This is a genomic window from Nocardia sp. NPDC060255 (assembly GCF_042727395.1).
GTDB lineage: Bacteria > Actinomycetota > Actinomycetes > Mycobacteriales > Mycobacteriaceae > Nocardia.
Map to the genome: position 1 here is coordinate 1 of NZ_JBHXAU010000023.1, position 45,298 is coordinate 45,298.

Below are 45,298 nucleotides of genomic sequence, written 5' to 3' on the forward strand. Positions count from 1 at the left end.
CCCGAAACGGATCACACCGACCTACCCTCAACTACAACCCATAACTGTCCGGGATGTCCTGTCACCAACTGTCAGCGATGTCCTGTCACATCACAGGCCCTATAGCCAGTGCAGATCCCGAGTCTGAGTGCAGATCCGCGCTGCCAACGGCGAGCGAGCCCTGCCCGCGCGTGAGTTGCTTAGCCGCGCGTGAGATTGCCAGCGATACCGTGCGCAGCTGCACAATTCATGCGCGGCGACCACCCCGGGTTACGCGAAGGCCGGACCGCCGCCTACTCGCGCTTGTCCAAAGCGCTTGGGACGCAACCACAACCCGATCGCCACGGGAGAACCCATCCGTACACCCACTGTGTCAGCCGAACACCGCTTGTACTGGGTGTGGGGCTGACACAGCGGGCGCGGCGGTAGCTTCACCACCCCGAAACCCGAGATAGTGTGCAGATCCCAGGCCCAGGAGTCAGCGTCCCAAGTCGCCCGCGCCTAGCCGCCCGAACTCCTGATTCGACAGGCGCGCTCACCCCTTCCACCAACCGTCGAACACGGGCCAGCAACAGTCGCACCCTCACTCGGGATCGGCACTCGCTCTAGGGCCCTATAGCCAGTGCAAATCCCGAGTCTGAGTGCAGATCCGCGCTGCCAACGGCGAGCGAGCCCTGCCCGCGCGTGAGTTGCGTAGCCGCGCGTGAGATTGCCAGCGATACCGTGCGCAGCTGCACAATTCATGCGCGGCGACCGCCCCCGGATTACGCGAAGGCCAGACCGCCGCCTACTCGTGCTTGTCCAAAGCGCTTGGGACGCAACCACAACCCGATCGCCACGGGAGAACCCATCCGTACACCCACTGTGTCAGCCGAACACCGCTTGTACTGGGTGTGGGGCTGACACAGCGGGGCGCGGCGGTAGCTTCACCACCCTGGACCCGAGATCGGGTGCAGATCCCCGGCCCAAGAGTCGGTATCCCAAGTCGGCCGCGCCTAGCCGCCCGAACTCCCTGATTCGACAGGCGCGCTCACCCCTTTCACCAACCGTCGAACACGGGCCAGAAGCAGCTGCACCTTTACTCGGGATCTGCACTCGCTCTAGGGCCCTATAGCCAGTGCAAATCCCGAGTCTCAGTGCAGATCCACGCCGCCGACGGCGAGCGAGCCCTGCCTGCGTACGAGCTGTGTAGCCGCACCCGGAATTGCCAGCAATACCGCGTGCGGGTGCCCGGCGGCAGTTTCACCACCATGGACCCGAGATCGGGTGCAGATCCCCGGCCCAGGAGTCGGCGTCCCAGGTCGGCCGCGCCTAGCCGCCTGAACTCCTTGATTCGACAGGCGCGCTCACCCCTTTCGCCAACCGTCGAACACGGGCCAGAAGCAGCTGCACCTTTACTCGGGATCTGCACTCGCTCTAGGGCCCTATAGTCAGTGCGGATCCCGAGTCTGAGTGCAGATCCGGGCTGCCAATGGCGAGCGAGTCCTGCCCGCGCGTGAGTTGCTTAGCTGCGGGCGGGATTGCTAGCGATACCGTGCGCGGCTGCACAATTTGTGCGCGGCAATCATTGCCGGGGCCCTGGACGGCCCGGCCGCCGCCACTGCGGTCCGCCCGCGCTCGCTGTTGATCTTACAGAGCCTCCATATCCTGCACAGCAGCTATAACCCCTGTGAGGGGTATTGATTCTCTGTGAAACCACCTCCACACCAATAGGTTTCACCACGCTGGAGGTTTCGTGACGCAATCACAAGCCGATGACTACCTTGGGAACGCGATGTTGTGCACCTGACGTAACGGTGGGCGGCTGGTGGTGGGTATCCGGCGTTGCTTCCTTTCCTGCGCCCTTGTCGGGAAGGGAGGGTGTCCCTGCGTACGAGTTGTGTGGCTGCGCACAGAATTGTTAGCGGTATCGTGCGCGGTCGGACAAATCGTGCGCGCGACCGTCGCTGGATTGGTTGGCGGGGTTACTTCGCTGGTGTGAGATGCGCGACGCGCTGACCGTGCCAGCGCGCGGGGGGTAACAATGGCCTGGCATTATCCGGATATGGTCATTCCCAGCGTGCTGCCGGAACGTCCGACCGCCGGAATCCCGTTCGAGACGGGGTGGCCGGTTCGTCTTGCCGATACCGACGGTGATCAACGTCTTCGGCTTGATGCTATTGCCCGTTATCTGCAGGATATCGGGTTCGAGCATCTCGATGCTGTCGAGGACGGTGACACTCATCGGGGTTGGGTGGTGCGCCGGACGGTGATGGATGTGCTCAAGCCGGTTCAGTTCGGTGAGCGGGTTATTCTGCGTCGGTGGTGTTCCGGGCTGTCCTCGCGCTGGTGCAACATGCGGGTGCAGATCAGCGGTAGTGCCGGTGGGCTGGTCGAGACCGAGGCCTTCCTGATTCATTTCGGTACTGAAACCGGTGTGCCCGCTCGGATGAGTGACCGCTTCATGGAGCCGATGCTGGCCGCCACCACCGAGCACCGGCTGCGGTGGAAGGCCGCGCTCACCGATCCGGCGCCGTCGGCCGACGCAGCTGATGTGCAGGTGCGTCCCTTCCCGCTGCGCATCACCGATATCGACATGCTCGATCACGTCAACAACTCGGTCTACCTCAGTGGTGTCGAAGAGGTCCTGGCCGATCACGACGACCTGAAGTCGGGCCCGCACCGCGCGATCATCGAGTACGTGAAGCCGTTGAAGTCCGGCGATCAGGTCGACCTGGCCGCCCAGCGCGCAGGCTCCGCGCTCGACATCTGGTTCACCGTCGCCGGTGAAACGCACGCGGTCACCCGAGTCCTGCCTATCTGACCGGACCGGCCCTCCCGCGGTGCGAGCTGGGGGAGGGCCGGTCCAGGTATCCGCGTTCCTGTCGTCACCGGTAACAATGTCGGAACGCTCGACTGCGAGTAGGGCTTAAACCGCCAACTCCGCAACGGTGGCACGAGCGCCCTTGGTATACAACGAATCCAACGCCGCGACATACGCGCTGACGAACCTCGGCTCGTCGATCAGATCACCGAAAACCGAACGCTCGCTGAGGAATGCGGTCCGATTGTCGCGCTGCCGACGGGCCAGCGGGACCAGCCGGTCGCGCAGCCGGTCCACGATCTCGATCGGCTCGCCCTGCTCGTCGACGCCCTCCGCGTACCGCGCCCAGCTCGCGACAATCGCTGCCGCGCAGGTGATCTCGCCGTTCTCCGCGAGCCGCTGCCGAATCACCGGCAGCACCCATTTCGGTATCCGATCGGAGGATTCCGCGCACAATCGCGCCACCGTGTCGCCGATCGCCGGATTGGAGAACCGTTCGAGCAACGTGTGCTTGTACCGCTCGAGGTCGACTCCGGGCACCGGCCGCAACGTGAGCGTCGCCTCGATGTCCATGTACCGCAACAGGAACCGGCGGAATGCCGGATCCTGCGCCGCGTCGTGCACCAGCCGATAGCCGCTGAGATACCCGAAATACGCCAGCGCCTGATGACTGGCGTTGAGCAGCCGCAGCTTCATCAGCTCATAGGGTGCGACGTCCTCGACCAGTTGCACGCCGACCGCGCCGTAATCCGGTCGTCCGAGCGTGAACGAATCCTCCAGCACCCATTGCGCGAACGGCTCGGTCACCACCGGCCACTGGTCTGTGACCCCGTACCGCCGCTCGACCTGGGCGGTAGCCTCGGGCGGCGTCACCGGCGTGATCCGATCCACCATCGAGTTCGGGAACCGCACCTCCCGCGCCACCCAGTCGCCGAGTTCGGGATCGCGCAGCCCGGCGAACGCGCTGAACGTCGCGCGCGCGACATGCCCGTTCCCTTCGATGTTGTCGCACGACATCACCGTGAACGGCGCGATACCGCTTGCCCTTCGACGCGCCAGCCCCTCGGTGATCAGCCCGAAGATGGTGCTGGGCACCGCATTCGGTGCGAGGTCGGCGCGAATCTCTGGATCGTCGGCATCGAACGCACCGGTGGTTGCGGAGAAGTGATACCCGCCCTCGGTGACGGTGAGCGAGACGATGCGGGTGGCCGGGTCGGCCAGTTTCGCCAGCACCGCCTCGGGATCGTCCGGCGCATAAAGATATTCGACGATCGAGCCGATCACGCGTGTGTTCCAGCTGCCGTCCGGTGCCAACACCGACAGCGTGTACAACCCGTCCTGTGCCGCGAGCACGTCGCGCATCCGCCGGTCGGCGGGCAGCACGCCCACCCCGCAGATGCCCCACTCGCGCGCGCCGCCGTCGGCCAACAGCCGGTCGATATACATCGCCTGATGTGCGCGATGAAACCCGCCGACACCGAAATGCACTATGCCGGTGGTGATTCCCGTCCGGTCATAGGTCGGTACGGCAATGCCGGAGTCGAGGTCCCGCAGAGTCGCGGAACGCAACGGCACGCTGGTGTCCCTAGTCATAGTTACCCCGCCAGTGTTGTGTACGTCACACTTCGGATGGTACCCTCTGTGAGCAGTAGTTCACACGCTGAGCATATGCTCAGGCTCATTGAGGAGGCCGTGTGGCCACCGTCCCTTCCCGCCCGGGCACGCCCGATGACGTCCGGCTCGCACTCCGAGCCGCGCAGCTGTATCACCTCGAGGGCGCCACCCAAGCCGAAATCGCCGCCAAGCTCGGTGTTTCGCGGCCGACAGCGGGCAGGCTCATCGCCAGGGCTCGCGCTCAGGGCCTGGTGCGCATCGAGATCAGCGTCCCCGACGAACTGCGCGATTCGGTGCACACCGACATCGAGAGCGATCTCGAGCGCGCCTTCGGGCTCACCGAGGCCGTCGTGCTCCGTGACGTTCCCGACGGCTCACCCTCCGGCCTGCTGCCGCTGGCCCGCGCCGCGGTCGGCGTGCTGGCCCGCCGGCTGCAACCGCAGGCCACCCTCGGATTCACTTGGGGCCCAGAGACAATCGCCGTCGCGCGGGAACTGCGCACCAAGTCGGCCCGGTGTGCCACCGTGGTTCAGCTGGACGGCTCGATGACCTCGGTCGACTACCAAACCGGCGTCGACTACACCCTCGGCCGCTGCGCCACCGTCTTACAGGCCACCCCGGTCCGCCTGAACGCCCCGCTCTACGCCGACGCCGCGACCGTGACCGCGCTGGAACAGGATTCGCTGCTCGGCCACCCGATGGCACTCGGCCGCAATGCCGACGTGATGATGTTCGGCGTCGGCACCGTCTCCACCGCGACCACCCTGTTCGAGGGCAGCTACCTCGACACCGCCATCCTCGGCGAGCTGCGCAGTCTCGGCGCGGTCGGTGAGATCGGCGGCCGGTTCTTCCGCGCCGACGGCCGCGACGTCGCGGGATCGCTTGCCGCACGCACGGTTTCGGTCGCTCTCGACGCGGTGCGCGCGTGCAAGACGTCGCTGCTGATCGCCGGCGGGCAGGTCAAGCACGAGGCCACCCTCGGCGTGCTGCGCGGCGGGCTGGCCAAGATCCTCGTCACCGACATCGAATCCGCGCGGTGGCTGCTGGAACAGAAGGAGGGCCTGGCCGATGAGAAGGCATAGCCCATTCAGAAGACGCGCACTGGCGCTTGCCGTTTCGGCCGTCCTGGCCACGGCGGGCTGCGCTGGCGCCGGATCGTTCACCTCGGGCGGCGGCGACACCGTCACCATCGCCATGGTGTCGAACTCGCAGATGCAGGACGCGATCGCGCTGTCCGGCGAGTTCGAACGCGAAAACCCCGGCACCAAACTGAAATTCGTGTCGCTGTCGGAGAACGAGGCGCGCGCCAAGATCACCGCGTCGGTCGCCACCCACGGCGGCGAATTCGACGTCGTGATGATCAGCAACTACGAGACCCCGCAGTGGGCCGCCAACGGCTGGCTGACCGACCTGTCCACCTACGCCCGCAACACCCCCGGCTACGACGAGCAGGATTTCATTCCGTCCCTGCAGAAGTCGCTGTCGTATCAGGGCGACATGTACTCGGTGCCGTTCTACGGCGAGTCCTCGTTCCTGATGTACCGCAAGGACTTACTCGAGCAGGCCGGAATCACCATGCCCGCCGAGCCGACCTGGGACCAGGTCGCCGACGCCGCCGCGAAACTCGACGACCCGGCCAACGGCCGCTCCGGCATCTGCCTGCGCGGCAAGCCGGGCTGGGGTGAGACCCTCGCCCCACTCAACACCGTGATCAACACCTTCGGCGGCCGCTGGTTCGACGAGAACTGGCACGCACAGTTGAACAGCCCCGAAGTTGTTCGCGCCGTGGAGTTTTACATCGACCTGGTGCGCAAGCACGGCGAGCCCGGCGCGGCCACCAGTGGCTTCGGTGAGTGCGCCACCCAACTCTCGCAGGGCAACACCGCGATGTGGTACGACGCCACCTCCGCCGTCGGCGTGCTGGAGGATCCGGCATCGAGCAAGGTGGTCGGCAAGATCGGCTACGCGCTGGCGCCGATCCAGCAGAAGCCCAACTCCGGCTGGCTCTACACCTGGTCCCTCGGCATCCCGAAGACCAGCGAAAAGCCGGACGCCGCCTGGAAATTCGTCTCCTGGATGACGAGCAAGCCCTACATCAAGATGGTCGGCGAGAAGCTCGGCTGGTCGCACGTCCCACCGGGTAGCCGCCTGTCGACCTATCAGATTCCGGAGTACAAGGAAGCGTCGAAGGCCTACGGCCCGCTCACCCTGTCGGCCATGGAGGGCGTCGATCCGGAACATCCGGGCGTCAAGCCGGTGCCCTACACCGGTATTCAATTCATCACCATCCCGGAGTTCCAGGATCTGGGCACCCGGGTGAGTCAGCAGATCAGCGCCGCGATCGCCGGCCGGATCAGCGTCCGTGACGCCCTCGACCAGGCTCAGCAGTACGCCGAGGTGGTCGGTCGGTCGTATCGAGAGAGTCAGTAACCATGTCCGAAACCACCACCGCCCCAGTGGCGGCCGGCTCGGCCCCGGCCGCCCCGCCGCCCCCGCTCGTCTCCCGGCGCGACCGCATCTCCCGCGCCGAGGGCTGGCGTCGCCGCGGCCCGCTGCTGCCCGCGCTGATCTTCATGCTCGTCGTCACCCAGGTGCCGTTCGTCTTCACGCTGTACTACTCGACCCAGTCGTGGAACCTCGTGCGCCCGGGCTCCCGGCACTTCAACGGCTTGCAGAACTACGCGGATGTGTTCCGGGACAGTCAGTTCCGTGAGGTCGCGCTCAACACCGTGATCATGATCGTCGGCACCGTCATCATCTCGGTGATCCTCGGCCTGCTGTTCGCGCTGCTGCTCGACCGGGCGTTCTTCGGCCGCGGCGTGGTGCGCACCCTGCTGATCACCCCGTTCCTGGTGACTCCCGTTGCGGCGGCGCTTATTTGGAAGACCACGATGCTCGACCCGGTCTTCGGCCTGATCAACTTCGTGCTCAAGCCTTTCGGCGTCGGCCAGGTCGACTGGGTGAGCAAATACCCGCTGCCCGCCGTGATGGCGGACCTGGTGTGGCAGTGGACGCCGTTCATGATGCTGCTGATCCTGGCCGGACTGCAGTCCATGCCGCGCGACATCGTCGAGGCCGCCCGCGTCGACGGCGCGAACTCCTTCGCCGTCTTCCGTGAACTCACGCTGCCGCACCTGCGCCGGTTCATCGAACTCGGCGCGGTCCTCGGCGCCATCTACCTGGTCAACACCTTCGACGCGGTCTACATGATGACCTCGGGCGGACCCGGCATCGCCAGCTCCAACCTGCCGTTCTACATCTACCAGCGCGCGTTCCTCGGCTTCGACATCGGCCAGGCGGCCGCGATGGGCGTCGTCACCGTCATCGCCACCACCGTGGTCGCCACCCTGGCGTTGCGCCTGCTGTTCAAGTCCTTCACCGGAAAAGAGGAAGCGGCATGAGCACGCGTGCCCTCGAGACAAAGCCCGCCGTCGACGCCGGGAAACCCGCCGTCAAGGTGCGCAGGCGCCGCAGCCGCGCCGGGATGTTCTGGAGCGCGCTGGCCTGGGTGGTCGGCATCGGCTTCTTCTTCCCGGTGCTGTGGATGGTGCTGACCGCCTTCAAACAGGAGGGCGACGCCTACACCGATCCGCCGAAACTGTTCTTCACCCCGACCCTGGACCAGTTCTCGGCGGTGCTGGACAGTGGCATCGGCACCACCCTGCTGAATTCCACCTTCGCCACCGCGATGTCGACCATCCTGGTGCTGATCCTCGGCCTACCGGCCGCGTTCGCGCTGTCGCTGCGGCCGGTGCGCCGCACCCAGGACGCGCTGTTCTTCTTCATCGGCACCAAGATGCTGCCGGTCGTCGCGGCGATCGTGCCGCTGTATGTGATCGTCGGCGATATCGGCCTGCTGGACAACATCTGGGCGCTGGTCATCCTCTACACCTCGATGAACCTGCCGATCGCGGTCTGGATGATGCGCTCGTTCTTCCTCGAGGTGCCCAGCGAACTCCTGGAAGCCGCGAGCATGGACGGCGCGAGCACCTGGACCGGCGTGCGCGAGGTGATCCTGCCGCTGGTCTCGCCCGGCATCGCCGCCACCGCGCTCATCTGCATCATCTTCTCCTGGAACGAATTCTTCTTCGCGGTGAACCTGACCGCCGTTCAGGCCCAGACGATTCCGGTGTTCCTGGTCGGCTTCATCACGGGGGAGGGCCTGTATTGGGCCCGCCTGTCCGCCGCAGCGGTGCTCACCGCGCTGCCCGTTGTCCTGGCCGGTTGGATCGCGCAGAACAAGCTGGTGCGCGGTCTCTCGTTCGGCGCCATCAAGTAAGGAAAACCCATGGCCACCATCCGTTATGACTCGGCTTCCTGCGTCTATCCCGGCGCGGAAACCCTCGCGGTCGACTCGCTCGACCTGGACATCGCCGACGGCGAATTCATCGTCCTGGTCGGCCCGTCCGGCTCCGGCAAGTCCACCGCCCTGCGCATGCTGGCGGGCCTGGAGGAGATCGACGCCGGCGCGATCCGCATCGACGGCACCGATATGACCGGCGTCCCGTCCAAGGACCGCGACATCGCCATGGTCTTCCAGAACTACGCGCTCTACCCGAACAAGACCGTCGGGGAGAACATGGGTTTCGCGCTCAAGATGCTCAAAGTGCCGCTGGAAGAACGTAAACGCCGCGTCGCCGAGGCCGCCGCACTGCTCGGCCTCACCCCGTACCTGGACCGCAAACCGGCGAAACTGTCCGGCGGCCAACGGCAACGGGTCGCGATGGGCCGCGCCATCGTGCGCGAGCCGCGGGTGTTCTGCATGGACGAACCGCTGAGCAACCTCGACGCCAAACTGCGCGTGCAGACGCGCACCCAAATCGCCGCGCTGCAGCGACGGCTGGGCACCACCACCGTCTATGTCACGCACGATCAGGTCGAGGCGATGACCATGGGCGACCGCGTCGCGGTGCTGCGCGACGGCAGGCTGCAACAGTTCAGCACCCCCGCCGAGCTCTACGACCGGCCTGCCACCGCGTTCGTCGCGGGCTTCATCGGCTCGCCGTCGATGAACCTATGCACCGTCCCGCTCGTTTCCGGTGGCGTCGAAATCGCGGGCAGCACACTGGAATTGCCGCGCGATCGGCTGACCGGACTGGCCGCGGCCAACTTGGACACGGTCACCGTCGGCATCAGGCCCGAACAGCTCGAACTGCGCAGGGACGGAACCGGCTTCGCCGTCACCGTCGAACTCATCGAGGAGCTCGGCAGCGAATCCTATGTGTACGCCCGCCCTTCCACGCCGGTCACCGGCCTCGACGGGGAGTCGTTCATGTTCGTGTCCCGCTCGGCGACCAGGTCTCCGGCGAAGCTGGCCGAATCCGTCAGCCTGACGGTGACCGACGCCGCCGCTGTGCATCTGTTCCATCCGGTGACCGGCGAACGGATCGCCGAATAGGCGTGCTAACACCGATGAGCGAGACCTGAAGGTGCTCTAACGAGAACAATGCGTTATCACTTCGTGTGCGGACAAAAGCACGGTCGGCTACTAACGTTCCCTAGCGGAGCGGTCGCACTCCCCGCCGCTGCATGGACTACCCGCACCGGAGGCTTGCGTGACCGTCGACTCCCCAGCGATCGGTAAAACCGCCCTGCACAATGTTCGCGTCTTCGATGGCCACGGCCTGACCGCGCCGACAACAGTGGTGATCGATGGGCCGGTGATCGGCACCGACGCCGACGGCGCCGAGAGAGTGGACGGCCACGGCGCGATCCTGCTGCCCGGCCTGATCGACGCCCACGTCCATCTGGCCGGGACCGAGTCGCTGGACCAGCTCGCCGCGCACGGCGTGACCACCGCACTGGACATGACCACCTTCCCGCCCGAGCGGCTCGCGGCGCTGCGTAATCTGCTGGGTACCACCGACATTCGCAGCGCGGGGACGCCGATCATCGGCGCCGGCGGTGGGCACGCCCGGCTTCCCGGCCTGGCCGAGCACGCGGTCATCCACGGTCCGGAGCAGGCCGAGGCGATGGTCGCCGAGCGCGCGGCGGCCGGGTCGGACTACATCAAGCTGGTGCTGGAAGCGCCCGGGCAGGGCGGTCCCGACGAGGCTGCCGCCAAAGCCGTTGTCGCGGCGGCGCATGCCAAGGATCTTCGCGTCGTCGCGCACGCGGCATCGTTGGGCGCCTACACCCTCGCGCTGGACGCGGGAGTCGACATCATCACCCACATTCCGTCGGACGGCCAGCTACCCGCCGAGGACGTGCGCCGGATGGCGGCGGAACGCCGGGTCGCCGCGCCGACCCTCGTCATGATGCAGGGCATCGCAACAGCTTTGGGCCGGCTCGGCTTCGCCGACAGCCTCGCCAGCGTCGCGACGCTGCACACCGCCGGTGTGCCCATCCTCGCGGGCAGCGACGCCAATGCCGAGCAGGGCGTGCCCTTTCAGCCGCCGCACGGCGACTCGCTGCACCGCGAACTGGAGCTACTCGTCACCGCCGGCCTGACTCCGGCGGAAGCCCTGCTCGCCGCGACCGCCTTGCCCGCCCAGTACTTCGGCCTACCCGACCGGGGCACGATCGCCCCCGGCATGCGCGCCGATCTCGTCCTCATCGGCGGCGACCCGCTGGCCGATATCCACGCGACCCGCGCGATCGAACGCGTTTGGTGCGGCGGCATCGCCCACACCTGATCGAAGGCGAACCGTCGGAGTGTCGCCCACTCCCCAAGGCGACACCCCGACGTCGTTCAGAGCGACATCACACCCTGTGACCTGAGCAGCCTGGTGAGATTGGCACTCACCAACCCGGCCGACCGCAACACCGCCTCCGCTATCGCGGGCAGCCTGCTGAGCTCACTGACCGTCCCCGCCAACGCGGCAACGACCTCACCGGCGGGCCCGCGCACCGGCGCCGCGACACACGCCAGCCCGAAACGGCTCATGTCGGTGTCGTAGGCCAGTCCCCGTTCCCGTGCCAGCGTGATCTGCCGACTCCACTCGCGGGGCGAGAACTCCTCGGGCGGTATGTGATTCGGATGCCCGATAGCCAGCGCCTGCTCGGCGGCGGTACCCGACGGCAGCAGCACCCCCGCGCGCAGCGGAAAGACCTCATCGATCTCGCGCCCGATGCCCCCGATCAGCATCGTGTGCCCCCGATCGGTCACCGACAGGCTGAAACCGCCCCGATCCGTCGCCGCCGTCAGCTGCCCGAGCGGCCGGGCCGAGGCGGCCCGCAGCATTCGTGCCGGTTGCCAGGTCTGCCCGAGGCGAAATACCCGCGGCCCGATCTGATATCGCCCGCCGCGGCGTTGCACCGCTCCTTCCACCACCAACTGACTGAGTAACCGATAGGCCGTGGCCTTCGGTAATCCGGCCGTTGTCGCCAGCTGCGTCAAGCCCAGTTCATCGCCGTGCGCGAGGGCCTCCAACAGGGCAAATGCCCCCTCGAGCACGCCGCGGCCCCCCATGGCCGCCTTTTCCATCGTCGTTTCGTTCACTCTCTGTCCTCCCGTGCAGATGTTGCAACGAACCGAGCACGTGGTGCTTATCGCCCCCGGTCCAACAAATGGAACGCCCGGTTCGCTCATCAGACCGACAACTTCCGTGGGCGGGCCGACCGGCTACAGCATTGGTCCGTCGCGCCGAACGGGCGCCGGGCGGTGTTCCTCTACCAGGAAGAGTCTCCGGTTTGCACCCTTCACCCACGTTTCATCGACGTCTCACGGCGTCGAGTCGGTGAAATCGGCGGCGGCGACCACTCGGGGGAAATTTCGGGCAGACGAAATCGAGGGAGATCACATGGTCGACAGTCTTTTCGCGGACGTGTCCTATTTTCAAGCGCCGGTCGATGATTCCTATCCACACGGCATCTTGAGCTTCCGCTCCAACGACGGCACGTTCCGCGATCCGAACTTCGCCGCGAACTACGAATGGGCGTGCCGGGCAGTCGATGCCGGCCGTTTGGCATGTTTCATCGTCTATTTCTACTGGCGGCCGAACTGGCTCGAGACCGTCGAGACCCACCGCGAGATGGTAGCCCAGCTGGGCGGTCCACACCCGGGCATGATCGCGATGATCGACGTCGAATCGGGCGGCAATCCCGGCGGTGACCAGTCCGCGGGCATCAACGCCGCGTACTGGAAGCTGGCCGACTGGCTCGGCGACCCGCGGCGGGTGATCGGCTACGCCAATCAAAGCGATTTCGTCGGCATGTGGCCGGACCGCCCCGACGGGCTGCGCGTGGTCGGCGCGGGCTACGGCCGCAATCCGAACCTGCCCGGCCAGCTCGCCCACCAATACACCGACGGCCAAGGCTTCGGCGGCGGCCTGCCCGAGGGCTGCCCGCCGTTCGGCGACTGCGACATGAACGCCGCCTACGACATGTCGCCTCAGGATTTCGCCGCAGCCTGCGGCGTCGGAATAGAGGAGGAATTCATGTCCGCATTGAACGAAGTCGAGCAGCGCGAGCTGCTGGACAAGACCCGGGCGATCTGGGTCCAGCTGCTCGGCCCCGACGGGTCTGGCTGGCCCCAGCTCGGCCAGAACGCGAAGGGCCAGAACCGCACTCCCGTCGACGCGCTCGCGGCCGTCGAGGACGCGCTCGAAAGCCCACGGAAATAACCGTGTACTGCGCGCGGTGCCGGTCCGGCACCGACCGGCACCGCGCGCACCCGGCCCGCCGCGACTACCCGCCGAAACATCAGCTCTGACATCGCAAAGGACATCAATGACTGCCAACGAGGTTGTCACCCAACGAAGCTCGGTCGTCGGGAGGGTCACCGACCCCGATGGCAATCCGGTGGCGGGCGCCGCGGTCACCGTGGTCGAGCGCCGCCTGCGCTCGGAAACGGTGCTCGGCGAGAGCATTACCGAGGCCGACGGCCGATACCAGGTCGAGCTCACCGCAACGGTCACGCCGACGGCGTTGATCGTTCAGCTGGCCGTCGACGGTGCGCCAACCCTCGAGACTGTCCGGACTCGGGTGCGCGACAAGACGACGGTCGACCTGCAGGTCCCGACCCGGCGCGGCGGAGAGTACGGATCTGTCCTTGCTCGCGTGGCCCCACTGCTCGACGGGGCCGCGTTGCGCGATCTCGAAGCCGCCGACATCGCTCACCTGGCACAGGCCACCGGCCAGGACGAACACTCGATCGCGCATCTGGTGACGGCCACCCGGCTCGCCGCGGACACCGGCCTACCGGCGGACATGTTCTATGGCGCACTCCGGCAAGGGTTTCCGGCGCAATTGGGCAGGCACTCGCCGCTCGATGTCGAAGCGGCGATCGTCGCCGCCGCCGCTGCGGGGATCATCGAAACGGCCGAAGGCGCAGGAGATTTCGCGACAGCCATTCGGGCTCAGCATGTCTCGGCCGCCGTGCGCTCCGACGGTGCGACGAGCACCGAGCCGATGAGCGTGGTGCTCGCGGCCGTTGTCCCGGACCAGGCCGCGCGCGAGCGCGCCTACGCCGCGTATCTGAACCGGCCGGCCGACCTGGCGGCCTGGTGGGACGAACTGGCCGAGGACACCGTCGCCGGAGCGTACGTCGAGCGTCTCGGGCTCGCCTTCGAGCTGCATACGCTCACCGACGGCAACATGGCGCTGGTGCGAGCGCTGCTCGCCAGATTCGACGACGGCGAGTACAGCGATCCCCGCGAGTTGGTGCGTTCGAGCGACGTTTGGGCCGAATTGATCGAGCAGACCGGCGGGGTGCCGGAGCGGTCGAAGCTCGCACGCAACGGGTCGACACCGGCCGCTGATCACGTGTCGAACTATGCCCGTGACCTGCATCGGCGCACTGTCGAACGCTATCCGACCGCGCATATCGCACACGAGCTGTCGACCCGATCCGGTTACGCGCAGACGCCGTCGGCCCGATTCCTCGCCGACAACCCCGAATTCGATATCGTCGGCACACCGGTCACCGCGAGTACCGTGCCGGACGCGCAAGCGCGGCCCGAATTGGCCGAGATCCAGCGTACATTCAAGATCGCCCGGGACTTCGACACCATGCAGGCGTTGCGCGACAACGGATTCGACTCGGCACAGGCTGTCGCGACGCTTGGGCGAGACATGTTCGCGCGCAAAGTTTCCGAGGTGCTCGACCCGGATACCGCGCGTGCCGTGCACGACCGGGCCACCCTGGTGAACGCCGCCGCGACCAACTTGGTCGCGGACTTCCGGACGGCCGGTCACTTCGACGTGCCGTGGCTGCCGAGCCTCGCCGATCCCGGCCTGCTGCCCGCGACGCACCCGATTCCGGATTGGGAAGAGCTGTTCGGCCCCGCGGATTACGGGACCTTCACGCCGTCACGGTCCATCTACGGCCAGCCCGCGTACCTGGTCGACCTGCTGTATTTCCTGCGCAGGCTGGGTGGCGGCAACGCGACCGACGAGGGGCCGGTGGCCAAAGCGCTCTACGCGCGCCGCCCCGACCTGTGGGACGTCGAATTGGACGACGACAACACCGATCTCAGCCTTCCGTATGTCGACCTGGTCAACGAGCTCCTCGAATCGGCGGTCGTCCCGGAGGCGCCGATTCCGGCGAAACAGCGACAGAGTTCCGGCGACCGAGCGACGTTGCGTATCCAACCGCAGCAGGTGAACCCGGCGGCCTACGCGAAACTACGCGCCGCCGTCTATCCGTTCGATCTGCCGTTCGACCTGTTCCGCGAACAGACCGACGCCTACCTCGCCCATGCCGGCGTATCCCGCGTCACGCTGCTGGAAACCCTTGGTGCGGCGCCGGATTCGCCGACACTGCTGGTCGACGAACGCCTCGGGCTGAACACCGTGGCGGCGCGGATCATCGCGGGTGAACCGCTCACGCCCGCGCGGACGCTCGCGGAGTACTACGGGATGGCCCCCGCCACCGACCTGGTCGGTGTCTTGCGCAATGTCCGGGTGCTGCTCGATGCCTGCTCTTTGCGATACGAGGAGCTGACCCAGCTGCTCGACACCCGGTTCGTCAACCCGGGCGGCGTCCTCTCCATCAAGGCGCACCCGGACTATCCCTACGAGACACCGCGAATGACCCTCGTCGGGCTGGACACGACGGCGCTCGATCGGTTGCATCGTTTCGTCCGTTTGCAGCGAGCGCTCGGCTGGTCGGCTCAGCAGGTGGATCAGGCGATTCACGGCTGCAACAGTCAGGGGGAGCTCGATCGGCAGACCCTGCGCACCCTCGCCGCCGTCCGCAAACTCGCTGCGCGCCTCAGCCTTTCGGTCGAACAGGTGCTGACGTTCTTCAATACGGTCGACACCCATGTCTACCGCCGCGACGGCGGTGCGCCGCTCTATGACCGGCTTTTCCTCGACCCCGCCGTGGTCGCCATCCAGCCGGGCGCGGCGAACCCCTTCGCACTGCGGGCCGACCGCACTGAACTCGCGGTACTCGGCAGCCTGACGACGCCGTCGATCACCGCGGCATTGCTCGCGGTGCTGCAGATGACCGACGACGATCTCGCCGCACTGACCACCGGCCCACGGGCGGTCACGCCGGATCGGATGCTGAATCTGGCCAATCTGTCGACGCTCGTCCGGACCAGCACGCTGGCCCGGGCGCTGTATCTGACCATCCCAGATCTGTTGCGGCTCATCGAACTAATTGGCGGTGGCGGCCCCTTCCCGGCGCTGGCCGGAGTTTTCCCGGCGGCGGTGCCGAATGCCGAGGTCGCCGGCGGTGATCCGATGCTGCCGACGGTGGGCACGGCCTTGCCCGCCTATCCGGCGGGCGCCGAGGGCGAGGTCGCCGGGGGTGCGCTGGTGCAGGCGCCGAGCCTGCTCGACAGCGCACCGCCGCCACCGGTCTACGCGCAAACCGTTGTCACCGAACAGTTCCTGGACGCGGTGGACGCGATCCGCAACGCGGGCTTGACGATTCCCGAGGTGGACGCGGTACTCACCGCCACCATGCCCGCCCAGGGCGGGGTCGTGCCCGACGACATCGAGCTGGCGGCGACGCTCACCGCGCTACGGGCCGGCCTGCAGGCGGTGTATCAGCAGACCGCGCAGACCCTCGACGAGCGCGGCGAATTGACGCGCAAGCAACTGACCCTGCTCGGCTGGGATCCGGCGCTGGCCCAGGAGGCGGTCGCCACCTTGCTCGGCACCGTCACCTACACCGCGAAACTGACCGCACTGCCGGAGAACGCGGTGTTGCCACCGAAGATACCGGTCCGCTTCAGCGCCGCGAACCAGCAGCTGCTCTTCACCGGCCCGATGACCGAGGACCAGAAGACCAGCCTGCTGAAGGTATCCACCGCCGTCGAGTATCAGGCCGCGGTCGATGAACTGTATTGGGCGCCAAGGCTGTTCGTGGCGGCACGGATGAAGGCGCGGCGGATTCCGGTGTTCGCGGCCGACCAGCCGACGATGCCCGCCGACTATCAGATGCCGAAGACCCTGAGCGGCAAGGTGTTCTACGACGTCAACGACCACAAACTCAAGAGCCGGGGCTACCTGTCGCAGGCCGACGCCGAGGCGTTGACCGCCGCGCCGTCGGGTTCGGCGATCGCCGCGGCGGTCGCCGAACTGCGGCGGGTGCAAGAGGTGGCCGACATCCCCGACGAGAACAAGTTTTTGGACCTGGAGGTCGCGAAGACGTTCTTCCGGGACGCGGCGACCGTGCCCGCCGACCGATTCCGGGTCGTGCTCGGCATCCTCAACCCGTTGCTGCGCCGCACCCTCAGCGAGATCACCATCAAGCAGCAGCTCGGCCAGGCCGCGGACCTGAACCCGGCGACCGCCGACCTGCTGCTCGGTACCTGGCTGCGGTCCAGCTCGGGTTCGGTGGTGCTGGCAGAGTTCCTGGCACCCGCCTTCGTGAGCAGCGACGCGGCCGTTCCGGTGACCAGATCCGCGTTCGGGCAGCAGTTCAGCACGCTGAGCCGCATTCATCGGGTCGCGCTGCTGCTGGCGCGACTGCGCGTCGACGCTGTCGAGCTGCCCTTCGTTTTCGGCTACGCGGGCAAGGCAGGCTGGTTGAACCTCAACGAGCTGCCGTCGGCGCCGATCGTCGGGCCCGCTCCGTTGTTCGCTAAGTTCGTCCGGCTGCTGGACTTGATCCGGGTGCGTGCCGGAATACCCGGCGGCATCGACACTTTCGACACGGTGTTCGCGGTCGCGGCGGATCCGTCGTCCGGTGTCGCGGACGTCGTCAAGGAGCTGGCCGCCCGAACCAGTTGGAACGCGGCGGATCTCGGCATCCTCGCCCCGCTGCTCGGTCTCACCGCCGCGGCCCGTTTCCTCGACGTCGCCGCGCTGCGCGCCGTGGGCGCGTCCGTCCGGCTGCTGCTGCGGCTCGGAGTCACCGCCGACCGGCTCGGCCTGTGGACCCACGCCGAGCTCACTCCGGCGGCCGCCGAGGCGGCCTGGCAGGCGGCGAAAGCCAAACACGCACTGGCGGATTGGTCCGTCGTCGCCGCGCCGATGCAGGACGCGATCCGGGATCGGCAACGCGCCGCACTGGTCTCCTACCTGGTCGCCAACCCGCTGCTGGCCACCGACCGGATCGTCGTACCGGAATGGACCGACACCAACGGCCTGCACGACTATTTCCTGCTCGACGTGGAAATGGGCGCGAGTCAACTGACCACCCGGATGGCCCAGGCCATCTACAGCGTGCAGTTGTTCGTGCAGCGCTGCCTGCTGAACCTGGAGCCGCTGGTCAACACCGCCGACACCAGCCTGTGGGAGCAGTGGGAGTGGATGAAGCAGTACCGGCTGTGGGAGGCGAACCAGAAGGTCTTCCTGTACCCGGAGAACTATTTCGAGCCCGATCTGCGCCCGGACAAGACCGCGTTCTTCACCGACATGGAGAACGAGATCATGCAGAAGGAGGTGACCGAGGAAAACGTGGGCACCACCGCCCACCACTATCTGGAGAAGCTGTACGAGGTGGCGCGCCTGCATCCGTGCGGGTTGTACCGGGACAAGGACACCTCGACCATCTATGTCTTCGCGCGCAGCGACTCCACACCACGGTTCTACTACTTCCGAACCTGGGTGAACCGGACCTACTGGACGGCATGGCAGAAGATCGACCTCGATATCGGCAGCGAGACGCTCGTGCCGGTGATCTGGAACAAGCAGCTGTATCTGTTCTGGGCGACCTTCACGCTGGCGAACGATCCGCAAGAAATCCATCATCTGCCCGACGACAACAACGCGATGAAGCCCGCGCCGCAGTACTGGAACATCAAACTCGAATGGAGCAGGCTGAACGCCGACGGTTGGCAGGCGAAGAAGATATCCGAATCGGCGATCGCCACCAAGCCGTTCCTGCCGAGTCCGCGCTACGACATCAACATTCCGAGCGAGTTCGACCCCATCAAATCGCAGAAGTATCGCTTCCTGCCGGAATTCGCCGACAACGGGGATCTGTTGATTCACGCCACGTACAACAACAGCATCTCGGTAACCGACACCATGCCGCCCGCCGGAACGCCTGCCCCGCAGCGCTATTCCGCCGTCGCCCGTGGCACGTTCCGGCTCAGCGCTCGCAGCGGCCGACTCGTGGTGGAGCCGCTGACCGCGATTCTGTTCCCGGCGTCGGAAGGGGCGCCCCTACAGTATTTCATCGATCCGCCGGTCGACATGGTGACCTTCAACAATGAGTTCGACGGGTCGAGCACCATGATGTGGGGTGATGACCGGGAGGGCGAGGGACTTCCGGCTGAACTGACCATGGTGCTGCGCAGGATCCCCAGCCCACCGCTGCGTGTGCTCTTCTCGCATCGACCGCAGAACGACTGGGCCGGTTTCTTCATGTTCGTTTCCGACGGCATCAGAAGTTTCGTGTTCGAGGTGACCAACGCGACCCCGCACAGCCACCCGTGGATGCGGGCCAAGTCCTTCTACCATCCCTACGTCGAGCAGCTGATGGAGCAGTTGAGCATCGGCGGATTCAACGCGTTGGTGTCGAGGAATGTCCAGCTGCAATCCGGCCGGGCCTCCGGGAAATTCAAATTCGAGGATGTCTATGGCGTCGAGACCCGCGTCATCGGCGGGGAATACCCCGACGAGGACATGGATTTCAGCGGTACCGGCCCGTACGCGCAATACAACTGGGAGTTGTTCTTCCACACCCCGCTGCTGCTCGCCGAACGGCTGACCACGAATCAGAAGTTCGCCGACGCGCAGAAATGGTTCCATCTCATCTTCGATCCCACCGATCGGTCCGGACTGTCCGCGCCGCAACGGTTCTGGCGCACCAAGCCGTTCTTCCAGACCGCGGGCGATCCCACGGAGCCCGGCAGCGACTACTACAAACAGCGGATCGAGGAGATCCTGAAGCGTCTCGCGGCCGGCAATATCGAGGAGCAGCGCAACGTCGAAGTCTGGCTGTCGCATCCCTTCCAGCCCGACATCGTCGCTCGCCTGCGCAGCACCGCCTACCAGAAGGCGGTCGTGATGAAGTATCTGGACAATCTGATCGCCTGGGGTGATCAGCTCTTCCAGCAGGACACCGGCGAGTCGATCAACCAGGCGGCCCAGCTCTACATCCTCGCCGCCGAGCTGCTGGGCCGTCGCCCGGAGGCGGTCTTCGACAGCACTCCCGCCGCGCCGTTGAGCTTCCGGACCATGGCCACCACCAAGCCGGTCGCGTCGAACCCCGCGGTGGTGGCCGAGCACCTTGTCGCGGTCGTCGAGGACCGCCCGACGGCGTCGGTGTCACCGGGCATCACCGTCGGTGCCGGTTCGGCCTGGCTCGACTACTTCCGGGTGCCGCGCAACGAAAAGCTGCTCGCCTATTGGGATATCGTCGAGGACCGGCTCACCAAGATCCGCACCGGCCGGACCCTGACCGGTGGCACGCGCCAACTGGCCGCCTTCGGCAGCGTCATCGACCCGATGGTGCTGGTGCGCGCCGCGGCCTCCGGTGCCGACCTGTCGACCGTGCTGGACGACGTCAGTGCCCCGCTACCGCATTACCGGTTCGGCCCCATGCTCGCCAAGTCGAAAGAGCTTGCGGCCGAGGTCGAATCGTTCGGTGCCGCACTGCTGGCGGCGCTGGAGAAGCGCGACGTCGAGGCGCTCGCCCGGCTGCGGTCGAGCCACGAGAAGGCCATGCTGGACGCGGTCAAAACCGTGAAGGCGCAACAGGTTACCGAGGCCTCCGATGCGCTGGAGGCGGCGCGGAAGGCCCGGGCCATCGCGCAGGGGAAGCTCGACTACTACGCGAGCCGGGACTTCATGAACGGCTGGGAGATCACCCATACGGTCATGGCCGGATTGGGGCTGCTCGTGCAGGGCGTCTCCGGCGGTATCCGTATCGCGGCAGGCGCGACGTCGCATATTCCGGAAGCCAAGATCGGCTTCGTGACCACCGTCGGCGTGACCTACGGCGGCAGCAATGTCTCGAAATCGCTGGAGAATCTGGCGGGCGCGCTCGACATCATCTCCGGTGTGTTGCACGGCGGTGGTGAGCTGGCCGCCACCATCGGCGGCTACCGGCGGCGTGCGGACGACTGGGATTTCCAGGCTTCCCAGGCGCAGGCGGAAATCGAGCACGCCGATCAGCAGATCGCCGCTGCCACCGCACATCTGGGCATCGCCCAGTCCGAGCGGGACAACCATGACCTGCAGATCCGCCAGGCCGGCGAGGTCGACCAGTTCCTGACCGGCAAGTTCACCAACCGGGAACTCTACGACTGGATGATCGGCCGCTTGGCCACCAGCTTCTTCCAGGCCTACCAGCTGGCCTACGACGTGGCCAAGCGGGCGGAGCGGTCCTACCGGCACGAATTGGGCATCGAGGATTCGGGTTTCATCAATTTCGGGTATTGGGACAGCCTGCACAAGGGGTTGCTGTCGGGGGAGCGGCTGATGGCCGACCTGAACCGGATGGACGCCGCCTACCTCGAGGCGAACGCCCGCGAGTTCGAGATGACGAAGCGGATCTCGTTGGCGCAGTTGGACGCCAAGGCACTGCTGAGCCTGAAGGAGACCGGGAGCTGCTACGTCTCCGTGCCGGAGGCGCTGTTCGATCTCGATGCGCCGGGCCAGTACTTCCGGCGGATCAAGAACGTGAGCATCACGGTGCCGTGCGTGGCCGGTCCGTACACCGGCGTGAATCTGACTGCCACCCTGACCGGAAGCAGCGTCCGGATCGATTCGCGGCTCTCCGACGGCACCTATCGGCGCAAGCAGGATCAGCCCGATCACGACACCCGCTTCCGCGACTACACGGGGCCGATCGAATCGATCGTCACCAGCACCGGTCAGGACGACGCGGGCCTGTTCGAGACCAACCTGCACGACGAACGGTTCCTGCCGTTCGAGGGCATGGGCGCGATCAGTCAGTGGAAGTTGTCGCTGCCCAGCGAGTTCCGCCAATTCGACTACGAGACGATCACCGATGTCGTGCTGCACCTGCGCTACACCGCGCGCGACGGCGGCAGCACGCTCGGTGACGCCGCGGTCGCCGAAATGAAGGCGGCACTGGACTTCTGGGTGCGCGGCGGCGGTGGCAAGGGTCTGCTGCGGGTGTTCAGCGCGCGCCGCGAATTCGCCGACCAGTGGCAGAAGTTCCTGGCCACCCCGGCGGGCGGCACGGCTACCGCCACCTTCCGACTGTCGAAATCGAAGTTCCCGCAGCTGTTCCGGGACCATCGCTACACCGTCGGGAACCCGGAGCTGGTACTGGTGCTCTCGCAGGAGCTCGGCCCCGACGGCAAGAAACGCTTCGTCGACTACTACACCGACGAGGGCGGCGCGACGCTGAAAGCCACCTTGAACGTGGGCAGTACCAACCCGCCGACCGCGGAACTCGGCGCGGACCCGACTCTCGGCGGGTTGCCGCGGACCTCGTACTCGACCATCAAAGACGTCGAAGTGCGCGATGCGGGACAGGACTGGATCGTCACCGCGCCGATCACCGGCCTGCACCCGAACCTACTCACCACCGACCGGCGGCTGAACCCCGACGCCGTGCTCGACCTGCTGCTCGTGTGCCCGTACAGCGTGAAGGAGAACTGAGATGAGATCGTCCGTAGATCCGTTGCGGCTGCGGCCATTCCACGCGGGCCAGTCGACCGGGCCGGCCGCCGCCGCGGCCGCACCGGGCACCTGGCGAACCACGGTGGGCGACCTGCTGGAGCCTGCCAGCTGGGCCGAACCGAACGACACCGCCATCCGGCTGAACGACGGTCGGGTGCTGTTGGCCGGTGGTGAGGACGGCCGCCGCAATGCGCTGGCCAGCTCGGTGGTCTTCGACCTGCCGGAAGGTACCCGCTCCCCGGTCTTCATCGGCATGACGCACGCACGCAGGCTGCACACCGTCACCAAGCTCGCCGACGGGAAGGTCCTGGTGACCGGCGGTATCACCGGGGCGGTGGCGACCCCCGCGCGCGGCATCGACTCGGCGGAGTTGTTCGATCCCGTCCCGGGCGGTGGGGGATGGCGGCCGGTCGCGCCGATGCACGAGCCGCGGTTCGGGCATTCGGCCACGCTGCTCGCCGACGGCTCGGTGCTGGTGGCGGGCGGGTGTTCGGCGCGTTCGGCCGATACCAATCGCGCGCTGCGCTCGGCCGAGATCTACAACCCGGCCACCGACACGTGGACCGTGGTGACCAAGCCGATGACCGATATCAGGTTCGGTCATACGGCAATTGCGTTGGGCAACAAGGTTCTTGTCGTCGGTGGCGTCATCACCATCGGGCGCGGCCAGTATGCCGCGCTCGGCTACTGCGAGATCTTCACTCCCGGAGCCACTCCGGACCAGGGCACCTGGGCGCCGACGGCGAGCCTGCGCACGCCGCGCAAGGGACATCAGGTGACGCTGCTGAAGGACAGCTCGGTGCTGGTGACCGGCGGTGACGTGCTGACCATGTCCTACAGCTCGATCATCGATCCGTACAGCCTGAAGACCTGTGAGCGTTTCCGGCTGGACGCCAACGGCGTCGGGACCTGGACGGCCGACACCGATATGCCCTGGGGCCTGAGCCAGCATCGCGCGGTGCCGCTGCCTACCTCGGGCAAGGTGCTGGTGATCGGCGGCACCGACAGCGGCGTCTTCGACATCGGCTACAGCGACACGATTCTCTACACACCGGGTGCGGCCGGTGCCGCGGGGACGTGGACGGTCGCCGCGAACATGTCGGCCGGACGGTGGGCCATGGCGGCGGTCGGGCTGCCCGGCGACGAGGTGTTCGTCGCGGGCGGTATCACCCGATCAGGCGCTGCGGCACCAATTTTCGGCGAGCACGTGGTGACTTCCGGTGCGGAGGTGTACACCCCATGACCTCGCTCGATACCGGGGAATCGGCGACCGGGACCGCCACCGGCTCCTGGCAGATCGCGAAAGACAGTCCCCTTGCGGTGAATTGGCAGGGCATGGACGACAACCCGGTGCAACTCGCGGACGGGCGGGTGCTGATCGCCGGTGGGCAGGACCCGAATTTCGGATCCGGCTCGGGCTGTGCGGTATTCGATCCTGGCACGGGGGCGTGGACCGGTACGGGTCCGCTCACGCAGGGGCGCAGCGGCCACACGCTGACCCGGCTGCGGGACGGAACGGTCTTGGCGGCCGGTGGATATCCGACGCCGCAGACCTCGCCCGCCGGTCTGGCGACGGCCGAACGGTTCGACCCGGTGGCCGGAAAGTGGGTCACCGCCGGGACGATGAGCGTCGGCCGCACCGCACACTCGGCCACCCTGCTCGCCGACAAGCGGGTCCTGGTGGCCGGTGGCTACGCGGACCGGTCCGGAACCAGCGGCACCACCGGCACCGCGGAAATCTATGACCCGGACGCCAAGACCTGGACACCGACCGCGCCGATGAACGACGCTCGGTCGGTCCATCAGGCGGTGCTGTTGCACGACGGCCGGGTGCTCGTCATCGGCGGGACCGCGGACGTCGGCTCCGGAACCTACACCGACCTGGCCTTCTGCGAAATCTTCGATCCGGCAACGGAACAGTGGACACCGACCGGCAGCACGGCCCGCCCGCGCTTCGACAACACCGCGACGGTGCTGCACGACGGAACGGTGCTCGTCACCGGCGGCGGCTGGCCCGGCTGGGTGGCGGGCCGGGTGTTCAACGCGGGTAGCGATTGGACGACAGAACGCTACAACCCGATGACCGGAACATGGGCCAGGGACGCCGACTTGTCCTGTGCCCGTTTGTATCACCGCGCCGCCCTGCTGCGCGACGGGCGGGTGCTGGTGATCGGTGGCGCCAACGCGCGCAGCATGTCCGCCGGTCTGCGCAGCGCGGAAATCTACGATCCGGACACCAAGCGATGGCAGCCCGCGGCCGGATTGGGCACGGGCCGTTGGGCATTCGGCGCGCTCGCACTCACCGATGGCCGGGTGCTCGTCACCGGCGGGGTCGACCACCTCGACGGGTCGTCGAACAACTGGCGGCTCACCGCGAGCACCGAAATCTACACGCCTCCGAAGGGGGAACAGTGACTTCACTCGCCATCGGCACCAACCTCTGGATTCCGACCGGCAACCTGCCCGCCGCCAGTCTCGCCTTCGAAAACGACTGCGCCATGGTCGGTTTGGCGGAGGGGTCGGCGCTGCTCGCCGGCGGCGCGGACGCGAAATCCGCGGGCAGTGCCGCCGCCGCGCTGTTCGACCCGGCGATCTCGACCTGGAAGGCGACCACGCCGATGGCGATCGGCCGGAGGTTGCACACCGTGACCCGGCTACCGGACGGCACCGCACTCGCCGCGGGCGGCATCACCGGCCCGTACGCGCTGCCGTTCAATGTCGTTGCGGCAGCAGAGCGTTTCGACCCGAAGACCAAGACGTGGACGCCGACCCGCACGGATATGGGCACGCCGCGGTGCCTGCACAGCGCCACGCTGCTCGCCGACGGCCGGGTGCTGGTCGCGGGCGGCGCGGCGCTGCGGTCCGCCAGGGGGCTCGGTCCGACCAACACGGCCGAGCTGTACGACCCGGTCGCGGACAAATGGGAGCCGACCGGCTCGATGATCGACGCGCGAACCGTGCCGCAATCGGTGCTGCTCGCCGACGGGCGGGTGCTGGTGGTCGGCGGTGCGGCCCTCGTCGGCGACGAATACGCGGTGCCGACCGCATTCTGTGAGGTGTATGACCCGAAAACTGGAAAGTGGAGCCCGACAGGGTCTTTGGCCCTACCGCGCGCGCTGCACCGGGCCGCGTTGCTGCCCGACGGCAGCGTGCTCGCGATGGGCGGCTGCCGTCACGGTTGGTCGTCCGGCCCGATCTTCGACATGCACTCGCTGGCCACCACCGAGCGGTGGTATCCGATGATGGACCGATGGGTCCCCGCGGCGACGATGCCGAACGGCCGGGATCGCTTCCACGCGTTCACCTTGCATTCGGGGAAGGTGCTCGTCTTCGGTGGCGGTGACGAACAGTACCTCAGCGCCAAGTTCGCCTCCAGCGTGCTGTACGACCCGTTCGCCGATACCTGGAGCTCGACGGGACCGATGTACTACGGCCGCATGGACTTCGCGGCCGCGCTGCTGTCCGACGGCCGGGTGCTCGCCGCGGGCGGCAGCCAAGAAGACGACCTGCCGACGGTGGCGGAGATGTTTCTCCCGTAGTCCGTCACGCCTTGTGCGGCAGTATCGCCAGCGCGAGCGCCAGTCCGGCGATGATGCTGACGAACGCCGCCACGGTCGCGGCGACGGATTCCGTCATGGCCGCGACACCGATGGTCAAGGCCAGGCAGGTGGCGATGGCCAGCACCGCGGTCACCGGTTCGACACCGGCGATTCTGGTCGGTCGATCATTGATCACAGTCTTACCTCTGTTCGAGCCGGGCGGTGTGCGGCCGTACTCGCGGCCGCACACCGCACGCGCGGGCTACTTGCCCAGCGCGTTCTTCGCCTTGTCCACCGCGTCGCCGATGGCGTCCTTCACGTTCTCCACCGCGCCCTTGACGGCGGATTCGACCTGATCCGCCTTGCCTTCGGCGCGCAGATCGTCGTCGCCCGTCGCGTTGCCCGCGGCTTCCTTGGCCTTGCCGCCGAACTCGTCGACCTTGTTGCCGATCTTGTCGCTCAGAGACATCGAAACCTCCGCTTAGTCGCGGCACATCCGGGTTGGATGCACACGTCGTATTGACACGGCCGTTTCACAAACCGCACGCAGCAACCGATGAGACAACGATCACGTCATACTGGCCGTGACGGTTTCCATTCCCCGGTGTCTACGTGATGAGCGGTGGAGGAGGTGCTGTGACCACGACAGAAACGGTCGCCGAGACCGCGCCCGATGATGCGACCCTGGTGAGCAGGGCGCGCGACGGCGATATGCGGGCCTATGAGCAGTTAGTACTGCGCTATCAGGCCCAGATGTTCCGTCTCGCGGTCAAGATGCTCGCCGACCGCGCCGACGCCGAAGATGTCGTCCAAGAGGTGTTCCTCGGGGCCTGGCGCCGACTACCGCAGCTCAACGAGGACGCAGCCTTCGTCGGCTGGCTCTATCGCATGACGACCAATCGGTGCCTGAACGTGATCCGGGCCCGCAAACCAACCGTGGAGGTAGACCCGGAGACCACCGAATCGCCACGCTCGGACACTCAGCCCGAGCACGCGGTGCAGGTGAGCACGCAATTGGCGGCGCTGAACGAGGCGCTGCAGCTGCTCACGCCCGAACAGCGCGCCTGTTGGCTATTGCGCGAGGTGCACGGGCTGACCTACGAGGAGATCGGCGACATCGTCGACGTGAATACGACGGCGGTGCGTGGCCGGATTGCCCGCGCGCGAGCCCACTTGTCCGAGGTGATGAAACCATGGCGGTGAACGGAACGACAGAACAGGACTATCGGCTGCCCTGCGGCCGCGAGATCGAACAGGTCTGGGATCGGCTCGACGCGGTCGAGGCCGGTCTCGGCGACGAACACGAGACCACCTGCCCGCACTGCCGGGCGGCGCGCGACAGCCTGCTCGCCCTGCGCGCGGCGACCAGGGAGCTGATCGACGAACCGGATCCGGCGCCGCCCGACCTGACCGGACGCATCATGTCCGCGGTGCGCGCCGAGGCGCGGCGCGGCCGGACCCTGGTCTTGCCGACACCCGCGCCGGGCACGGTCGAGGTGAGCGAACAAGCCGTCGCCACCGTGCTGCGCTACGCCGCCGACTCGGTGCCGGGTGTGCGCGCCAGGCAGTGCCGGGTGCGCAGGGTCGGCATGGGGATGGACGGGGAAACCCTGGTGGCGGTGGAGCTGTCGGTCGCTGTCCGGTTCGGGCACACCACCGTCGGCGCGGCGCTGCCGCTGGTGCGCGAACGGGTCAGCGCCGCACTCGCCGCCCAGGTCGGTCTCGTGCTGGAGACGCTGGACCTGGTGGTCGCGGACATCTACGAGGACGACGAAACGGGGGGCGCGCGGCGATGACGACCGATGCTTTTTCCGAGGTGCGGATCGAGGCGCCGGTCGTCGCCGCGGTGGCCGCCCAGGCGGCGTGCGCGACGCCCGGCGTGATCCGGCTGGAACCCGGTGTGCGCGGGCTGGTCTCGTCGCTGGTCCGGGTGGGCAAGCAGCGCCTCACCAGCGCCGACCCCGCGCCGTCGGAGGGCGTGCGGGTGCGCCGGACCGCCGCGGGCGCGCTGAGTGTGCAAGTGGACGTGGTGATTTCGGCCGAACGCGCGGCGGCGGTGATCGGTCACGCGGTGCAGCAGGAGGTTTCGCGGGTGGTGTTCGAACAGACCGGGCAGACGGTCGATGAAGTGTCGGTGACGATTCTCGACATAGAACCGGAGCGCCAGTGAGTTCTCCCAGCGACATCATCGCCATGATCCTGGGCGCGCTGGACACGATCGACGGTATCCGCCCCTCGGCACCCCTCGGCGCGGAAAGCCCGGCCTGGTGGCCATGGGACGCAAGAGGTTTCGCGGTCGATGTCAGAGCGGACCGGATCGAGGTGCGGGTCGCCGCGGCCGAGCTGCCGTTGGCGCCGCTACTGGAGAAGGCCACCGCGGCCTTGCGCGCCGCATTGGCCGGGACCGAATGGTCCGATGCGCGCCTGCGACTCGTAGTGACCGAGCTCGATGCCGGAGCCTTCGGCAGTGAGGGGGTTACCTAGGTCACATCGTCGAGCCCGTGACGTTCGGGCGGGATCGAGTGTCGATCCCTATGAAGCCGATGTCCGCTGTATCGCAAGGGAAATCAGGAGGAGCTAATGAGCACCACGACAACCACTGACAAGAACACGGACAACAAGGCGCCCGCAGACACCAAGACCCCGGCGAGCCGGGTTTCGTCCACCGTGGCGACCCAGAAGGACAGCAAGCTCGCCAGCGACCAGGGCACCACCTCCATCGCCGACATCGTCGTGCAGAAGGTGGCCGGGCTCGCGGCCCGCGAGGTGCGCGGCGTGCACGATCTCGGCGGCGGCGCGGCCCGCGCGTTCGGTGCCATCCGCGATCGCATCCCCGGCGCGTCCGCCAGTATCGGCCAAGGGGTTTCGGTCGAGGTGGGGGAGACCCAGGCCGCCGTCGATCTGGAGCTGGTCGTCGAATACGGCGTCGCCATCGCGGAATTGGCGCGCGCGGTGCGTCGCAACGTGATCAACGCGATCGAGCAGATGACCGGCTTGGACGTGGTCGAGGTGAATATCAACGTCAACGACGTGTACATCCCCGGCGACGACGACGAGCCCGCGCCGAGTAGCCGGGTGCAGTAGATGAGTGCCACAGCGATCTGCCTCGCGGTCGGTCTCGCGCTCGGCTTCGCCGGCGCGTTCGGCGGATTCGGCGCCTTCACCATCGTGCTGCTGTTCGCGGTGCTCGGCCTGGTAGTCGGCCGCTGGCTCGACGGCGAGCTCGACCTGGCCGGGTTGCTGCAATCGGCGCAGCGCAAGGGCAGGCGATGACCGCCGTCGTCGCGGGCGAGTATCCGGGCGTCACCACGGTGGCGCCGCGCGCGGTGCAGCGGATCGTCGCGCAGGCCGCGCGCGAGGTGGCCGGCGTCGGCGCCGACGTGCGGGTCGACGCGCGGGTCTTCGCGAACCGGACCGCCCTCGATGTGCGGTTGCCGATCCAGTACCCGTCGCCGATCGGCCGGGTGACCGAGGCGTGTCGCGCGCATCTGGCCCGGCGCACCAGCGAGCTGACCGGGCTCGCGGTGTCCGGCATCGACATCGTGGTGACCGAGTTGACCACCGAAACCGTTGCAGGCAGGAGAGTTCGGTGAAGCGCAGGCCGCGCCGGGTGATTCCGGCGATCGTGGTCGCCGTGTTGCTGCTCGCCGCCTGCGTGGCGGTGGCGGTGTCGCTGATCCAGCGGCTGATCGGCGCGCACGAGTATCTGTCGTACGACACCGTGGCGGCCGACCTGCACGGCATGACCTGGCACGACATGCCGGTGCTCGCCGTGGGTGTCGCCGCGGTGGTGTTCGGCTTCGTGCTGCTCGCGCTGGCACTGTGGCCGGGGCGGGCCGCGGTGTTGCCGCTCGACACCGACGACGGGATGTCCGCGGGTGTGACCCGTGGCGGGTTGCGCACCGCACTGCGCAGCACCGCGGGTTCGGTGGACGGCGTCAGCTCCGCGCGAATCCGATTGCGCCGCAAGGGAGTGCAGGTGTCCGCGCGCACCGATCGCACGGGCACCGAAGGGCTGCCCGAGGAGATTTGCGACACGCTCACCCGTCGGGTTCAAGAGATCGGACCGCAGCCGGTGCGCCGCGTTCGGGCCAAGCTGCACGGTCCGAAGACAGGAGAGGCGTAATGACGAGTCGCACCAACCGTCCGGCCGCGTTGAACCGGACCATGCTCGGCCTCACCGGCGTGCTGTTGCTCGCGGCGGGTGTGCTCGCCGTCGCCGCGCACTACGGGCGGCTGCGCTGGGTGGCATCCGACGACACCCTCGTGCCGGGCACCGCGGCTCCGCCGGCCTGGGTGCTCTGGGCCGCGGTGGCCGTCGCCGTGCTGGTGGGCCTGCTGTGCCTGCGCTGGTTGCTGGCACAGGTGTTCCGGATGCCCAAGTCGGTCACCTGGCGTACCGGCGGCACCGAATGGGCCGGGACCACCGTGCTGGAGTCGGCCACCGCCGCGGCCCCGGTCGCCACCGACATCGAAAGCTACGAGGGCGTGCGCACCGCCTCGGCCTGGTTGTCCGGCGGGCGCGACGCACCTGAACTGCACCTGGTGGTCACCGCCGAACCGACCGCCGACATCGTCCAGCTGCGCCGCCGGATTCTGGGCCACGCGGTCACCCGGCTGCGCGAAGCGTTGGAGGTCGAGGTCATTCCGGTGACGCTGGAGCTCGACTTCGCCGAAGACCGGCGACCGGCTCGGGTGCGCTGAGAATTATCGGAACGCGGAGGTGTGGGCGGGCGCGGCGAGCCGAGGCGGCCTACGGTAGTTTGGCGAGTTGGATCAGCCCTGCGCCGTGCTCGAGCGGGCGGGGGGTCGACGCGTCGGAGGTAGCGAAGTGGCGATGCCAGGCAACCGGTTTGGTGTAGCGGGCTCAGGTGGGTCGAACCGAGGCCGCATGGCGCTCGGCGTCGGTGTCCAGGCGGGTACTCGATGAGCACGGACGGAAAGGCGAAGAGCTTGGCAGCGGACGTGCGATCGGTCGATTCCGTGCGAATTCTGTCGCTCACCGGAGAAATCGACATGGCGTCCGCGCCAGAGTTCCAGGCCGCGGTCGATGATGCGTTGCGGGACAAGCCGGGCACGCTGGTCGTCGACCTCTCCCAGGTGGAATTCTTCGGGTCCGCCGGATTGAGCGTGCTGCTCGTGGCGGCGGAGTCGCTGCCGTCCGGCCAGCTGCGCGTGGTGGCCTCGCCGCCGGTGCGCAGGCCGATCGAGGTGACGGGGTTGGACAAGCTGCTCAGCGTGCACAACACCGTCGACGAGGCGCTCGCCGTCTAGCAGCCCGGCCCGTGCTTGTTCCGACGGGCCGGGCGCGACGGTGTTCAGCGCTGCCGAGGCAGCCGGACGACCTGGACGAAGAAGTCGTCGATGTGCTTGATGGCCGCGACGAATTGGTCCAGGTCGACCGGCTTCGTCACATAGGCGTTGGCGTGCAGTTTGTAGCTGCGCAGAATGTCTTCCTCGGCCGCCGACGTGGTGAGCACGACCACCGGGATATGTGCCAGGTCAGGGTCGGCCTTGATCCGTTCGAGTACCTGGCGCCCGTCGTACCGCGGCAGATTCAGGTCGAGCAGGATGAGATCCGGCCGCGGCGCGCCGGCGTGGTCGCCCTGCTGATACAGGAAGTCGAGGGCCTCCTGGCCGTCGTGCGCGACGTGCAGGGTGTTGCCTATCTTGTTGTCCTCGAACGCCTCCCGAGTCATCAACTCGTCACCGGGATCGTCCTCCACCAGGAGGATGTCGATGGGCTGGCCGGGAGTGGTCAAGAGGAACTCCTGTATTCATCTGGGGGACAGTCTTATCGGGGAGCGGGTCAGCTGGTTTCGCTGGGCTCGAGAGTTTGCCGGGGCCTGGCGATCTCGCCGAGTGCGCTGGTATCCACCGGCAGCACCGGCGAGTTCAGCGTGAACCAGAAACGCGTGCCGTCGGTGTATTCGGTATCGAGCCAGATTCTGCCGCCGTGGTGTTCGACAATCTTCTTGCACAGCGCGAGTCCGATGCCGGTGCCGGTGTATTCCTCGCGGCTGTGCAGCCGCTGGAAAATCACGAATACCTTCTCCGCGAACTCCGGCGCGATGCCGATCCCGTTGTCCGAGACCGAGAACAGCCAGCCGTCTGTGTCGCCATCTGCGACACAGGTGATCTGGACAACCGGCGACCGATCGGGTGCGCGGAATTTGATCGCGTTGCCGATCAGGTTCTGCCACAGCATGGTCAGCAGCGTCGGGTCGCCGGTGATCTCCGGTAGCTCGTCCGGCCGGGTCAGCTGTAAATCGGTGTCCTCGGCGGCCACCGAGAGGTTGGCCATCGCCTTGTCCAGGGTTTGCTCGAGCTCGATCGGCACATTGCCGTCGATGACGCGCCCCACCCGGGAGAAGGTGAGCAGATCGTTGATCAGCACCTGCATCCGCTTGGCGCCGTCCACCGCGTAATCGATGTATTGGATTGCGCGCTCGTCGAGTTGGGGCGCGTAGCGCTTCTCCAGCAGCTGACAGAATGCGGCGACCTTGCGCAGCGGTTCCTGCAGATCGTGCGAGGCCACATAGGCGAACTGCTCCAGTTCGGCGTTGGAGCGGCGCAGTTCCGCGGTCTGGGTGTCCAACTCGGCCGTCTGCGCCGCCAGCACCGCCTCCTGGACCCGGGACGTCTCCAGTTCGGCGACGACCCTGCGGCGCATGCCTTCCACCGCCTCCGCGACGGTGGCGAGGTCGGCGGGTCCGTGCGCGGTGATGTGGTGGTCGAAATCACCGTCGGCGACCCGCCGGGAGGCCGCCTCCAGATAGTCCAGCGGCCGCGCCACCAGCTTGCGCACCAGGACGGTCAGCGCGACCGCGGCCAGCAGGAAGGCGACGACCAGGCCCGACAGCACCGCATCCCGCACAGCGCGAGTACTTTTCAGCTCGGCCTGATCGTAATCGACCTCGCCGGCGAGGTCGGTGGTCTGGTTGGCGAACAGGGTGCGGAGATGGTCGAAGGTCACCTTGCCGCGGGCCGCCGCGAGCTCGTCGACCGCGGCGGGGCCGCGTGCTTTCACCGCGGCGATCAGCGGCTCGGCGTATCCGGTGCGCCAATCGGCGGCCGCCCGCTCCACCGCGTCGAGGTCGGCGAGCAGCTGCGGGCGGTCGGCGAGCAGCTCGCGGATCTTGGCCGCGGCCCGCGCCTCGTCCTGCACGCCTTCGGAATACGGTGCGAGGAACTGGGAGTCGGCGCCGATGGCATAGCCGCGAATGCCGGTCTCCTGGTTGAGCAGCGCGCCCTGCAGCCGATAGGTCTCGGCGGTCGCGGGTTGCAGGCCCTCGACCATCCGGTCGGCGACCCGATTGGTCTTGGCGAGTTGTTGCGCACCGACCGCCGTTCCGATGATCACCAAGATCACCATCAGGGCCAGCACGAGCATGAACCAGCCCTGAACGGTCAGTCGACCGGCCACGAACCGTTTCCTGAGAGATGTTGTCATCGATTGTCCTGGTTCAGGTCTCGGTGATTCCACTGCAGGTACATGACCGCCACGTCGTCCTCGAGCCCGCCGTGCGCCTCGGCGAGTTCCTCGGCGCGCCGGATCAATTCGTCGACGAACACCGCGGGTTCGGCGGCGGTGACCGTGCGGGCCAACGCCAGCAGACCTTCCTCGCCGAGGCGATCCTGGCTCGCATCGGTGTGTCCCTCGAACAGTCCGTCGGTGAACAGCATCAAGCCGGTGCCGACGGGCACCGTGATCTCGTGCGCGGCCCATTCGGCCCGGCCCGGTAGGAAACCGAGTGCGGGACCGCCGGGCACCTCGACCCAGTCGATCTCGGCACCGGTGCGCACCAGCATGCCGGGATGCCCGGCCCTGGTGACCACCACGCGATGATCACAGGGACGCAGGATCAGGCTGGTCAGCGTGGCGAAGGTCTGCTTGCCGGTGCGCTCGGCCAGCAGCACCTCCTCCAGCAGCTGCAACTGCCGGACGCCGAAGATGTCGCTGAGCACCAGGGTGCGCCAGGCCAGCCGCAGCGCCACCCCGGTCGCGGCCTCGTCGGGGCCGTGGCCCGCGACATCGCCGATCAGGGCGTGCACGGTGCCGTCGGCCTGCTGCACCACGTCGTAGAAGTCGCCGCCGAGCAGCGCGTTGGCCCGGCCGGGACGGTAGCGCGCCACGATGTCGACCGAGCGTTCGCCGCGCAGCAACGGGGTCGGCAACAGTCCGCGTTCGAGTCGCGCGTTCTCCTGCGCCCGCATCTGGCTGGTCCGCAGCGCCGCCGACGCGCGCTCGGCCTGTTTCCGCTGGATGGCGTAACGCAGTGCGCGGCCGAATAATTCGGGTTCGACGCGGCCCTTGACGAGGTAGTCCTGGGCGCCCGCCGCCACCGCTGCCAGCCCGATCTGCTCCTGGTCCAGTCCGGTGAGCACGACGACCGCGACCTGGTCGGTGTATTCGTGCACCGTGGCCAGCGCCTCGAGTCCATGCGCGTCGGGTAGGTGCAGGTCCAACAGCACACAGTCGGGTAGCTGCTGCGCGAGTAGCGCACGCGCCTCGGCCGCGGACCGCACCCACCGCATCGGCAGGCCCGGCGCGCCGTCGGCGATCAGCTCCTCGACCAGTAGGGCGTCGGCTTGATCGTCCTCGACCAGTAACACCGACAACTCCGGCCAACTCCAGACGGTGGCGCGGTCTGGTCGGCGCTCGGGAATCGGTGCTGCTGCGCGGGCCTTGCCGTCGCCGTCGCCGAGGAGGCCAGTCTGCCCACTCTGCCCGGAAAGCATCGACTCCGGTCTCCTTCCATCCGCGTTGACCTACTCGGTCGTCGTCAAATACGACTAACGCGGAGTACCCACATTCGTTCGGCACACCCTCTGGGCCTTGTACCTCGCGACGTGCCAACATTACCGTCCCGTTGGGCGCGGCCGAGCCTGACCGCCGGTGCAGGGTGTCGCGCGGCCCGACTCCCTCGTGGACTCGCCGTGGCCGACCCGTCGTGAATTATCTGGGCCGCCAAGTGGTGAAATCGAATTCGAGGTATTGCTCGGCGGCAGACGGAATGTGGGTGAGGGTGAGATCGGCCAGGTAGCCCTGATCGGTTTGCACGCACAGGTGGCTGCCGGTGGGCAGGTGGTAGGTGTTGGCCACGGTCTGGGTCCAGGCGGCAGGACGGATCGCGCGGCAGCGGTCCAGGCCGGAGCCGGTGTCGTCGCTCGGGATGGCGAAGCGGGGCTTGCCGTTGGTCATGGCGTTGAGGGAGTCGGCGGTCTTGGACGGGCTCATGTCCACGCCGAGCTGGTTCTGATCGTGGATCTGGCCGGTGTCCAGGTCGATGCCCTCGACGTTGGCGATCTTCTGGTGGCCGTGGGTGAGCGAGGGTGGTTCGGTGGTCGTCGGGCGCGCGGACGGGGCCTGAATGGGGGAGCCGCTCGGCGCTGCCGATGGCGAATTCGGGCTGGCGCACTGGGCGAGGGTGACGCACACGCCGAGCACCGTTCCGACGCCGCTCACCACTGCCCAGAACAGCATCGATCGCCAGAAAGGTGTGGCGTCAGTCGTGGTGCCGCTATTCGATGTCGGGTCGCTGGGTGCCGGGTTGCTGGGTGCCGGACCGTTTTCGGGCATCTGCTGATTCCCCCTGTCGCCGGATGTTGTTCGAAACCCGCGACAGGGCATGCCGCAGCCCGCGCCGCAGAAGCTTGTCCCGCACGCGGCGAGACACGAAAGACCTTACATAGCAACTGGCTATCCGGGCGCGGGTTTCTCTGGAACCTCCTACCCGCGGTGATAATGGATTGACGGGCTTATGTATTGTTCGCGTTAGCAACTAGTTGCGCGGTTTTGGTAGGTCTGCTGGTGAATATGGGGAGGGGCCACGCCCGTTGGCGGCCCACAGCACACCGGTAAGCTCGCCGAACTGTCGCACCGCTGAGAGTTCTACCAGCAGTAGTTAGTGCAGATCGCTTGTGTCACATGGCTTGGCGAGTGCCGAGCCGATCCGATCGACGGCCGCGCAGCGCATTGGGGGCGACCGGGGATCGGATGCGCGTGTTCGACGAAAACCGCTGACAACGCAGCCGACCAGAATTAGGGCCTACATGACGAATTCCACCACCCAGGCAATGCCGCCGGGCCTGGAAGCGGGCGAGGACACCGCACTGTCGCACCGGCAGATCCTGACCATCCTGTCCGGCCTGCTGCTCGGCATGTTCCTGGCCGCCCTCGACCAGAACATCGTCAGCGTGGCGATCGTGAAGATCTCCAACAGCCTGCACGGCTTCGACGAACAGGCGTGGGCGACAACGGCTTACCTGATCACCGCGACGATCACCACGCCGCTGTACGGCAAGCTGGCCGACATCTACGGGCGTAAGCCGTTCTACCTCACCGCGATCGGGCTGTTCATCGTCGGCTCGGTGGCCTGCACCTTCGCCACCTCGATGTACGAACTCGCCGGATTCCGCGCGTTCCAGGGCCTCGGAGCCGGCGGCCTGATGTCGTTGGCGTTCACCATCATCGGCGATATCGTGCCCGCTCGCGAACGGGTGCGCTACCAGGGCTACTTCATGATGGTCTTCGGTTTCGCCACGGTGCTCGGCCCGGTGCTGGGCGGCTTCTTCTCCGATCTCGACACGCTCGGCGGCATCGCGGGCTGGCGCTGGGTGTTCCTGGTGAACGTGCCGGTCGGGGTGCTGGCCTGGCTCGTGGTCGCCAGGGTGCTCAATGTGCCGCACCAGCGGCAGAATCACCGGATCGACTGGCTCGGCGCGGTGACATTGACCATCTGCACCGTGCCGCTGCTCGTCGTCGCCGAGCAGGGCAGGCATTGGGGATGGGAATCGCATCGATCGCTGGTCTGCTACGGGGTCGGCGCGGTCGGGCTGCTGCTGTTCCTGCTCGTCGAGTTCCTGATGAAGGACGCGGCGCTGATTCCGTTGCGGCTGTTCAAGAGTTCGACGTTCAGCGTCACCATCCTCGGCGGCTTCATCGTCGGCATCGCCATGTTCGGCGCGATCACCATGGTCCCGCAGTATTTCCAAGTGGTGCGCGGGTTCACCCCGACCCATGCCGGCCTGCTGATGCTGCCGCTGGTGCTCGGCATCACGCTCGGCTCGCAGCTCGGCGGGCGGATCACCAAGTGGACCGGTCACTACAAGATCCTGCCGGTAGCAGGCACTTTCATCACCGCGCTCGGCTCGGCGCTGTTCGCGCAGGTGCACTACGACAGCGTGCTGTGGCAGCCGCTGACCTACTGCGCGGTGATCGGGCTCGGGCTCGGCTTCTGCATGCAGACGTTGGTCATCGCGGCGCAGAACGCCGGGCCGCGTTCGGATATGGGCGTGTCCACCGCGGCGGCGACCTTCTTCCGGCAGATGGGCGGCACGCTCGGTGTCGCGGTGTTCCTGACGATCCTGTTCAACCTGTTGCCCAACAAGATCATCGACGCGTTCGGCGGGGCATTGCCGCCCGGATTCGATGCCGGACAGCTCAGCAGTATGCAGAGCAACACCAGCGGTATCGAGGCGCTGCCCGACGAGCTGAAGGCGCCGATCCTGATCGGCTTCACCGAGTCCATGCACGGCGTGTTCTACGTCGCCGCTGCGGTCGCGCTGCTGGCCTGCTTCGTGCTGATGTTCATGAAAGAGATTCCGCTGCAGGATAATCCGAAGCCCATCGTGATTTCGCCCGCCGTGCAGCCGAGTTGGGACGAGGACCAGATCTGGGAGGGCGCCGCGCAGGCGCTCACCGAGCCCGAACCGGTACTGGCCGGGGCCGTCGCCAGGCACGCGCTCGCCGAGCACAACGGTGCGCGCCAATTCGCCATGGCCACAGCCAGTTCCACGGTGACCGTGCTCGACTCGGTCGAGGGCTTCGAAGGATACGGCGACGGCGCGATCGGCGGACGCATCCGCCGGGAAAACGGTCACCCGGTACCCGACGCCGCGCTCACCCTGATCGACCAACGCGGACACCAGGTTTCGCGAGCGACCGGCGATGCCGACGGCAGCTATGTCATCGGAGTACCCGAGAGCGGCAACTACGTCCTCATCATCTCGGCGACCGACCACCAACCCGCAGCGGTGACAGTCTCGGTCGGCCAGCGCGCACAACGCCTCGACCTCACTCTTCTCGGATCCGGTGAATTATCCGGCGTCGTCCGCTCGGCCGCCCGCGGCACCCCACTCTTCGGCGCCACCGTCACCCTGACCGACCTGCGCGGCGAAGTAGTCGGCGCCGCGACCACCACCGCCGACGGCCGCTACACCTGCCACGGAATCGTCTCCGGCACCTACACTTTGGTCGCCGTAGCCGAACACATGCGCCCCAGCGCAACCACCCTCACCGTCCCCGAATCCGGCCTCCTGCGCCACGACATCGAACTCGGCCCCATGGCCGTACTCGTCGGCTCAGCCGTCGCCGAGGACGGCCGCCCCGTCCCCGACGCCCAGATCAGCGTCCTCAACACCACCGGCGACCTCACCGCCACCGCCCGCACCGACGACACCGGCCGCTACCTCGTCACCGACCTCCCCCAAGGCCAATACACCGTAGTAGCCCGCGGCTACCCCCCATCAACCAGCCAAATAACCGTCACCGGCGGCGAGGTCAACCACGACGTGAAACTCAGCTACCAACTAGACGATTCACCGAGCCACCCCTGACCCACTCGCTGTCCTGGTTCGGGTCCCGCCTACCGCGCATCCGACCTGGGCCGACAACGCGACGCATTGCGTTGTCGGCTAGGGGTTTGTGTCGATGAACGCCTGTATGCGCTCGACGAGCGCGGCGTTGTCACGAATCCAGTCGTAGTGCGGGTTTCGGTTCGTGCTGTCCAGCAGCAGGTTCCAGTGAGTCACCGATGCGTTGGCGAGCTTGCCGCCGAGAGTCTCGACTCCTCGGGCAGTGGCCATGCCGTCGCCTTCGATAGCAACGGCCAGGACCGGCATCCGCACCTCGGCCAACCCTGATTCGAAATCCAATGCAGAGGAAGGAACCCGGTAGCTACCGGTCCGAACCTGGGTCGCGAAGTCGCGCATGAGCTGGGTCGAGTCATCGCCCAGCACCCCGATACGCCGCCCCGGAAAATAGCCGACCAGTCGGCCGATCCCCAGCGCCAGGTGGGCGCCACCGAGGATGCCGAAGTTCCGCGGAAACGACCAGCTCCGATAGTGGCAGGAGGGCGCCCCCACCAGGATGGCCCCCGCCGCCATGGCCGGCTGCTGCCCCAGATAGAGCGCTCCGAGCTGACCCCCGAGGCTGTGCCCGAACAAATACCGTGGCGCCGAAGGGAAATTGGCCTCGACGGCTTGAAACAGAGCGGGATAGTCCCGGGTCACGATTTCGTGATACCCATAGCGCGTTCCCCGTCGCAAACGCACCGAACTCGTCCCCTGCCCCCGCAATTCACCAAGCACCACCTGAAACCCCGCCCGCGACAACGCCTCCGCGAACGGCACATAGACAGCTCCCCGCGTCCCCATAGCAGGCATACACACGAGCACCGGCGCCGACGGATCAGCAACTCGGCGATAGATCCGAACCTCGGCCGTCACACCGTCCTCAGCCCGCACGACCTGAGTACTAATCTCCGCAACTGGAATCAACGATCCCCCTCCTAATTCACGATCATCCTCCGCACGCAACAGACCCACTGTCAATGCCGCTAAACCCGAACCAGATTGATCTCCGCCCCCCACAACCCCAGCACCGCATCCGAGGAGGTCGCTGTCAGCGCCGACTACTCGGACCAAGTTGGTCTCCGCCACCGCAACCCCCAGCGCTGTGCGAGGAGGTCGCTGTCAGCGCAGACCTACCCGGACCAAGCTGGTCTCCGCCACCGCAACCCCCCAGCGCCGCATGCGAGAGAGTCGCTGTCAACGCCGACCTACCCGGACCAGGGTGGTCTTCACCGCCGCAACCCCCAGCGCCGACAGGCTCCACCCAGTCCGCGAGGACCACCACGACGACTCCCACAGCCTCGTCCACCCCAAACGCCCGAACCCAGTCCCTCCGGGCCTAACCACGCCCCCACCCCCAAATCTGCACCCTCTCTCGGGATCCGCACCGACCCTAGGGCCCTATTCCGAGTGCAGATCCCAAGAGCCAGTGCAGATCCCGAGCAATCCGACTCGAACCGCCCACGGGTAGCGCTGATCGACGGCCCACCCACGCAGACCCGGAGTGCCGGAGCTCGTGTCCCGCGACGACGGCCGAATCTGCACTCTTTCTCGGGATCGGCACCGACTCTAGGGCCCTATTCCGAGTGCCGATCCCGAGAGCCAGTGCAGATCCCCGAGAGCCAGTGCAGATCCCGGGCAATCCGGCTCGAACCGCCACGGGTGGTGCTGATCGACACCTGGACGGCCCACCCGCGCCGCCCGGGGTGCCGGAGCTCGTGGCCTGCGACTGCGGTCGAATCTGCACTGTTTCTCGGGATCGGCACCGACTTTAGGGCCCTATTCCGAGTGCTGATCCCGAGAGGCAGTGCAGATCCTGAGCGATCCGGGGCGAAGCCGGCCATGGGGGGCGCCAATCGACGCCGCTGTGGGCCCACGTGCCGAACCCACAGAGCGTGCATACCCTTCACAACGGTTAGACACCCTGTGATGTGACAGGACATTGCTGACAGTTGGCGACAGGACATGTCTGACAGTTAGGGGTGGGGTGTGTAGGTGAGGGTACGGGGGATTCGGCCGCTGCGGGGTCGCATGGGAGCCTGGCGTTTGCGGGCGCGGTCGATGGTGAGTTCGCGGATGAGTTGTTCGCGGTAGTAGATCAGGGCGTGGTCGCCGGTGATGAATACGGTGGTCAGGGTGCCGCGGTATTCGGCGCCGAGGGGGATGATCGTGTTCTGCACGGCGATGAAGCCGTCGCGGCTCGAGGCGCGGGCCTCGATCGCGAGGGTGGGCGGGGCCGGGGTGATGGCGGCCTCGGGGGGTGGGTGACGGGTGCCTGCGATGCGGGCCTGGAGCGGGGTGGCGCCGTCGAGGCCTTGGTGGGGTCGGTTGTTGTAGAGGGGCCGGTAGCGATCGAGCAGGGTTTGTAGTTCGGGCAGAGTTGCTGGTTGTGGTTGGGCGGTGAGCCATTTGCGTAGGGTGCGGTGGGCGCGTTCGTTTTTGCCGTTGGTTTGGGGGTGCCAGGGTCGGCTGTTGATGAGTTTGATCCCGAGGTGGGCGAGGTTCTTCTCGAATAGCACGATGGTCTCGACGCGGCGTCCTGTGAATGCTAGCCCGTTGTCGGACAACACCATTCGCGGAATATTGTAGTGTTCGATGGCGTGTGCCATGGCGCGCCAGGCACCTTCGGTGTCCTCGCGGGGCCAGGCCAGATCGGCCAGGTCGTAGCGGGAGTGGTCATCGAGGAGTTGGAAGATGACCACCTTGGTCGCGGCGGTGTCGGCCAGGACGAACTCCAGCGCGTCGATCTGCCAGCAGTCGTCGGTGGCGGGGAACACGAACCGCCGATACGAGGATCGAGGTCGCTTCCGGGGCTCGGGCTCGATCAGTCCTTCCCGGCCCAGGACTCGGTGAATGGTTCGCGCACAAGGCAACTCGGTATCCGGCATGCCATCGGCGAGCAGTCGCGCCCTGATCGAGACTGCCCCGTTGTCCCAGCCCTCACGTTCGAGTTCCTTACGGGCGGTCACGATCAACATCGTCATCTGCTCGCCGGTGCGGGTCGGGCTGGTCTTGGGTGCCCGAGAGCGCGGACTCAGCCCCGCTAAACCCTCGGCAGCAAACCGGCGGCGATACCGGTAGTAGGTGTCTCGGGAGATGCCCAGCTCCGCGCACACCTTGGCCACGTTCGAGCGTCCCGAAGCGACATCAGCGAACACAGCAGCGTATTTCTGCTCCATCGTGATCACTTTCCGGCTCATCGATGAAGGCTCATCGACAAGACCATCAGTGTCAGAGATGTCCTGTCACTGGCGTGTCAGCTATGTGTTGGCACTTTAGAACGGTTAGACACCCTGTGGGGGGTGTGCACGCTCTGTGAACCCCCTCCCTACCAATGCGTTTCAGCGTATTGGTAGGGAGGGGGGTAACCACGACCAGATCGACACGTGAAAACCATCCGTACACCCGCTGTGTCAGCCCGACACCGCCTGTACTGGGTGTGGGGCTGACACAGTGGGGTGCGGCGGTAGCTTCACCATCTCCGGAGGCGGGATTCGCTGGTTCTCGAGCTCTCGAAACGCAACCACAGCCAGATGACCACCTCGGGAACGCGACACCTCGCACCTGACCGATAACTAAAGCCGGGTACCCCACCTGACGTGCCCAGCACTACTCGGTCATTCCCTTGGATAGGTGGGCCTTTTGGACAGGTACACATAAGGACTTCCCAAGGTGACTTGTCCATCAAAACTGACAACCTACCCCCGGCGTTCCATCTGGGGAAACGGGACCTCGCGCCGAGCCGATTGATGCGCGACCATTGTTTGGGGTGGAAGGAGTTGGGGATGTCGCTATCCGCCATCGGTTTCCGTCGCTGGTATGCGCGGTTGGCCGCCATTGTGGTGTGTGTGCTGGTTGCCGCGGTGCAGGTGGGGATGGTTGGTGGGGCGCAAGCGCGGGCGACCGGGTTGACGCCGCTGCAGTTGGCTGGGCAGCGGGTGATCTACTCGTATTCGGGGTTGGTTCCGCCGCCGGTGTTGTTGGACGCCATTCGTGCTGGTCAGGCGGCCGGGGTGATCTTCTTCGGGGAGAACATTTCCAGTACGGCGCAGATTGCCGGGGTGATCGGGCAGTTGCGGCAGGCGCAGGCGGAGAGTCCGATTCAGGTGCCGTTGTTGTTGATGACGGATCAAGAGGGCGGGCTGGTGCGGCGGCTGCCCGGGGATCCGGTGTTGTCGGCGAAACAGGTTGGGCAGTCAGCTGATCCGGTGGCCGCTGCGATCGATGCGGGTATCGGTGCGGGGCGCACCTTGCGTGGAGTGGGGATGAACGTCAACCTCGCCCCGGTATTGGATGTCTATGACACCCCCGGCAATTTCATCGATCGCTACCAACGCTCCTTCAGCAACAACCCCGCCGTGGTGGCGGCACTCGGGCTGGCATTCACCGCCGCGCAACAGACCACCGGCGTCGCCGCCACCGCCAAGCATTTCCCCGGCCTCGGCTCGGCACCCAGCGGCCAGAACACCGACACCGACCCGGTCACGCTTCCGTCGAGCGAGTCAACACTGCACGCCGTCGACGAGTTCCCTTACCCACCGGCAATATTCGGCAGGGTGAAGCTGGTCATGCTGTCCTGGGCCATCTACCCGGCCCTCGACCCCGACCATCCCGCCGGACTGTCACCCAAGATCGTCAACCAGGAACTACGCGCCCGCAACGGCTTCACCGGCGTCACCATCACCGACGCCATCGAGGCAGGAGCACTGAACGCGTTCGGCACCACCGGCCAGCGCGCCACGTCCGCCGCAGCCGCAGGCATGGACCTCATCCTGTGCTCGGCCCGCGACATCGGCCAAGGCCAGTCCGCCACAACGGCTTTGGCCAACGCCTACACCAACGGCCAACTCGACCACGCCGCCTTCACCGCCGCGGTAGACCGCGTCACCGCCCTACGTGCCGGCCTCCCCTGAACGGTCGAATCCGTTCACGCCGAACCCGGTTGGCGCCCCAATCGCTCCGAGATGCTCTCCTCGAGCTCACCCATCGTCCTGGTGAACACGCTCTCGAGATCGACGTCGTACCGGTGCGCCAGAATCAACACCGACCAAAGACAGTCCGCCAGTTCATGTTCCAACGCCGCCCGGCCCCCGGGCATGGATCGGGTCCCCTCGGCCGCCATAACCAGTTTCGCGAGATCGCCTACATCCCCGACAAACCCGAGCATGAAGTCCGCCCGAGACCATGTCCGCCCGCGTTCCGCAAGATTCAGCGCGTCGTAGAGGTCGTGAATCGCGATGGCTCTGGCTTGAAGTTCATGCATATCCATGCCCCATGTCTACCGAGTACCGATCAAGGCCATTGCCGGCTGCGCGATTGCCCCTAGGCCGTGGTCCGACTCGACTCCCGGACCGAGCGACGTGAGTAGTTTCACTCACCTGCACAGGTGTTTCTTCGGTGCTGGCGGCACCGCGGGCGGCATAGGTTCCAGGCATGTCCGATGCTTCGTCGCCTGGTAAGAACGCGGCACTCTGTGGTGCCTTGGCTGCCGTCGTGGTGGCGCCGCTGGCCGCCGCGATCGTCGCGACTGTGTACCAGTTCCCGGTCTTCATGTACGGCGAAGCCCGTGGGCTTGCCGAAGCCGACAACGCAGCGATGGGAAGTGTGTTCTATCTGATCTTCGGTGGTGCCCCAGTGCTGGCGCTCCTCGGGGCAGCCGCCGGTGGCTTCGTCTCACGGCGTACCAACTCGGGCATCCGCCGCGCCCGGGTCGGGGCACTGATCGCGGGCGCGGCCGTAGCGCTTCTCGCCGCCGTGACTATGGGCGCGGCTTCGGGTTTGGGTTAGCCCCGTGAAGTTCCGTAGTGCCGGTAGGTCACTCGCGCATTGAGCTCATCCGGTGAGCAGGGCAGTGAGGGTTTCGGGGGTCCAGGTGAGGTTGGCGCCGGGGCGGGTGGCCAGGTAGGTGGCGGTGGTTTCGATTGTCCAGCCATGGGATTCGACCAGGCCGGCCGCCAGGTGGCGGAGGTAGGTGGGGGAGGGGGAATTGCCGGGGAGGTCGGTGTGGCGCCACGGGGCGGTGCAGGTGAGGATCGGGTGAGATTCGAGTGTTCCTGCGTAGGACAGCATTTCGTAGCGGCCAGGGCCTAGTGCGGTGCGGCCGTTGGCGATTGCTTCGGTGAGGTCCAGATCGGTTCCGGGCAAGCGATACATCTCTTGAGCGGCGATGTCGGAGAACTGGGCGACGGTGAGCAGGTAGGCGCGTGCCGCAGTCTGGCCGGGACCATCCGGGTCATAGAACGCCCGCCCACCGGTCCACACCAACGATTCGGTAGCGAAATACAACAGTCCCGGCAGCATGACGGGCACCGACCGCGCAGGCTCACCCGGATCGCGGCAACCCGGCACCGCCCGCGCCCCACCCTCCGGCGTACCTCCGATGAGGTAGCACCGCAGCCGACTCAGATGCAAATTCGACCCGTACGCCGCATACCAGACCAGGTCGTCGGCGGCACCGCCATCACCGTTCTCGGTCACACCCCCATCCTGCCGCTCGCCGAGGGCGAGCACGGCGCACGGTTTCGCCGGCCGCGCATAATTCAGTCAGCGATTTCGTGCGCGGTGGCGTGGGACGTGCGCGCGGGCAGGAGATGGGGGCCGGGCGGAGTCAGCCGTGAGCTGGCATCGCGCGCTGCGCACGGTTTCGCCGGGCGCGGATAATTCAGTCAGCGATTTCGTGCGCGGCGGTGTGGGACGTGCGCGCGGGCAGGAGATGGGGGCCGGGCGGAGTCAGCCGTGAGCTGGCATCGCGCGCTGCGCACGGTTTCGCCGGGCGCGGATAATT

At 66.9% G+C, this 45,298-nt stretch carries 37 protein-coding genes; 25 read left to right on the forward strand and 12 right to left on the reverse strand.

Annotation, left to right across the window (positions count from 1 at the left end; genetic code table 11):
• Positions 1 to 2,023: 2,023 nt before the first annotated feature.
• Entirely contained in the window at positions 2,024 to 2,782 is a 759-nt protein-coding gene (locus tag ACFWF1_RS32820; protein WP_379289023.1) for an acyl-[acyl-carrier-protein] thioesterase, read from the forward strand.
• Positions 2,783 to 2,887: 105 nt separating this feature from the next.
• Here the strand turns inward: ACFWF1_RS32820 and ACFWF1_RS32825 are convergent, their stop codons facing one another.
• On the reverse strand, positions 2,888 to 4,375 hold the full coding sequence (locus ACFWF1_RS32825; RefSeq protein WP_379289021.1) for a mannitol dehydrogenase family protein: 1,488 nt from the start codon (positions 4,373 to 4,375) through the stop codon (positions 2,888 to 2,890).
• A 101-nt stretch (positions 4,376 to 4,476) separates the two neighbouring features.
• Between ACFWF1_RS32825 and ACFWF1_RS32830 the strand changes: the two genes are divergently transcribed.
• From ACFWF1_RS32830 to ACFWF1_RS32855, 6 genes are all read left to right on the forward strand, one after another.
• A complete protein-coding gene (locus tag ACFWF1_RS32830) occupies positions 4,477 to 5,478 on the forward strand; it encodes a sugar-binding transcriptional regulator (RefSeq protein ID WP_379289019.1) in 1,002 nt (333 codons plus the stop codon).
• A complete protein-coding gene (locus ACFWF1_RS32835) occupies positions 5,465 to 6,826 on the forward strand; it encodes an ABC transporter substrate-binding protein (protein WP_379289017.1) in 1,362 nt (453 codons plus the stop codon). The genes ACFWF1_RS32830 and ACFWF1_RS32835 overlap by 14 nt, the downstream gene beginning before the upstream one ends.
• A gap of 2 nt (positions 6,827 to 6,828) precedes the next feature.
• Complete coding sequence (locus ACFWF1_RS32840) at positions 6,829 to 7,797, forward strand: carbohydrate ABC transporter permease (RefSeq protein WP_379289016.1); 969 nt, start codon at positions 6,829 to 6,831, stop codon at positions 7,795 to 7,797.
• Positions 7,794 to 8,675, forward strand: a complete 882-nt coding sequence (locus ACFWF1_RS32845) for a carbohydrate ABC transporter permease (RefSeq protein ID WP_379289014.1) — start codon at positions 7,794 to 7,796, stop codon at positions 8,673 to 8,675. The genes ACFWF1_RS32840 and ACFWF1_RS32845 overlap by 4 nt, the downstream gene beginning before the upstream one ends.
• A gap of 9 nt (positions 8,676 to 8,684) precedes the next feature.
• Positions 8,685 to 9,794 (forward strand): ABC transporter ATP-binding protein, encoded by a 1,110-nt coding sequence (locus ACFWF1_RS32850; protein WP_379289012.1) that lies wholly within the window; start codon positions 8,685 to 8,687, stop codon positions 9,792 to 9,794.
• Positions 9,795 to 9,951: 157 nt separating this feature from the next.
• A complete protein-coding gene (locus ACFWF1_RS32855) occupies positions 9,952 to 11,031 on the forward strand; it encodes an amidohydrolase family protein (protein WP_379289010.1) in 1,080 nt (359 codons plus the stop codon).
• A 56-nt stretch (positions 11,032 to 11,087) separates the two neighbouring features.
• Here ACFWF1_RS32855 and ACFWF1_RS32860 read toward each other — a convergent pair whose 3' ends face one another.
• Positions 11,088 to 11,837 (reverse strand): IclR family transcriptional regulator, encoded by a 750-nt coding sequence (locus ACFWF1_RS32860; RefSeq protein WP_379289008.1) that lies wholly within the window; start codon positions 11,835 to 11,837, stop codon positions 11,088 to 11,090.
• A 301-nt stretch (positions 11,838 to 12,138) separates the two neighbouring features.
• On the opposite strand from ACFWF1_RS32860, the gene ACFWF1_RS32865 reads away from it, so the two are divergent.
• The 5 genes from ACFWF1_RS32865 to ACFWF1_RS32885 all read left to right on the forward strand — a co-directional run bounded on the left by ACFWF1_RS32865 (position 12,139) and on the right by ACFWF1_RS32885 (position 25,878).
• A complete protein-coding gene (locus ACFWF1_RS32865; protein ID WP_379289038.1) occupies positions 12,139 to 12,960 on the forward strand; it encodes a hypothetical protein in 822 nt (273 codons plus the stop codon).
• A gap of 106 nt (positions 12,961 to 13,066) precedes the next feature.
• Positions 13,067 to 22,318 carry a neuraminidase-like domain-containing protein gene (locus tag ACFWF1_RS32870; RefSeq protein WP_379289006.1) on the forward strand — a complete coding sequence of 3,084 codons (9,252 nt, stop codon included), beginning with the start codon at positions 13,067 to 13,069 and terminating at the stop codon, positions 22,316 to 22,318.
• Position 22,319: 1 nt separating this feature from the next.
• Complete coding sequence (locus ACFWF1_RS32875; protein ID WP_379289004.1) at positions 22,320 to 23,582, forward strand: Kelch repeat-containing protein; 1,263 nt, start codon at positions 22,320 to 22,322, stop codon at positions 23,580 to 23,582.
• Positions 23,579 to 24,754: a Kelch repeat-containing protein gene (locus tag ACFWF1_RS32880; protein ID WP_379289002.1), complete on the forward strand. Its 1,176-nt coding sequence runs from the start codon at positions 23,579 to 23,581 to the stop codon at positions 24,752 to 24,754. Before ACFWF1_RS32875 ends, ACFWF1_RS32880 begins: the two co-directional genes overlap by 4 nt.
• Positions 24,751 to 25,878, forward strand: a complete 1,128-nt coding sequence (locus ACFWF1_RS32885; RefSeq protein WP_379289001.1) for a Kelch repeat-containing protein — start codon at positions 24,751 to 24,753, stop codon at positions 25,876 to 25,878. Before ACFWF1_RS32880 ends, ACFWF1_RS32885 begins: the two co-directional genes overlap by 4 nt.
• 4 nt (positions 25,879 to 25,882) lie before the next feature.
• On the opposite strand, the gene ACFWF1_RS32890 is transcribed toward ACFWF1_RS32885, so the two are convergent.
• Complete coding sequence (locus tag ACFWF1_RS32890; protein ID WP_379288999.1) at positions 25,883 to 26,074, reverse strand: hypothetical protein; 192 nt, start codon at positions 26,072 to 26,074, stop codon at positions 25,883 to 25,885.
• Between the two features lie 66 nt (positions 26,075 to 26,140).
• Entirely contained in the window at positions 26,141 to 26,347 is a 207-nt protein-coding gene (locus ACFWF1_RS32895; protein WP_107655425.1) for a CsbD family protein, read from the reverse strand.
• A 167-nt stretch (positions 26,348 to 26,514) separates the two neighbouring features.
• Between ACFWF1_RS32895 and ACFWF1_RS32900 the strand changes: the two genes are divergently transcribed.
• The 10 genes from ACFWF1_RS32900 to ACFWF1_RS32945 all read left to right on the forward strand — a co-directional run bounded on the left by ACFWF1_RS32900 (position 26,515) and on the right by ACFWF1_RS32945 (position 31,152).
• On the forward strand, positions 26,515 to 27,081 hold the full coding sequence (locus ACFWF1_RS32900; RefSeq protein WP_379290675.1) for an RNA polymerase sigma factor: 567 nt from the start codon (positions 26,515 to 26,517) through the stop codon (positions 27,079 to 27,081).
• Positions 27,072 to 27,674 (forward strand): Asp23/Gls24 family envelope stress response protein, encoded by a 603-nt coding sequence (locus ACFWF1_RS32905; RefSeq protein WP_379290673.1) that lies wholly within the window; start codon positions 27,072 to 27,074, stop codon positions 27,672 to 27,674. Before ACFWF1_RS32900 ends, ACFWF1_RS32905 begins: the two co-directional genes overlap by 10 nt.
• Positions 27,671 to 28,048: an Asp23/Gls24 family envelope stress response protein gene (locus ACFWF1_RS32910; RefSeq protein ID WP_379290671.1), complete on the forward strand. Its 378-nt coding sequence runs from the start codon at positions 27,671 to 27,673 to the stop codon at positions 28,046 to 28,048. The genes ACFWF1_RS32905 and ACFWF1_RS32910 overlap by 4 nt, the downstream gene beginning before the upstream one ends.
• Complete coding sequence (locus ACFWF1_RS32915) at positions 28,045 to 28,362, forward strand: hypothetical protein (protein ID WP_379290670.1); 318 nt, start codon at positions 28,045 to 28,047, stop codon at positions 28,360 to 28,362. The genes ACFWF1_RS32910 and ACFWF1_RS32915 overlap by 4 nt, the downstream gene beginning before the upstream one ends.
• Positions 28,363 to 28,458: 96 nt before the next feature.
• Positions 28,459 to 28,962: an Asp23/Gls24 family envelope stress response protein gene (locus ACFWF1_RS32920; RefSeq protein ID WP_379290668.1), complete on the forward strand. Its 504-nt coding sequence runs from the start codon at positions 28,459 to 28,461 to the stop codon at positions 28,960 to 28,962.
• Positions 28,963 to 29,151 carry a hypothetical protein gene (locus ACFWF1_RS32925; protein WP_364739899.1) on the forward strand — a complete coding sequence of 63 codons (189 nt, stop codon included), beginning with the start codon at positions 28,963 to 28,965 and terminating at the stop codon, positions 29,149 to 29,151.
• Complete coding sequence (locus ACFWF1_RS32930; RefSeq protein WP_379290666.1) at positions 29,148 to 29,471, forward strand: Asp23/Gls24 family envelope stress response protein; 324 nt, start codon at positions 29,148 to 29,150, stop codon at positions 29,469 to 29,471. Before ACFWF1_RS32925 ends, ACFWF1_RS32930 begins: the two co-directional genes overlap by 4 nt.
• Positions 29,468 to 30,004: a DUF6286 domain-containing protein gene (locus ACFWF1_RS32935; RefSeq protein ID WP_379290664.1), complete on the forward strand. Its 537-nt coding sequence runs from the start codon at positions 29,468 to 29,470 to the stop codon at positions 30,002 to 30,004. Before ACFWF1_RS32930 ends, ACFWF1_RS32935 begins: the two co-directional genes overlap by 4 nt.
• Positions 30,004 to 30,582 (forward strand): alkaline shock response membrane anchor protein AmaP, encoded by a 579-nt coding sequence (locus ACFWF1_RS32940; protein WP_379290663.1) that lies wholly within the window; start codon positions 30,004 to 30,006, stop codon positions 30,580 to 30,582. The genes ACFWF1_RS32935 and ACFWF1_RS32940 overlap by 1 nt, the downstream gene beginning before the upstream one ends.
• Positions 30,583 to 30,804: 222 nt before the next feature.
• The gene (locus ACFWF1_RS32945) at positions 30,805 to 31,152 is read left to right on the forward strand and encodes an STAS domain-containing protein (protein ID WP_379290661.1); all 348 of its coding nucleotides are present in this window, start codon (positions 30,805 to 30,807) and stop codon (positions 31,150 to 31,152) included.
• A 44-nt stretch (positions 31,153 to 31,196) separates the two neighbouring features.
• Here ACFWF1_RS32945 and ACFWF1_RS32950 read toward each other — a convergent pair whose 3' ends face one another.
• The 4 genes from ACFWF1_RS32950 to ACFWF1_RS32965 all read right to left on the reverse strand — a co-directional run bounded on the left by ACFWF1_RS32950 (position 31,197) and on the right by ACFWF1_RS32965 (position 35,365).
• Positions 31,197 to 31,640 carry a response regulator gene (locus ACFWF1_RS32950; RefSeq protein ID WP_379290659.1) on the reverse strand — a complete coding sequence of 148 codons (444 nt, stop codon included), beginning with the start codon at positions 31,638 to 31,640 and terminating at the stop codon, positions 31,197 to 31,199.
• A gap of 47 nt (positions 31,641 to 31,687) precedes the next feature.
• Positions 31,688 to 33,331 (reverse strand): CHASE3 domain-containing protein, encoded by a 1,644-nt coding sequence (locus ACFWF1_RS32955; protein ID WP_379290657.1) that lies wholly within the window; start codon positions 33,329 to 33,331, stop codon positions 31,688 to 31,690.
• Entirely contained in the window at positions 33,328 to 34,620 is a 1,293-nt protein-coding gene (locus ACFWF1_RS32960; RefSeq protein ID WP_379290655.1) for a PP2C family protein-serine/threonine phosphatase, read from the reverse strand. Before ACFWF1_RS32960 ends, ACFWF1_RS32955 begins: the two co-directional genes overlap by 4 nt.
• A gap of 217 nt (positions 34,621 to 34,837) precedes the next feature.
• A complete protein-coding gene (locus ACFWF1_RS32965; protein WP_379290653.1) occupies positions 34,838 to 35,365 on the reverse strand; it encodes a hypothetical protein in 528 nt (175 codons plus the stop codon).
• Positions 35,366 to 35,934: 569 nt separating this feature from the next.
• Between ACFWF1_RS32965 and ACFWF1_RS32970 the strand changes: the two genes are divergently transcribed.
• Entirely contained in the window at positions 35,935 to 38,499 is a 2,565-nt protein-coding gene (locus ACFWF1_RS32970) for an MFS transporter (protein WP_379290651.1), read from the forward strand.
• A 78-nt stretch (positions 38,500 to 38,577) separates the two neighbouring features.
• Here the strand turns inward: ACFWF1_RS32970 and ACFWF1_RS32975 are convergent, their stop codons facing one another.
• Both ACFWF1_RS32975 and ACFWF1_RS32980 read right to left on the reverse strand, forming a co-directional pair.
• The gene (locus ACFWF1_RS32975; RefSeq protein WP_379322248.1) at positions 38,578 to 39,603 is read right to left on the reverse strand and encodes an alpha/beta fold hydrolase; all 1,026 of its coding nucleotides are present in this window, start codon (positions 39,601 to 39,603) and stop codon (positions 38,578 to 38,580) included.
• 887 nt (positions 39,604 to 40,490) lie between these two features.
• Positions 40,491 to 41,714: an IS481 family transposase gene (locus ACFWF1_RS32980; RefSeq protein ID WP_379290649.1), complete on the reverse strand. Its 1,224-nt coding sequence runs from the start codon at positions 41,712 to 41,714 to the stop codon at positions 40,491 to 40,493.
• A gap of 585 nt (positions 41,715 to 42,299) precedes the next feature.
• Here ACFWF1_RS32980 and ACFWF1_RS32985 point away from each other — a divergent pair.
• Complete coding sequence (locus ACFWF1_RS32985; RefSeq protein WP_379290647.1) at positions 42,300 to 43,427, forward strand: glycoside hydrolase family 3 N-terminal domain-containing protein; 1,128 nt, start codon at positions 42,300 to 42,302, stop codon at positions 43,425 to 43,427.
• Between the two features lie 14 nt (positions 43,428 to 43,441).
• Here the strand turns inward: ACFWF1_RS32985 and ACFWF1_RS32990 are convergent, their stop codons facing one another.
• Positions 43,442 to 43,783, reverse strand: coding sequence for a MazG nucleotide pyrophosphohydrolase domain-containing protein (locus ACFWF1_RS32990; protein ID WP_379290645.1), 342 nt, complete (start codon positions 43,781 to 43,783; stop codon positions 43,442 to 43,444).
• Between the two features lie 164 nt (positions 43,784 to 43,947).
• On the opposite strand from ACFWF1_RS32990, the gene ACFWF1_RS32995 reads away from it, so the two are divergent.
• A complete protein-coding gene (locus ACFWF1_RS32995) occupies positions 43,948 to 44,301 on the forward strand; it encodes a hypothetical protein (RefSeq protein ID WP_379290643.1) in 354 nt (117 codons plus the stop codon).
• A 45-nt stretch (positions 44,302 to 44,346) separates the two neighbouring features.
• Here ACFWF1_RS32995 and ACFWF1_RS33000 read toward each other — a convergent pair whose 3' ends face one another.
• Positions 44,347 to 44,991, reverse strand: coding sequence for a histone deacetylase (locus ACFWF1_RS33000; protein ID WP_379290641.1), 645 nt, complete (start codon positions 44,989 to 44,991; stop codon positions 44,347 to 44,349).
• Positions 44,992 to 45,298 lie beyond the last annotated feature (307 nt).

Excerpts from the sequence above, each read along its gene's own strand:
- ACFWF1_RS32845 (WP_379289014.1), top strand. The coding sequence starts at position 7,794 with ATGAGCACGCGTGCCCTCGAGACAAAGCCCGCCGTCGACGCCGGGAAA.
- ACFWF1_RS32970 (WP_379290651.1), top strand. The coding sequence starts at position 35,935 with ATGACGAATTCCACCACCCAGGCAATGCCGCCGGGCCTGGAAGCGGGC.
- ACFWF1_RS32905 (WP_379290673.1), top strand. The coding sequence starts at position 27,072 with ATGGCGGTGAACGGAACGACAGAACAGGACTATCGGCTGCCCTGCGGC.
- ACFWF1_RS32995 (WP_379290643.1), top strand. The coding sequence starts at position 43,948 with ATGTCCGATGCTTCGTCGCCTGGTAAGAACGCGGCACTCTGTGGTGCC.
- ACFWF1_RS32825 (WP_379289021.1), bottom strand. The coding sequence starts at position 4,375 with ATGACTAGGGACACCAGCGTGCCGTTGCGTTCCGCGACTCTGCGGGAC.
- ACFWF1_RS32980 (WP_379290649.1), bottom strand. The coding sequence starts at position 41,714 with ATGAGCCGGAAAGTGATCACGATGGAGCAGAAATACGCTGCTGTGTTC.
- ACFWF1_RS32960 (WP_379290655.1), bottom strand. The coding sequence starts at position 34,620 with ATGCTTTCCGGGCAGAGTGGGCAGACTGGCCTCCTCGGCGACGGCGAC.
- ACFWF1_RS32880 (WP_379289002.1), top strand. The coding sequence starts at position 23,579 with ATGACCTCGCTCGATACCGGGGAATCGGCGACCGGGACCGCCACCGGC.
- ACFWF1_RS32895 (WP_107655425.1), bottom strand. The coding sequence starts at position 26,347 with ATGTCTCTGAGCGACAAGATCGGCAACAAGGTCGACGAGTTCGGCGGC.
- ACFWF1_RS32985 (WP_379290647.1), top strand. The coding sequence starts at position 42,300 with ATGTCGCTATCCGCCATCGGTTTCCGTCGCTGGTATGCGCGGTTGGCC.
- ACFWF1_RS32865 (WP_379289038.1), top strand. The coding sequence starts at position 12,139 with ATGGTCGACAGTCTTTTCGCGGACGTGTCCTATTTTCAAGCGCCGGTC.
- ACFWF1_RS32875 (WP_379289004.1), top strand. The coding sequence starts at position 22,320 with ATGAGATCGTCCGTAGATCCGTTGCGGCTGCGGCCATTCCACGCGGGC.
- ACFWF1_RS32990 (WP_379290645.1), bottom strand. The coding sequence starts at position 43,783 with ATGGATATGCATGAACTTCAAGCCAGAGCCATCGCGATTCACGACCTC.
- ACFWF1_RS32870 (WP_379289006.1), top strand. The coding sequence starts at position 13,067 with ATGACTGCCAACGAGGTTGTCACCCAACGAAGCTCGGTCGTCGGGAGG.
- ACFWF1_RS32955 (WP_379290657.1), bottom strand. The coding sequence starts at position 33,331 with ATGACAACATCTCTCAGGAAACGGTTCGTGGCCGGTCGACTGACCGTT.
- ACFWF1_RS32840 (WP_379289016.1), top strand. The coding sequence starts at position 6,829 with ATGTCCGAAACCACCACCGCCCCAGTGGCGGCCGGCTCGGCCCCGGCC.
- ACFWF1_RS32910 (WP_379290671.1), top strand. The coding sequence starts at position 27,671 with ATGACGACCGATGCTTTTTCCGAGGTGCGGATCGAGGCGCCGGTCGTC.
- ACFWF1_RS32940 (WP_379290663.1), top strand. The coding sequence starts at position 30,004 with ATGACGAGTCGCACCAACCGTCCGGCCGCGTTGAACCGGACCATGCTC.
- ACFWF1_RS32835 (WP_379289017.1), top strand. The coding sequence starts at position 5,465 with ATGAGAAGGCATAGCCCATTCAGAAGACGCGCACTGGCGCTTGCCGTT.
- ACFWF1_RS32965 (WP_379290653.1), bottom strand. The coding sequence starts at position 35,365 with ATGCTGTTCTGGGCAGTGGTGAGCGGCGTCGGAACGGTGCTCGGCGTG.
- ACFWF1_RS32925 (WP_364739899.1), top strand. The coding sequence starts at position 28,963 with ATGAGTGCCACAGCGATCTGCCTCGCGGTCGGTCTCGCGCTCGGCTTC.
- ACFWF1_RS32930 (WP_379290666.1), top strand. The coding sequence starts at position 29,148 with ATGACCGCCGTCGTCGCGGGCGAGTATCCGGGCGTCACCACGGTGGCG.
- ACFWF1_RS32850 (WP_379289012.1), top strand. The coding sequence starts at position 8,685 with ATGGCCACCATCCGTTATGACTCGGCTTCCTGCGTCTATCCCGGCGCG.
- ACFWF1_RS32820 (WP_379289023.1), top strand. The coding sequence starts at position 2,024 with ATGGTCATTCCCAGCGTGCTGCCGGAACGTCCGACCGCCGGAATCCCG.
- ACFWF1_RS32920 (WP_379290668.1), top strand. The coding sequence starts at position 28,459 with ATGAGCACCACGACAACCACTGACAAGAACACGGACAACAAGGCGCCC.
- ACFWF1_RS32945 (WP_379290661.1), top strand. The coding sequence starts at position 30,805 with ATGAGCACGGACGGAAAGGCGAAGAGCTTGGCAGCGGACGTGCGATCG.